59 protein-coding genes (1 of these 59 only partly in view) are annotated in these 57414 nt (G+C 40.2%); 31 read left to right on the top strand and 28 right to left on the bottom strand.

Annotation, left to right across the window (positions count from 1 at the left end; all coding sequences use genetic code 11):
• On the top strand, positions 1–162 hold the 3' end of the coding sequence (locus Q0O89_RS02445) for an FTR1 family protein (protein WP_293730190.1). The gene continues 1554 nt to the left of window position 1, outside the view; the window shows 162 of its 1716 coding nt (coding positions 1555–1716); the start codon falls outside the window, past its left edge; the stop codon is at positions 160–162.
• An 81-nt stretch (positions 163–243) separates the two neighbouring features.
• On the opposite strand, the gene Q0O89_RS02440 is transcribed toward Q0O89_RS02445, so the two are convergent.
• Positions 244–2049 carry a monovalent cation:proton antiporter-2 (CPA2) family protein gene (locus Q0O89_RS02440; RefSeq protein ID WP_293730189.1) on the bottom strand — a complete coding sequence of 602 codons (1806 nt, stop codon included), beginning with the start codon at positions 2047–2049 and terminating at the stop codon, positions 244–246.
• Between the two features lie 389 nt (positions 2050–2438).
• Between Q0O89_RS02440 and rimO the strand changes: the two genes are divergently transcribed.
• Entirely contained in the window at positions 2439–3770 is a 1332-nt protein-coding gene (rimO, locus tag Q0O89_RS02435; RefSeq protein ID WP_293730188.1) for a 30S ribosomal protein S12 methylthiotransferase RimO, read from the top strand.
• Between the two features lie 14 nt (positions 3771–3784).
• The gene (locus tag Q0O89_RS02430) at positions 3785–5704 is read left to right on the top strand and encodes an adhesin (RefSeq protein ID WP_293730187.1); all 1920 of its coding nucleotides are present in this window, start codon (positions 3785–3787) and stop codon (positions 5702–5704) included.
• Positions 5705–5834: 130 nt separating this feature from the next.
• Here the strand turns inward: Q0O89_RS02430 and Q0O89_RS02425 are convergent, their stop codons facing one another.
• The 5 genes from Q0O89_RS02425 to mobA all read right to left on the bottom strand — a co-directional run bounded on the left by Q0O89_RS02425 (position 5835) and on the right by mobA (position 9326).
• Entirely contained in the window at positions 5835–6584 is a 750-nt protein-coding gene (locus Q0O89_RS02425) for an amino acid ABC transporter ATP-binding protein (protein WP_293730186.1), read from the bottom strand.
• 8 nt (positions 6585–6592) lie between these two features.
• Positions 6593–7309 (bottom strand): amino acid ABC transporter permease, encoded by a 717-nt coding sequence (locus Q0O89_RS02420; RefSeq protein ID WP_293730185.1) that lies wholly within the window; start codon positions 7307–7309, stop codon positions 6593–6595.
• Entirely contained in the window at positions 7299–8084 is a 786-nt protein-coding gene (locus tag Q0O89_RS02415; protein ID WP_293730184.1) for an amino acid ABC transporter substrate-binding protein, read from the bottom strand. The genes Q0O89_RS02420 and Q0O89_RS02415 overlap by 11 nt, the downstream gene beginning before the upstream one ends.
• A 118-nt stretch (positions 8085–8202) precedes the next feature.
• The gene (locus Q0O89_RS02410; RefSeq protein WP_293730183.1) at positions 8203–8757 is read right to left on the bottom strand and encodes a DNA-3-methyladenine glycosylase I; all 555 of its coding nucleotides are present in this window, start codon (positions 8755–8757) and stop codon (positions 8203–8205) included.
• Positions 8758–8759: 2 nt separating this feature from the next.
• On the bottom strand, positions 8760–9326 hold the full coding sequence (gene mobA, locus Q0O89_RS02405) for a molybdenum cofactor guanylyltransferase MobA (protein ID WP_293730182.1): 567 nt from the start codon (positions 9324–9326) through the stop codon (positions 8760–8762).
• A gap of 84 nt (positions 9327–9410) precedes the next feature.
• Here mobA and Q0O89_RS02400 point away from each other — a divergent pair, with 84 nt between their 5' ends.
• From Q0O89_RS02400 to Q0O89_RS02380, 5 genes are all read left to right on the top strand, one after another.
• The gene (locus Q0O89_RS02400; protein WP_135710266.1) at positions 9411–9680 is read left to right on the top strand and encodes a YihD family protein; all 270 of its coding nucleotides are present in this window, start codon (positions 9411–9413) and stop codon (positions 9678–9680) included.
• Positions 9681–9689: 9 nt separating this feature from the next.
• The gene (locus Q0O89_RS02395) at positions 9690–10307 is read left to right on the top strand and encodes a DsbA family protein (protein ID WP_293730180.1); all 618 of its coding nucleotides are present in this window, start codon (positions 9690–9692) and stop codon (positions 10305–10307) included.
• A gap of 29 nt (positions 10308–10336) precedes the next feature.
• Positions 10337–10666, top strand: a complete 330-nt coding sequence (locus Q0O89_RS02390) for a DUF413 domain-containing protein (RefSeq protein WP_293730179.1) — start codon at positions 10337–10339, stop codon at positions 10664–10666.
• A 95-nt stretch (positions 10667–10761) separates the two neighbouring features.
• Positions 10762–11856, top strand: coding sequence for a tRNA (uridine(54)-C5)-methyltransferase TrmA (gene trmA, locus Q0O89_RS02385; RefSeq protein WP_293730178.1), 1095 nt, complete (start codon positions 10762–10764; stop codon positions 11854–11856).
• Between the two features lie 8 nt (positions 11857–11864).
• Entirely contained in the window at positions 11865–12611 is a 747-nt protein-coding gene (locus tag Q0O89_RS02380; RefSeq protein ID WP_293730177.1) for a class I SAM-dependent methyltransferase, read from the top strand.
• Between the two features lie 47 nt (positions 12612–12658).
• On the opposite strand, the gene Q0O89_RS02375 is transcribed toward Q0O89_RS02380, so the two are convergent.
• From Q0O89_RS02375 to Q0O89_RS02310, 14 genes are all read right to left on the bottom strand, one after another.
• Positions 12659–13435, bottom strand: coding sequence for a Cof-type HAD-IIB family hydrolase (locus Q0O89_RS02375; protein ID WP_293730176.1), 777 nt, complete (start codon positions 13433–13435; stop codon positions 12659–12661).
• 97 nt (positions 13436–13532) lie between these two features.
• Complete coding sequence (locus tag Q0O89_RS02370) at positions 13533–13961, bottom strand: F0F1 ATP synthase subunit epsilon (protein WP_293730175.1); 429 nt, start codon at positions 13959–13961, stop codon at positions 13533–13535.
• Between the two features lie 34 nt (positions 13962–13995).
• Positions 13996–15372, bottom strand: coding sequence for a F0F1 ATP synthase subunit beta (atpD, locus tag Q0O89_RS02365; protein ID WP_293730174.1), 1377 nt, complete (start codon positions 15370–15372; stop codon positions 13996–13998).
• A gap of 15 nt (positions 15373–15387) precedes the next feature.
• A complete protein-coding gene (atpG, locus tag Q0O89_RS02360) occupies positions 15388–16257 on the bottom strand; it encodes a F0F1 ATP synthase subunit gamma (RefSeq protein ID WP_293730173.1) in 870 nt (289 codons plus the stop codon).
• 18 nt (positions 16258–16275) lie between these two features.
• On the bottom strand, positions 16276–17817 hold the full coding sequence (gene atpA, locus Q0O89_RS02355) for a F0F1 ATP synthase subunit alpha (RefSeq protein ID WP_135710250.1): 1542 nt from the start codon (positions 17815–17817) through the stop codon (positions 16276–16278).
• A 15-nt stretch (positions 17818–17832) separates the two neighbouring features.
• Positions 17833–18363: a F0F1 ATP synthase subunit delta gene (atpH, locus tag Q0O89_RS02350; protein WP_293730171.1), complete on the bottom strand. Its 531-nt coding sequence runs from the start codon at positions 18361–18363 to the stop codon at positions 17833–17835.
• 13 nt (positions 18364–18376) lie between these two features.
• Positions 18377–18847 (bottom strand): F0F1 ATP synthase subunit B, encoded by a 471-nt coding sequence (atpF, locus tag Q0O89_RS02345; RefSeq protein ID WP_293730169.1) that lies wholly within the window; start codon positions 18845–18847, stop codon positions 18377–18379.
• A 58-nt stretch (positions 18848–18905) separates the two neighbouring features.
• Positions 18906–19160, bottom strand: coding sequence for a F0F1 ATP synthase subunit C (gene atpE, locus Q0O89_RS02340; protein ID WP_115636838.1), 255 nt, complete (start codon positions 19158–19160; stop codon positions 18906–18908).
• Positions 19161–19278: 118 nt separating this feature from the next.
• On the bottom strand, positions 19279–20067 hold the full coding sequence (gene atpB / locus Q0O89_RS02335) for a F0F1 ATP synthase subunit A (protein WP_273403039.1): 789 nt from the start codon (positions 20065–20067) through the stop codon (positions 19279–19281).
• Between the two features lie 12 nt (positions 20068–20079).
• Positions 20080–20463 (bottom strand): ATP synthase subunit I, encoded by a 384-nt coding sequence (locus tag Q0O89_RS02330; RefSeq protein ID WP_135710243.1) that lies wholly within the window; start codon positions 20461–20463, stop codon positions 20080–20082.
• Between the two features lie 240 nt (positions 20464–20703).
• Positions 20704–21336 (bottom strand): 16S rRNA (guanine(527)-N(7))-methyltransferase RsmG, encoded by a 633-nt coding sequence (gene rsmG / locus Q0O89_RS02325; protein WP_273403113.1) that lies wholly within the window; start codon positions 21334–21336, stop codon positions 20704–20706.
• Positions 21329–23218 carry a tRNA uridine-5-carboxymethylaminomethyl(34) synthesis enzyme MnmG gene (mnmG, locus tag Q0O89_RS02320; protein WP_293730167.1) on the bottom strand — a complete coding sequence of 630 codons (1890 nt, stop codon included), beginning with the start codon at positions 23216–23218 and terminating at the stop codon, positions 21329–21331. Before mnmG ends, rsmG begins: the two co-directional genes overlap by 8 nt.
• 472 nt (positions 23219–23690) lie before the next feature.
• Entirely contained in the window at positions 23691–24020 is a 330-nt protein-coding gene (locus Q0O89_RS02315) for an SMR family transporter (RefSeq protein ID WP_293730166.1), read from the bottom strand.
• Entirely contained in the window at positions 24017–25948 is a 1932-nt protein-coding gene (locus tag Q0O89_RS02310) for an ABC transporter ATP-binding protein (RefSeq protein WP_293730165.1), read from the bottom strand. Before Q0O89_RS02310 ends, Q0O89_RS02315 begins: the two co-directional genes overlap by 4 nt.
• A gap of 160 nt (positions 25949–26108) precedes the next feature.
• On the opposite strand from Q0O89_RS02310, the gene Q0O89_RS02305 reads away from it, so the two are divergent.
• The 10 genes from Q0O89_RS02305 to waaF all read left to right on the top strand — a co-directional run bounded on the left by Q0O89_RS02305 (position 26109) and on the right by waaF (position 36855).
• The gene (locus Q0O89_RS02305; RefSeq protein WP_135710235.1) at positions 26109–26372 is read left to right on the top strand and encodes a type II toxin-antitoxin system prevent-host-death family antitoxin; all 264 of its coding nucleotides are present in this window, start codon (positions 26109–26111) and stop codon (positions 26370–26372) included.
• Positions 26369–26773 (top strand): type II toxin-antitoxin system VapC family toxin, encoded by a 405-nt coding sequence (locus Q0O89_RS02300; protein WP_273318735.1) that lies wholly within the window; start codon positions 26369–26371, stop codon positions 26771–26773. Before Q0O89_RS02305 ends, Q0O89_RS02300 begins: the two co-directional genes overlap by 4 nt.
• A gap of 81 nt (positions 26774–26854) precedes the next feature.
• Positions 26855–27706, top strand: a complete 852-nt coding sequence (htpX, locus tag Q0O89_RS02295; protein WP_273318737.1) for a protease HtpX — start codon at positions 26855–26857, stop codon at positions 27704–27706.
• An 18-nt stretch (positions 27707–27724) separates the two neighbouring features.
• Positions 27725–28339 (top strand): MarC family protein, encoded by a 615-nt coding sequence (locus tag Q0O89_RS02290; RefSeq protein ID WP_135710229.1) that lies wholly within the window; start codon positions 27725–27727, stop codon positions 28337–28339.
• A gap of 211 nt (positions 28340–28550) precedes the next feature.
• Positions 28551–29996 (top strand): glycerol-3-phosphate transporter, encoded by a 1446-nt coding sequence (glpT, locus tag Q0O89_RS02285; protein WP_273391135.1) that lies wholly within the window; start codon positions 28551–28553, stop codon positions 29994–29996.
• An 81-nt stretch (positions 29997–30077) separates the two neighbouring features.
• Entirely contained in the window at positions 30078–31157 is a 1080-nt protein-coding gene (glpQ, locus tag Q0O89_RS02280) for a glycerophosphodiester phosphodiesterase (RefSeq protein WP_293730163.1), read from the top strand.
• Between the two features lie 237 nt (positions 31158–31394).
• Complete coding sequence (gene glpA, locus Q0O89_RS02275) at positions 31395–33074, top strand: anaerobic glycerol-3-phosphate dehydrogenase subunit A (RefSeq protein ID WP_293730162.1); 1680 nt, start codon at positions 31395–31397, stop codon at positions 33072–33074.
• Positions 33064–34353, top strand: coding sequence for a glycerol-3-phosphate dehydrogenase subunit GlpB (glpB, locus tag Q0O89_RS02270; RefSeq protein WP_293730161.1), 1290 nt, complete (start codon positions 33064–33066; stop codon positions 34351–34353). The genes glpA and glpB overlap by 11 nt, the downstream gene beginning before the upstream one ends.
• A 13-nt stretch (positions 34354–34366) precedes the next feature.
• Positions 34367–35644, top strand: a complete 1278-nt coding sequence (glpC, locus tag Q0O89_RS02265; protein ID WP_293730160.1) for an anaerobic glycerol-3-phosphate dehydrogenase subunit GlpC — start codon at positions 34367–34369, stop codon at positions 35642–35644.
• Between the two features lie 167 nt (positions 35645–35811).
• Positions 35812–36855, top strand: a complete 1044-nt coding sequence (waaF, locus tag Q0O89_RS02260) for a lipopolysaccharide heptosyltransferase II (RefSeq protein WP_293730159.1) — start codon at positions 35812–35814, stop codon at positions 36853–36855.
• A gap of 41 nt (positions 36856–36896) precedes the next feature.
• Here the strand turns inward: waaF and Q0O89_RS02255 are convergent, their stop codons facing one another.
• Genes Q0O89_RS02255 through Q0O89_RS02245 form a run of 3 tightly spaced genes read right to left on the bottom strand, consistent with a single transcriptional unit; the run spans position 36897 to position 39493 of the window.
• Positions 36897–38282, bottom strand: a complete 1386-nt coding sequence (locus tag Q0O89_RS02255) for a chloride channel protein (RefSeq protein ID WP_293730158.1) — start codon at positions 38280–38282, stop codon at positions 36897–36899.
• Positions 38279–38659, bottom strand: a complete 381-nt coding sequence (gene crcB, locus Q0O89_RS02250) for a fluoride efflux transporter CrcB (protein WP_293730157.1) — start codon at positions 38657–38659, stop codon at positions 38279–38281. Before crcB ends, Q0O89_RS02255 begins: the two co-directional genes overlap by 4 nt.
• A gap of 15 nt (positions 38660–38674) precedes the next feature.
• Positions 38675–39493: a Cof-type HAD-IIB family hydrolase gene (locus Q0O89_RS02245; protein ID WP_293730156.1), complete on the bottom strand. Its 819-nt coding sequence runs from the start codon at positions 39491–39493 to the stop codon at positions 38675–38677.
• Positions 39494–39639: 146 nt separating this feature from the next.
• Here Q0O89_RS02245 and ilvG point away from each other — a divergent pair, with 146 nt between their 5' ends.
• The 3 genes from ilvG to Q0O89_RS02230 all read left to right on the top strand — a co-directional run bounded on the left by ilvG (position 39640) and on the right by Q0O89_RS02230 (position 42202).
• Entirely contained in the window at positions 39640–41295 is a 1656-nt protein-coding gene (gene ilvG / locus Q0O89_RS02240; RefSeq protein WP_273395361.1) for an acetolactate synthase 2 catalytic subunit, read from the top strand.
• Between the two features lie 26 nt (positions 41296–41321).
• Complete coding sequence (gene ilvM, locus Q0O89_RS02235; protein ID WP_293730155.1) at positions 41322–41555, top strand: acetolactate synthase 2 small subunit; 234 nt, start codon at positions 41322–41324, stop codon at positions 41553–41555.
• 113 nt (positions 41556–41668) lie between these two features.
• Complete coding sequence (locus Q0O89_RS02230; protein WP_135710205.1) at positions 41669–42202, top strand: inorganic diphosphatase; 534 nt, start codon at positions 41669–41671, stop codon at positions 42200–42202.
• 128 nt (positions 42203–42330) lie between these two features.
• Here the strand turns inward: Q0O89_RS02230 and lptD are convergent, their stop codons facing one another.
• The 3 genes from lptD to Q0O89_RS02215 all read right to left on the bottom strand — a co-directional run bounded on the left by lptD (position 42331) and on the right by Q0O89_RS02215 (position 47239).
• On the bottom strand, positions 42331–44694 hold the full coding sequence (gene lptD / locus Q0O89_RS02225; RefSeq protein WP_293730154.1) for an LPS assembly protein LptD: 2364 nt from the start codon (positions 44692–44694) through the stop codon (positions 42331–42333).
• A gap of 191 nt (positions 44695–44885) precedes the next feature.
• Complete coding sequence (locus Q0O89_RS02220; protein WP_293730153.1) at positions 44886–46265, bottom strand: rhodanese-like domain-containing protein; 1380 nt, start codon at positions 46263–46265, stop codon at positions 44886–44888.
• 14 nt (positions 46266–46279) lie between these two features.
• Positions 46280–47239 carry a YeeE/YedE family protein gene (locus tag Q0O89_RS02215; RefSeq protein ID WP_293730152.1) on the bottom strand — a complete coding sequence of 320 codons (960 nt, stop codon included), beginning with the start codon at positions 47237–47239 and terminating at the stop codon, positions 46280–46282.
• A 177-nt stretch (positions 47240–47416) separates the two neighbouring features.
• On the opposite strand from Q0O89_RS02215, the gene Q0O89_RS02210 reads away from it, so the two are divergent.
• From Q0O89_RS02210 to Q0O89_RS02200, 3 genes are read left to right on the top strand one after another with little or no spacing between them, the layout of a single operon-like run.
• Complete coding sequence (locus Q0O89_RS02210) at positions 47417–47683, top strand: FeoA family protein (protein ID WP_293730151.1); 267 nt, start codon at positions 47417–47419, stop codon at positions 47681–47683.
• A 1-nt stretch (position 47684) separates the two neighbouring features.
• Positions 47685–49541, top strand: a complete 1857-nt coding sequence (locus Q0O89_RS02205; protein WP_293730150.1) for a ferrous iron transporter B — start codon at positions 47685–47687, stop codon at positions 49539–49541.
• Positions 49538–49678: a FeoB-associated Cys-rich membrane protein gene (locus tag Q0O89_RS02200; RefSeq protein ID WP_273395354.1), complete on the top strand. Its 141-nt coding sequence runs from the start codon at positions 49538–49540 to the stop codon at positions 49676–49678. The genes Q0O89_RS02205 and Q0O89_RS02200 overlap by 4 nt, the downstream gene beginning before the upstream one ends.
• Before the next feature lie 71 nt (positions 49679–49749).
• On the opposite strand, the gene Q0O89_RS10500 is transcribed toward Q0O89_RS02200, so the two are convergent.
• Positions 49750–49842: a methionine/alanine import family NSS transporter small subunit gene (locus Q0O89_RS10500; protein WP_366516011.1), complete on the bottom strand. Its 93-nt coding sequence runs from the start codon at positions 49840–49842 to the stop codon at positions 49750–49752.
• Between the two features lie 2 nt (positions 49843–49844).
• The gene (locus Q0O89_RS02195; RefSeq protein WP_293730149.1) at positions 49845–51350 is read right to left on the bottom strand and encodes a sodium-dependent transporter; all 1506 of its coding nucleotides are present in this window, start codon (positions 51348–51350) and stop codon (positions 49845–49847) included.
• A 137-nt stretch (positions 51351–51487) separates the two neighbouring features.
• Here Q0O89_RS02195 and Q0O89_RS02190 point away from each other — a divergent pair, with 137 nt between their 5' ends.
• The 7 genes from Q0O89_RS02190 to Q0O89_RS02160 all read left to right on the top strand — a co-directional run bounded on the left by Q0O89_RS02190 (position 51488) and on the right by Q0O89_RS02160 (position 57270).
• On the top strand, positions 51488–52036 hold the full coding sequence (locus Q0O89_RS02190; RefSeq protein ID WP_293730148.1) for an alpha/beta fold hydrolase: 549 nt from the start codon (positions 51488–51490) through the stop codon (positions 52034–52036).
• 208 nt (positions 52037–52244) lie between these two features.
• Entirely contained in the window at positions 52245–53210 is a 966-nt protein-coding gene (locus Q0O89_RS02185) for a mannose/fructose/sorbose PTS transporter subunit IIA (protein WP_293730147.1), read from the top strand.
• A 12-nt stretch (positions 53211–53222) separates the two neighbouring features.
• Entirely contained in the window at positions 53223–54020 is a 798-nt protein-coding gene (locus tag Q0O89_RS02180; RefSeq protein ID WP_135710183.1) for a PTS mannose/fructose/sorbose transporter subunit IIC, read from the top strand.
• Between the two features lie 14 nt (positions 54021–54034).
• Positions 54035–54862: a PTS mannose transporter subunit IID gene (gene manZ / locus Q0O89_RS02175; RefSeq protein WP_273405922.1), complete on the top strand. Its 828-nt coding sequence runs from the start codon at positions 54035–54037 to the stop codon at positions 54860–54862.
• A 109-nt stretch (positions 54863–54971) separates the two neighbouring features.
• On the top strand, positions 54972–55352 hold the full coding sequence (locus Q0O89_RS02170) for a hypothetical protein (protein ID WP_273393727.1): 381 nt from the start codon (positions 54972–54974) through the stop codon (positions 55350–55352).
• Positions 55349–55858 carry a molybdopterin-guanine dinucleotide biosynthesis protein B gene (gene mobB, locus Q0O89_RS02165; protein ID WP_293730146.1) on the top strand — a complete coding sequence of 170 codons (510 nt, stop codon included), beginning with the start codon at positions 55349–55351 and terminating at the stop codon, positions 55856–55858. The genes Q0O89_RS02170 and mobB overlap by 4 nt, the downstream gene beginning before the upstream one ends.
• Positions 55859–55863: 5 nt before the next feature.
• A complete protein-coding gene (locus tag Q0O89_RS02160) occupies positions 55864–57270 on the top strand; it encodes a DHA2 family efflux MFS transporter permease subunit (protein ID WP_293730145.1) in 1407 nt (468 codons plus the stop codon).
• The last annotated feature ends 144 nt before the right edge of the window (positions 57271–57414 follow it).

Below are 57414 nucleotides of genomic sequence, written 5' to 3'. Positions count from 1 at the left end.
AGTATTCAGGCCTTGCAACTGACACAAATGCTACCACGCCATATTATTGACGGGCTACCGAATATTACCGCTATTGGCTTTTATGCTTCAATGGAAGGACTAGCCGCACAGCTGGTTTATTTGGCGTTAATTCCGGTGGTGGTGAAAGTGATGGGAAAATAAATCGCCTCATTTTTCACAATAAATTAACCGCGCTTTGTCATGAAATAAAGCGCGGTTGTTTTTTTCGATATTTTTCAGGAACTAATGTTTTTTCTGCATAATCTGTTGCACTTCCGCCATTAATTCTTGATCCACTTCCAAGGCGATTTTGATTAATTCCGCGTTTTCAAATGGGGCAATTTTCGGGTCATACACTTCCGCCATTACCTTGATAGAATGACGGTCTTTGTCGAAATAGGTTTCGGTAATTTCATTGACCACATCGTCATCCATCCCCAAAGAAAGCAAGGCTTTTTTACCGGCACGCAAGGCGGAATCAAAGGTTTCACGCACTTGAATATCCGCACCGGCATCATACAAATCAAACACGGCAAGACGATCGTAAGCACGCGCAATAATTTTTATTTGCGGGTTCATTTTGCGTGCTAATTCAACAATATGCAGAGCTTGGTGTTTGTCATCAATAGCCACGATTAACAGCTCCGCATGTTCAACACCAGCGGCATGTAAAAGCTCAGGGCGTGTTGCATCGCCGTAATAACTTTTAATACCGCGTTTTTTCATATTGGCAATTAAATGCGCGTCTTTATCAATAATAGTTGGGTGATATCCTGTCATCACGAGCATTTGATTGATAATTTGCCCAAAACGCCCCAAACCAATTAGCACCGTTGGATGTTGTTCTTCAATATGATCAGCCGCTTGCTCTTGCGTATGGGTTAAATGTGGGATGAGATATTTTTTGTGCAAAATAATGAAAACTGGCGTTAAAACCATTGAGAGCACCACAATAGCGGTCATATTGGCTTGGACTTCTGCACTGATCACGCCTTTAGCGGCAGCGGCCGCAAAGAGAACAAAAGCAAATTCGCCACCTTGCGCCATAATAATCATACGATCAATGGCGTTGGCATGGCTGGTGCGCGTAACACGTGCCACAATATAAATACAGAGTGCTTTGACCAACATAAAGCTCAACACGCCTGCGATAATTAAGCCCCAGTTTTCCATAACCACCGTTAAGTTTAGGGACATGCCTACCCCTAAGAAAAACAACCCTAACAATAATCCACGGAAGGGCTCAACGTCTGCTTCAAGTTGATGACGGAAGCTTGATTCGGATAACAATACGCCGGCCACAAACGCCCCCATTGCCATGGATAAACCGCCGCCTTCCATTAGCAATGCGGAACCCAATACTACCAATAATGCGGCTGCCGTCATCACTTCTCGGTTTTTGGTTTTGGCGAGAATTTTAAATAATGGATTTAATAGCCAAAGCCCTGCTGCCACTAATACCGCAATAGATCCCCCTGCCAAAGCAATTTTTTGCCATAAAGGCTCACTGGATTCTACGTGGTTTGGCGATAAGAAAGTGACGATGGCCAGTAAAGGCACAATCAATAAGTCTTCAAATAATAAAATGGAAACAATACTTTGTCCCCTTGGGGTGGCAACATCACCGCGATCGCTGAGCTCTTGCATCACAATCGCTGTTGAAGTTAACACAAAGCCTGCGGCACTGACAAACGCCACGCGCCAATCAAACCCAAATGCCATGGCAAGTCCTGTTAAAGCGGAAGTACATAAGCCAATTTGAAAAGCACCTAAACAGAAAATATGGTTACGCAATCCCCAAATATGAGAGGGTTTCATTTCTAACCCAATGATGAATAAAAACATCACAACACCAAGTTCAGCGAGATGAATGATTCCCTCGGGATCTGTAAACACCCCTAAGCCAAAGGGGCCAATGACTAAACCGGCGGCTAAATAACCTAATACAGACCCCAATCCTAAACGTTTAAATAAAGGGACGGCAATCACTGCGGCAGTTAATAATGTCACCACATTGATGAGTTGATTAGCCCCTTCTGCTGCTGCCATAAATACTCCTTAATACGCAGTTAAATCTTTACAAAATCTTTAGGGTCTGTTTATTTTTCAATAAAAAGCTGCGTTGTCGCCTAAAAAAGTCATCGGCTAGGCGTAAAACGCAGTTAATAGCAGGACTATTTACAAGTTTTACAACAACGACGATGGCTTTTTTAGGCACAACCCGAAGGGGCGGGCTTCTTTTTTGCCCACTCTGTGTTAAAAAAACTTTGTTTAGAATGACTAAACGGCAGTTTTTTTGCCTTGATTGGGCAAAAAATAAGCTCCGCCGCAGCCTTTTATTGAAAGATAAACAGACCCTACACTAAAAATTCGCCTTTTTTGGGGTTCTTCGGTAAAATACGCGTCCGAATAACGTTATTTACTGGAAAGTTCTATTTATGTCTAAAACCCCAAACATTGGCTTTGTTAGTCTTGGTTGTCCCAAAAATTTAGTGGACTCAGAGCGTATTTTGACAGAGTTACGCACCGATGGCTACAACATTATTCCCACTTACGAAAACGCAGATTTAGTGATCGTAAATACCTGTGGTTTTATTGATTCCGCGGTACAAGAATCCCTTGAAGCGATTGGTGAAGCCTTGGAAGCCAATGGTAAGGTATTAGTAACAGGTTGCTTGGGCGCAAAAGAAGATCAAATTCGCGAAGTGCATCCAAAAGTGTTAGAAATTACAGGGCCACATTCTTATGAAGCGGTGATGGAGCACGTACATAAATATGTGCCAAAACCTGAATACAACCCTTATGTTAATCTTGTACCGAGTCAAGGGGTGAAATTAACGCCGAAGCATTACGCCTATTTAAAAATTTCAGAAGGCTGTGATCACAATTGTACTTTCTGCATTATTCCATCTTTACGTGGAAAATTAGACAGCCGACCTATTACACAAGTATTAGATGAAGCCAAACGTCTTGTAGATTCCGGGGTAAAAGAATTATTAGTGGTTTCTCAAGATACCTCGGCCTATTCCCTTGACCAAAGCAAAGAAACTCAAAATAAAACGGTTTTCTGGAATGGAATGCCGATTAAAAATAATTTAATCACCTTGTGCCAAATGTTAGGAACCCTTGGTGCTTGGGTACGTTTGCATTATGTTTATCCTTATCCACATGTAGATGATTTAATTCCATTAATGGCAGAAGGCAAAATTTTGCCTTATTTGGATATTCCATTGCAGCATGCTAGCCCGAAAATTTTGAAGGCCATGAAACGTCCCGGCTCCGTGGAACGTGTATTAGAACGTATCAAAAAATGGCGTGAAATTTGCCCTGAATTGACCTTACGTTCAACCTTTATTGTAGGTTTTCCGGGGGAAACGGAAGAAGATTTCCAAATGCTGTTGGATTTCTTACAAGAAGCACAACTTGATCGCGTAGGTTGCTTTAAATTTAGCCCGGTCGATGGCGCAAAAGCCACAGACATGGACGATCAAGTGCCGGAGGATATCAAAGAAGAACGTTTCCAACGTTTTATGGAATTACAACAACAGATTTCTGCTCAACGTTTACAACAAAAAGTGGGCAAAACACTGAAAGTTATCGTGGATGAAATTGATGAAGAGGGCATTATTGGTCGTTCAATGGCAGATGCCCCTGAAATTGATGGCGTAGTTTATGTAGATAATTTAAGTGAAAGCGCGGTGAAAATTGGTGATGTTTTAGATGTGACGATTACCAATGCCGATGAATATGATTTATGGGGAACTTGTTAATTAAGGAGTATGTGATGACCGAATCTCAAAAGAAACCTAATGTGGAACGCTTTGAACAAGCAGTTGCCGCAAAAAGCTATGAAGAAGCCTGTGTTGAGCTATTAAATATCTTAGGCAAATTAGACAGCAATTTTGGTGCCATTGATGGGATTGAATTTTCAATGCCGACACAACTAAAAGAGCCAACGTTAAAGTACGATATGGTGAAATATTTCTGTACACGTATGGCAACCGCTATTAGCACCTTATTCAGCGATAAAGAATTGGTGATTTCAGATAGTGGTGCGACACGTTTTTTCTCATTCCAACGTTGGATGACGATGATTTTTGCCTCATCACCTTATATCAATGCTGATCACGTGCTACAAGTCTATAATTTGAATGCGGCCAATAACGACCCGACAGATGTGCAATTGGACGGAACAAAAGAAAGTTTGGTGAAGTTCTGTATTCTTTATTTACCTGAATCGAACTTAAATGTGAATTTAGACGTGCTTTGGCAAGTTAGCCCTGAGACTTGTGCCTCACTCTGTTTCGCCTTGCAATCTGCTCGTTTTATTGGCACAAAAGAGGCTTTCTCAAAACGAGGTACCATTTTGCAATGGTTCCCTGAAAAATTAGCCCAAATTCAGAACTTAAATAATGTACCAAGTAGTATTAGTCACGATGTTTATATGCATTGTAGCTATGATATTGCGGCTAATAAGCATTGGGTAAAAAATGCTTTAAACCAAGTGATTCGCCGTCATATCTTAGAGGCGGGTTGGCAAGATAGAGATGTATCGAGTATCGATTATCATAATGGTAAACCGGTGATGGTCGTAGTATTGGAGCATTTCCATTCGGCACACTCAATTTATCGCACACACTCGACCTCAATGATCGCTGCGCGTGAACATTTCCATTTAATTGGTTTGGGTAATTCCAGCGTGGATCAACCGGGGCAAGAGGTATTTGATGAATTCCATTTGTTGGAAGGCGAGTCTATTTTAGACCGTATGAATTTTGTGCGTAATATTTGTGAACAAAATAAAGCGGCAATTTTATATATGCCGTCAATTGGCATGGATCTATTGCCAATTTTCTTAAGCAATACACGCCTTGCACCAATTCAAGCGGTCGCATTAGGTCATCCGGCCACAACCCATTCGCCATTTATCGAGTATGTTGTTGTAGAAGATGATTACGTGGGTTCAGAAGAATGTTTCAGCGAAACCTTATTACGCTTACCGAAAGATGCGTTACCTTATGTGCCATCCGCTTTAGCCCCTACATCGGTCAACTACAAGTTGCGTGAAAACCCTGAGGTCGTCAACATTGGTATTGCCTCAACGACCATGAAATTAAACCCTTATTTCTTAGAAGCGTTAAAAGTTATTCGCGATCGCGCTAAAGTCAAAGTCCATTTCCATTTTGCCTTAGGACAATCCAGCGGCATCACTCACCCTTATGTAGAACGTTTTATTAAATCTTACTTGGGCGATAATGCCACAGCACATCCACATACTCCATATCAGCAATATTTAGAAATATTGCACAATTGCGATATGATGGTCAACCCATTCCCATTCGGCAACACCAACGGCATTATTGATATGGTAACCTTAGGCCTAGTGGGGATTTGTAAAACAGGCCCGGAAGTCCATGAACACATTGACGAGGGCTTATTCAAACGTTTAGGCTTACCGGAATGGCTCATTGCCAATACTGTGGATGAATATGTAGAACGTGCCGTTCGTTTGGCTGAAAACCATGAAGAACGCTTAGCATTACGCCGTCATATTATTGAAAACAATGGGTTACAAACCTTGTTTACGGGAGATCCAAGACCAATGGGACGTATCTTCTTGCAAAAAGTAAAAGAATGGGAAGAGGAAAATTCAACTGAAACGCCTAAAACCCAAAAAGTGAACGGTAAAAAAAACAGAAAATAAAACTGTAACGCGAAAAACTGCGGTTAAAAAAAAGAAAAATTAATCTTTTAAATCTAACCTTTATCAACATGCTGAAGTGCGGTGAGTTTACCGCACTTTTTTTGTTTATTAATTCAGCTCATTCATTTGCTTAATGGGAACGTAAACGCTGTAAAAAGGCTTTGGTACGTTCGTGTTGTGGGTTATCGAATAATTGTTGTGGCGAGCCCTGTTCAACAATTACGCCACCATCCATGACAATCACTAAATCTGCCACATCTAGCGCAAATTTAATTTCGTGCGTCACAACCACCATTGTCCAACCTTCTTTTGCAAGAGATTTCATGGTATCTAAAACATCTTGCACTAATTCAGGATCCAGGGCAGAAGTGGGTTCGTCAAAGAGCATTAACTCAGGTTGTAATGCCAAAGCGCGCGCAATACCTACTCGCTGTTGTTGTCCGCCTGAAAGTTGGAACGGATAGAGATCCGCTTTATCCGCTAACCCTACTTTACTGAGTAACGCTAAAGCCTCTTGTCGTGCTTGTTCTTTGTTTTTTCCCTGTACTTGAACCGGCCCTTCCATTACATTTTCCAAGGCTGTTTTATGAGGAAATAGATTATAATTTTGGAACACCATTCCTGATTTCCGGCGTAAAGCAAGAATATCTTTTTTAGAAGGGTTCGAACCAAAATCAATTTTTAAGGGATTCGCGTTATCAAATTCAATGGTGCCTTGTTCAGGCATTTCAAGGGCATTTAAACAACGTAAAAACGTGGTTTTTCCTGAACCTGAAGGGCCTAAAATGACCACAACTTCGCCTTTGGTAATCTCTAAATCAATACCGCGTAAAATGGTGTTGTCACCAAAAGATTTCTGAATATTGTTTACTTTAATCATAGGATCTCCTAGTGTGCCACAAAACGAGACATTCTTTTTTCAATACGGGCTTGAATAAAGAATAATACCCAGCAGAAACACCAATAGACTAACCCTGCTTCAATATAAACAGGCAGAAAGTCATAAGACATATTAGCCATTTGTTGTGCGACACGGAACATTTCTGTCACGGTGACAACAGAGGCTAAAGAAGTATCTTTAAATAAACCAATAAACGTATTACTCAATGGTGGAACCGCAACCCGAAAGGCTTGAGGGGCGATAATACGGCGAAATGTTTGAAGATAATTCATTCCAATAGTGTAACCTGCTTCCCATTGACCTTTCGGTACAGCAGAAATAGCCGCTCGCACCGTTTCCGAACCGTAAGCACCTATATTGAGTGAAAAACCAATAATCGCAGCCGGAATAGGATCGATAAAAATACCAATGGCAGGTAAGCCGTAAAATACGACGGAAATCTGCACTAACATTGGCGTACCACGAATAATGGAAATATAGATATTCACCAACACCAACGCAATGCGATGAAAAAGACCATTTACAGGGGTAATACGGATAAGTGCTACACCGACTGCAATAATCATCCCAATAATAAATGACGAAATTGCCAATGGAATTGACACTAAAAAAGCGGCTTCAACCATTGGCAAAAAAGCACTAATGACCAACTCCACACGGGACTCGGTCATAAAAGGTAAAGAAAGAAGAAAATTATTTAACACTGATATCTTTTCCGAAGAATTGTTCACCTAATTTTTTCAATGTACCGTCTTTTTGTAATTCCACTACGGCAGCACTGATTTTGGCAAGAGCTTCATCATTGCCTTTATTAACGATAAAACCTGAACCTAATTTATCTTCAGCCGGTGATTCCCAAGCTGTTTTTAAACCTGCATTTGGGTTTTTCTTCAAGTAATCTAAAATCGCCAAACTATCATTTAAAGTTAAATCCGCACGTTTTTGTTGTACAACTAATAATGATTGCGCTAACCCGTCAACAGGCACGATCTTGGCTTGTTTTTCACGAGCAAGTTCACCATAGTTACTGGTTAATGATTGTGCCGCTTTACGTCCTTTAATGTCATCTAAGGTTTTAATACTGTCCTCATCAGAGCGCACCACCATCATTGCACCAGACCAACTATAAGATTCGGATTTGTCAAAGGTCGCACGACGTTCAGGTGTTGTTAATGCGACTTGGTTTGCCACAATATCAAAACGACCTGCTTTCAAACCTGCCATCATTGAATCCCAAACTGTTTCTTTGAATTCCACTTTAACGCCCAATTTTTCTGCCACAGCACGAGTTACTTCCACATCGTAACCGGTTAATTTACCGTTCGCATCATGATAAGTGAAAGGGGCGTATGTCCCTTCTGTTCCCACGGTAATCGTGCCTTTATTATTAATTCGATCGATTAAGCTGTCCGCTGCTAACGCTTGTGTTGAAGTAAAAGCAAAAACAGAGGTCGCTAGTAATAAAAATTTTTTAAACATAATACTTTCCTTTTGAATGAAGTTTTAAACAAAATGGATTTTAGCCATGTTATATCAAATTAAGAAATACAAAAAACATATATCTTATAACTGAAAATTTCAGCGGCTTATTTATAACTTATTTTGCCTTGCAAGAGCAACTATTTAAGTGATCATCCACCAACCCCATGGATTGCATAAAAGCATAACAAGTGGTTTCGCCCACAAAAACAAAACCTCGTTTTTTTAAGGCTTTGGAAAGAGCTTTTGAGGTGTCTGTTTTGGCCGGAATAACGCTCAGCGTTGGCACATCATTAATTTGGGTTTTATGGTTCACAAAAGACCACACAAAATCACTAAAATTTTCACCGCACTTTTGCATTTGAAGATAAGCCTTAGCATTTTTAACAATGGCTTCCAATTTGGCACGATGACGAATTAAGCCTTCATTTTGCATTAATTTATCTATGTCTGCCGCTGTCATTACGGCGATTTTCTCAGGGTTAAATTGATGAAAAGCCGCGCGATAAGCGTCTCTTTTCTTTAACACTGTAATCCACGAAAGCCCGGCCTGTTGTCCTTCAAGACAAATTTTTTCAAATAGCTTTTGACTATCAAATTGCGGCTTTCCCCACTCATTATCATGATAATCAATATAGATTTGGCTGTCGCCAACCCAAGGACATCGCATCATTGTCACTCCTGTAAATCAGCTAAGGTATTAAAATTACGAAAAGCCTCTTTTTGTTGCGAAAAGTCAACACTAACTGCACCTTGTTCGCGTAAAAATGTGAATATTCTCCGTTCACCGCGAGCAAGATATTGTTCAAGCGCGGTCAATAATTGACAAGAAATAAGACAAAATGTCGGGTGATCGCGTTCGCCATCATTGGCATAAGCACATAAAACAGCCTTTTTTTTCACCGCGCTTTTTAGTTTGTCTAACAAATTAAGAGGCAAATAAGGGCAATCACAGGGAACAAATAACACAAAATCAGTCTTCGCTTGACGCAATGCCGTCAACATTCCACTAAGGGGACCTTGGAAATCTGCCATTTCATCAGGAAAAACAGGCACGCCAAATTGTTCATATTCTGTAAGGTGACGATTGGCATTAATAGAAATAACGTTAATTTGAAGTTTTAACCGTGCTAAAACCTGTGCAATAAGCGGTTGATGATGAAAAAGTTGTAAACCTTTATCCACACCGCCCATTCGTCTTGCCAATCCACCTGCTAAAATTACCGCGCTAATAGTGAACATCGTTTGTCAATTGCCCCTAATTCAAGTATCATTCTGCGCTAGCTATTTGCTATGCAATTAAATCTAATTTTAAAGGAAGTTTTTATGAAATGTCATCGTCTAAATGAAGTATTGGAACTTTTGCAGCCTTATTGGTCTAAAAAAGACCCGGAAATGAATTTGGTTCAAATTTTGCAAAGCATTGCAGATGAAGCCGGTTTTGATAAGCCATTGGCTGAATTATCTGATGAAGTGATTATTTATCAATTAAAAATGCGCGATGCAGGAAAATATGATCCCATTCCGGGTATTCAAAAAGATTATGAAGAAGACTTCAAAACCGCGATTTTAAAAGCGCGCGGTATTATTAAATAAGGATTGATAATGAAAAAATTATTAACAACACTAATTATCGCAACGGCGACAATGGCAGGTTTTCAAGCACAAGCCGCTGAATTAAAAGAGGGCGAACAATATATTACCCTAAGCCAAGAACGTTCGGCGCAACCTGAAGTTATCGAATTTTTTTCTTTCTATTGTCCACATTGTTATAGCTTTGAAATGCAGTATAAAATTCCTGCAAAAGTCAAAGAAGGGTTACCAAAAGGAACCACGTTTAAACAATATCACGTTGATTTCTTAGGTCCTCAAGGGGAAAACCTAACACGTGCCTGGGCATTAGCCATGACTTTAGGCGTAGAAGATAAAGTCAAAACGGCTTTATTTGATGGCGCACAAGCGAATGCATTTAAATCAATGGATGATATTCGCCAAAAATTTATCGACAATGGCGTCACCGCAGAACAATTTGACGGTACCATTAATAGTTTCGCTGTGACTACGTTAGTGAAAACACAACAGAACTTAGTGAAACAATTCCAAGTTAATGGTGTGCCAGATTTTTATGTAAATAACAAATTCCGCGTAAATCCTGAAGGTTTATCTCGAGATGATTTCGTGGGCGATTATGTAAAAACAGTGATCGAATTATTGAAAAAATAACCTTATTAAATAGACCCTAGGAGCAAAAAATGGCTGAGAGTTTCAGTGTTGAACGTCGTTTTTTTGACGACAAAAATTATCCACGTGGCTTTTCTCGTCACGGTGATTACACCATCAAAGAATCACAAGCGTTAGAACAATATGGTCAAGCATTTAAAGCCTTGGATTTAGGTGAACGCGAACCAAAAACAGCAGAAGAAAAAGCTTTCGTTGCTGTTTGTAAAGGTGAACGCCAACCTGAAACATTCTTTGAAAAAACATGGAATAAATATCGTACATTAACCAGTAAAACAAAACGTGTTTATACTCTTTCCGGTGTGGTTGCTGATAGTATTGAAGATATGGCAACAGCGGATTAATCTTGTTAAATACTGAAAGAAGGCTTGAGAAATCAAGCCTTTTGTTTTTTTGTATGGTAAAATTTTGCTATTTAGAAAAATAAGTCAATATACCAATGCAATCATTACCCATTGAACAATACGATAACTTATTAGCCCAAAAGCGCGAAAAATTAACCGCGCTTTTATCGCCATTTAATGCGCCGGAATTGGACGTATTTTCTTCGCCTAAACAACATTTCCGCATGCGTGCTGAATTTCGCGTTTGGCATGATAACGGGGATTTGTACCACATTATGTTCGACCAAGAGACAAAACAACGTTATCGAGTGGACAATTTTCCTATTGCAAGCCAACTAATCAATCGAATGATGAGTGCGCTTTTACCTTTATTAAAAGAGCACGATATTTTAACGCGCAAATTATTCCAAATTGATTATCTCAGCACCTTAAGTAATAAAATTATTGTGAGCCTGTTATATCATAAAAAGCTGGACGAACAATGGGAAGCGGCAGCTCGTGCGCTTAAGGTGCGGTTAGAAAAAATGGATTTTGATGTACAACTTATTGGTCGCGCCACAAAACAAAAAATTTGTCTTGAGCAAGATTTTGTAGATGAAATTCTACCTGTTAACGGGAAAAACTACCTATATCGCCAAGTAGAAAATAGCTTTACACAGCCCAATGCGGCGGTAAATAGCAAAATGTTGGAATGGGCAATTGATTGTACGAAAAATTCTACCGGGGATTTACTTGAACTTTATTGTGGTAACGGGAATTTTTCCATTGCTCTGTCGCAGAATTTCCGCCAAGTATTAGCCACAGAAATAGCTAAACCTTCTGTTGCTGCTGCACAATTTAATATTGCGGAAAATGCTGTAAATAATTTACAAATTATTCGTATGTCTGCAGAAGAATTTACTCAAGCAATGAATGGTGTGCGTGAATTTAATCGTCTAAAAGGGATTGATTTAAAAGCTTACGAATGTAATACCATTTTCGTTGACCCTCCACGCGCGGGACTTGATCCTGAAACGGTGAAGCTAGTACAAAATTACGAACGTATTTTGTATATTTCCTGTAATCCATATACCCTGTGTGAGAACTTACAACAATTAACTCAAACCCACCGTATTGAACGCGCTGCATTGTTTGATCAGTTTCCTTACACCGATCACATGGAATCAGGTGTTTGGTTAGTACGCAAATAAGGCATAGTATGATTCAATTAATTTGCGAAACCGAAACGCCTGAAATTTTCGCCGCACTTTGTGCCTCAAAAGGCTTAACACATAATCCGGAAAGTGCCCTTGCATTGGTACAAACTCAAATAAATAATGAAGTGCGGTTAGAATTGCGCAAACTTGATGAGCCAAAATTAGGGGCGGTATTTGTAGATTTTGTAAGTGGTACGATGGCACATCGCCGTAAATTTGGCGGCGGACGCGGCGAAGCGGTAGCGAAAGCCATTGGCATTAAAGGTAGTGAATTACCAACGGTTATTGATGCGACAGCAGGACTAGGGCGCGATGCTTTTGTACTCGCTGCAATTGGTTGCCAAGTCCGTTTAGTAGAACGTCATCCTGTGGTTCGCCTCTTATTGGAAGATGGTTTACGCCGCGCCTATGCAGACAGCGAAATTGGTGACATGATGCAACAAAATATGCAGTTACTTGATGTGGCACATATTAATGCCTTAAACCCTGAAACAGATTTTGCTGATGTGGTTTACCTTGATCCCATGTATCCCCATAAACAAAAATCCGCTTTGGTTAAAAAAGAAATGCGTGTATTTCAGCATTTAGTGGGGGCGGATTTAGATGCAGATACATTGCTTGAGCCCGCCTTGCAATTAGCCAAAAAGCGCGTAGTAGTTAAACGCCCCGATTATGCGGAATTTCTTGGAAAAATCGCACCGCACTTTAGCCGAGAAACAAAGAATCATCGGTTTGATATTTATTTATAATAATTATGGGGTAAATGCTATATAAACAATGCAATGCCCCAAAACCGTTAAAACTCTCTTTCTAATACCAACGCAATACCGTCTTCATTATTGTTTGCTGTCACTTCTTTTGCCACTTGTTGTATTTCATCAGGGGCATTGCCCATGGCAACACTTAAACCTGCGTATTCCAACATATCAAGATCGTTGAAATTATCGCCAAAGGCGATGACGTCATCCGCACTTACGTGCAAATAATGTTCCATAAAACGAATGGCTTTCGCTTTTGTTGCGGCTTTATTCATAATTTCTAAATATTCAGGTTTAGAACGATGAATACTTAAATGTGGTAATGCGCACTTTAAAAGTTGCTCCACGTCTAAAATCGCATCAGCATTTCCCATAATAAGGATTTTATGCACATTTTGGATGTTTTCAGGTGTTTTTTGTGCCTGTAATCCTGTTATTTCCGTTTCTTGCTGTGCCCAATAGTCATGTTGGTTAACAAACCAATTTAAACCTGAATAATGGCTAATGGATAAATGCGCGTAAGGCGTAAGCAATGTGGTTAATTTATTTAAATCCGCCGTATCAATTAACACACTATAAAGTTCATTTAACTCTTTATCTAAAATCAACGCACCGCTATAGCAAATAATCGGGGCATTTGTTTGTAATTGATTTGTATAAGGTGTTATGGCATAAGGCGGACGGGCTGAGACAGGAATAAAGGGGATTCCTTTACGGATAACGGATTTAATGGCTTGCTCAGTTCTAGGGCTGATTTTATGTTGACTATTTAATAGCGTACCGTCCATATCGCTGAAAATGGCTTTGTATTTCATTTTATACTCCCTATAAGTACATTGCGTTCCGACATGATTTGGCTCAAATAATAAAAAAGTCGTTCCCATAATAGGAACGACTTAAAGTGCGGTTATTTTAGCGTTTGTTTTTCACTAATTTTTCCGTTAATTCGTAAGCACGAAGTTTTGCAAGTTCTCTTGAAAGTTTTGCTGTTAACAATTCATGATTTGTATCAGCGGATTTTGCTACGATATTTTCTTCAGCTTTTTTCTTCGCTGCTAAAATACGTTCTTCATCAAGTTCAGAACCGCGGATCGCCACGTCTGCAAGTACGGTAACAACATTCGGTTGAACTTCTAAGAATCCACCCGATACGTAAACCACTTCTTCGATACCATCATTATAAGTAAATTTTACAATACCCGGTTTAATGGCGGTAAGTAATGGTGTGTGACCGGCTAAAATACCCAATTCACCTTCGATACCTGTAGCTTGTACACTTTTTACTTCGCCTTCGAAGATTTTATTTTCTGCACTTACGATTGTTAAAGTAAATGTTGACATATGTTTCCTCCAATCTGGTAATCAGTTGAAGTGATTACATATTTTTCGCTTTTTCAATAACTTCTTCGATTGAACCTACCATATAGAACGCCTGTTCCGGGATATGGTCATATTCACCGTTAAGAATACCTTTGAAACCACGAATCGTATCTTTTAATGATACATATTTACCTGGTGAACCTGTAAAGACTTCCGCAACGAAGAACGGTTGTGATAAGAAACGTTCAATTTTACGCGCACGTGCTACCACAAGTTTATCGTCTTCTGAAAGTTCATCCATACCAAGAATGGCAATGATATCTTTCAATTCTTTATAACGTTGCAAAATACCTTGTACACCACGCGCTACATCATAATGCTCTTGACCAACCACTTGTGGGTCTAACTGACGTGACGTTGAATCTAATGGGTCAACCGCAGGATAAATACCTAATGACGCAATGTTACGACTTAATACAACTGTTGAGTCTAAGTGCGCAAAGGTTGTGGCCGGTGATGGGTCAGTTAAGTCATCGGCTGGTACGTAAACCGCTTGAACAGAGGTGATAGAACCAGTTTTGGTTGAGGTAATACGTTCTTGTAACACCCCCATTTCTTCTGCCAATGTAGGTTGGTAACCTACCGCTGATGGCATACGACCTAACAATGCCGATACTTCTGTCCCTGCAAGGGTATAACGATAGATGTTATCCACGAAGAATAATACATCGCGACCTTCATCACGGAATTTCTCCGCCATAGTTAAACCGGTTAATGCAACACGTAAACGGTTACCCGGTGGCTCATTCATTTGACCATAAACCAAAGATACTTTATCTAAAACATTAGATTCCGTCATTTCATGGTAGAAGTCGTTACCTTCACGAGTACGCTCACCCACCCCTGCGAATACAGAGAAACCTGAGTGTTCGATAGCGATGTTACGGATTAATTCCATCATATTAACGGTTTTACCTACACCCGCACCACCAAATAAACCCACTTTACCCCCTTTCGCAAATGGGCAAATTAAGTCGATAACTTTGATACCTGTTTCTAATAATTCGGTACTATTGGATTGTTCCTCATAACTTGGTGCCGCACGATGGATTGCCCAAGTTTCTTCCGCACCAATATCACCTTTTTGGTCAATAGGCTCACCCAATACGTTCATAATACGACCAAGGGTTTTAGTGCCCACTGGTACTGAAATAGGACGACCTGTATTTGTAACGTTTAAACCACGTTTTAAACCATCAGACGAACCTAATGCAATACAACGCACTACACCGCCACCGAGTTGTTGTTGAACTTCAAGTGTTAAACTTGCACCTTCAACTTTTAATGCATCGTAAACTTTTGGTACTGCATCCTGTGGGAATTCAACATCGATTACCGCACCGATAATCTGTACAATTTTTCCTGCTGACATTACCGCTTTTCTCCATTAAATTGCTGCAGCGCCTGCAACAATTTCATTTAATTCATTTGTGATACTTGCTTGACGGGCTTTGTTATACACCAACTGCAAGTCGCCAATTAAGTTACCTGCATTATCTGTTGCTGCTTTCATTGCGACCATTCGAGCTGCCTGCTCTGAAGCTAAGTTATCAACCACTGATTGATAAACTTGAGATTCTAAATAACGAATCAATAAACTATCCAATAACACTTTTGGATCCGGTTCGTAAATATAATCCCAAGATTGTTGTCTTTCGCCTAACTGATCTGAATCAAGTTCTGGCAATGGAACTAACTGCTCAAAACATGGTTTTTGCGACATTGTGTTAACAAATTTGTTATAAGCAATGTATAACGCATCAAATTCACCATTTTTATAGGCAGTAAACATACCGTTTGCAATGCCTAACAACTCTTCTACGGAGGGATTATCCCCCATCCCGGAATGTTGCGCGCGAATAGTTAATCCCACTGAACGGAAAAAGGCGATACCTTTTGAGCCAATAACGCCCACTTCAACGGTGACACCTTTTTCTTTCCATTGTTTGATTTCAGTTAACACGGTTTTAAACAGGTTAATGTTCAAACCGCCACACATACCGCGGTCAGTTGAAACAATTAACACACCCACTTTTTTAATTTCACGTTCTACTAAAAATGGGTGTTTATAACCTATGCTGGCTTTAGACACGTGGCTAATAACGTTTCTAATGGTTTCAGAGTAAGGACGAGATGCTGCCATACGATCCTGCGTTTTACGCATTTTCGAGGTGGCAACCATTTCCATTGCCTTAGTAATTTTTTGCGTACTTTGTACGCTGGCAATTTTGGTTTTTATCTCTTTTCCACTAGCCATTGTCTTTCTCCGAACTTATTACCACGTATTATTTGCTTTAAAGTTATCTAAGATAGCTTGCAACTGAGCTTTAATCTCATCGTTGTAGTTACCTGATTTGCTTAACTCTTGCATAAATTCGGTGTGAGTACGGTTGGCGTAATCTAAAAGTGCGGTCTCAAAATCAGCAATTTTGTTAAGTTCCACATCATCTAAATAACCAAATTCAACCGCAAATAAAAGCACTGCTTGTTCTGCGACATTTAATGGCGCATATTGTTTTTGTTTCAACAGTTCAGTAACTTTTTCACCGTGTGATAATTGTTTACGTGTTGCATCATCTAAGTCTGACGCAAATTGCGAGAATGCCGCTAACTCTCGATATTGAGCTAAAGCCGTACGAATACCACCCGCTAATTTTTTCACCACTTTAGTTTGTGCCGCACCACCTACACGAGATACGGAAATCCCCGGGTTTACCGCAGGGCGCACACCCGCATTGAATAAGTTAGATTCTAAGAAAATCTGACCATCGGTAATCGAAATTACGTTTGTCGGAACGAATGCCGAAACGTCACCCGCTTGGGTTTCGATAATCGGTAATGCGGTTAAAGAACCTGTTTTGCCTTTTACTGCACCATTAGTGAAACGTTCTACATATTCTTCGTTAACACGTGCTGCACGTTCAAGTAAGCGTGAGTGCAAATAGAATACGTCACCCGGGAAAGCTTCACGACCCGGCGGACGGCGAAGTAATAATGAAATTTGGCGATAAGCAACCGCTTGTTTTGAAAGGTCATCATAAATGATTAACGCATCTTCACCACGGTCACGGAAATATTCGCCCATTGCACAACCGGCATAAGGTGCCAAATATTGTAATGCCGCTGATTCAGAGGCTGAAGCCACAACCACGATAGTGTTTGCTAACGCGCCATTTTCTTCTAATTTACGTACTACGTTAGCAATGGTTGATGCTTTTTGACCAATCGCAACGTAAATACATTTAATGCCTGAGTCTTTTTGGTTAATGATTGCGTCAATCGCTAATGCGGTTTTACCTGTTTGACGGTCACCGATAATCAACTCACGTTGACCACGACCGATTGGCACCATGGCATCCACACCTTTATAACCGGTTTGAACAGGTTGGTCTACAGATTTACGATCGATTACACCTGGGGCAATCACTTCAACCGGCGAGAAACCGTCATGTTGAATTTCACCTTTACCATCGATTGGCTCACCTAAGGTATTCACCACGCGACCTAATAAACCACGACCAACCGGAACTTCAAGGATACGACCTGTACATTGTACTTCCATACCTTCCGCTAAATCAGCGTAAGGCCCCATAACTACCGCACCCACAGAATCACGTTCAAGGTTTAATGCCATCGCGAAACGGTTGCCCGGTAAAGCAATCATTTCACCTTGCATTACTTCGCTTAAACCGTGGATACGAATAATACCATCGCTCACAGAAACAATTGTCCCTGTATTACGCGCTTCGCTAACCACATCAAATTGTGCAATGCGTTTTTTAATTAATTCACTAATTTCTGTTGAATTTAGTTGCATCTTAAATTCCTCTTATCATTGCAATTCGTTTGCCAAACGAGCAAGTTGTCCACGGCTTGAACCGTCAATAACAAAATCGTCTGTACGAATGATAACCCCTGCGATGAGAGAATTATCCACGCTGCAATTTAATTTAACTTTACGAGCAAGTCTTTTTTCCATTGCGGCTGCAATTTTTTGTTCTTGTGTTGCATTTAATGGTTGTGCTGAAACCACTTCCACTTCTGCTGTCGCGTTATGTTCTTCCATATAATGTTGGAATAACTCAAAAACAGCAGGAAGAACCGTTAAACGCTTATTTTCAGCCATTAACCGAATCAGATTTTGCCCATATTGATCAAGTTGTTCGCCACAAATTGAAATTACCGTATCAGCGGCCTTTTGAGCAGAAAAGGTATTTTTCAAGAAATCTTGGATTTGTTCGTTTTCTGCCACTTGAGCAGCAAACGCCAACATTTCTTCCCATTTTTCCACCGCACTTTGTTCTACGGCAAAATCAAATGCTGCTTTGGCATAAGGGCGAGCTATCGTAGTTAATTCTGACATAAGCCCAACCTTCTTATAGTTCTGCAACTAATTTATCAATAATATCGTTGTTCGCTGCTTCATCCACAGTACGACCAACAATTTTTTCAGCACCTGCAATCGCAAGTGATGCCACTTCCACGCGTAATTCTTCTTGAACACGTTTACGTTCAGATTCCACTTCCGCATAGCCTTGTTCAATGATTTTGGCTTTTAATGCTTCCGCTTCTACTTTCACTTCTTCAAGAATATCGTTACGGCGTTTATTGGCTAACTCAATAATTTTTTGTGCTTCTTCTTTAGCAGCAATAATTTCTTGTTCTACTGCTGCTTTAGAGTCTGCTTGCTCTTGTTTCGCTTTTTCAGCCGAAGCTAACGCGTTGGCAATATTTGCTTGGCGATCTTCAATGGCTTTAATAAGCGGTGGCCAAACAAATTTCATGCAGAACCATACGAAAATGGCAAATGCAATCAGTTGACCAATTAGTGTTGCATTAATATTCACAACGCCCTCCTAAAAGTCGGTTAGGTTATTCGATGAATAACGGTTAAAAAAGCCCGACTTATTTCAATAAATCAATGAACGGGTTCGCGAAAATGAAAAGTAATGAAATACCTACAGCGATCATTGCGATAGCATCTAAAAGACCTGCCACGATGAACATTTTAGTTTGTAAGCTTGATGCAAGTTCAGGCTGACGAGCTGAAGACTCTAAGAATTTACCACCTAAAATAGCAAAGCCAATTGCTGTACCTAAAGCTGCGAAAGCTAAAAGGATTGCTGCACCAATGATTGTTGCTGTAATTACAGATTCCATAATAATCTCCATTAAGTTAAGGAATGTTGTAGCCCGAAGGCTGGTTTAGTTTAAAAATAGTCGTGTGCATAACCGCACTTTTATTGTGTTGAATGTATAAAACATCCGACAAAATTCATTAATGATCCGCTTTATTATAAGCAATACTCAAATACACAATGGTTAACATCATAAAGATAAAGGCTTGTAATGTGATAACCAAAATATGGAAGATTGCCCATGCTAAATGTAACGGAATACCCAATGCTTGTAATAAGAAATTATCCGCCATGTACATTACAGCAATTAAGATAAAGATTAATTCACCCGCGTACATATTACCGAATAAACGGAATGCCAATGAAATAGGTTTAGCTAATAATGTGACGGTTTCAAGCACAAAGTTCACTGGAATAAATGCCCAATGATTGAAAGGATGAAGCGTATATTCTTTCACCAAACCGCTAAAACCTTTTGATTTTACGGTATAGAACAAAATTAAGAAGAATACACAGATTGACATACCAAGGGTTGCGCTAATATCTGCACTCGGTACGGCACGAAGATAATGAATACCAAAAAGATTCGCAAATTGTGGTAGGAAATCCACCGGAATTAAGTCAATGGCATTCATTAAGAATACCCAGCAGAATACGGTTAAGGCAAGCGGTGCAATAAAATCACGAGAACCATGGAAGTTATCTTTCACTAAGCCATTCACCCATTCTACGATCATTTCGATAAAGCACTGCAATTTACCCGGTACGCCAGAAGTCGCCTTTTTTGCCACTTTACGAAAGACAAAGAGAAAAATGAGCGCAGAAAGGATAGAAAAGAACAGCGTATCTAAATGCACTGACCAAAAACCATTGCCTGACGATAAGAACGTCAAATGGTGACTGATATATTCTGCAGTTGTTCCAGCCATAATAATAGTCCTTTAAATTTTGACCTTTGAAAGTACAAAGGGGATGAGATTATTGAACACTAACATCATGATATAGCCTATAAAAAAAGCTAACACATTTAAATTCATCATCAGTTTGAAACTTGCAACCACAAGCACAATGGTTAATAACCATTTTAGACCTTCACCACGATAAAGTGCGGTCATTTTTGACTGATTTTTAGGGGTAAATCTAAAAAAAATCCAATATACAAATAAGCAAAAAGGTAAGAAACTTGATAATAGGCCCGATAAAAAGGACATTGTTACATCAAATCTAAATACTGACACTATCAACGTAGCAAAAATGATTATACCCAATTCTATTAACAACGCTTTGCGATAGTGTTGTTTTGCTTGATTTATCACAAAAGACACAGACTTTTCCCATCAACAAAAACATTTTGATTATACGCCTTGAACTGTCGATTGCAACCGTTCACCTACTCAAAATAGGTAAAAGTAAATGTTTTTTGATTTAAGCTAAATTTTACCGCCAGAATTGTAATTAGTTTACAAAAATTTAACAAGATGCAACGGCTTGTTTTTTCATTATTTTTAGCTTAATCAATTCAGTAAAAAATAACCGCACTTTAACGAATTAAAGCACGGTTTCTCTTATTTAATTAAGACTAAATGACGTTCGCCTTCTAATTCAGGCACACTTAATTTTATTACTTGCTGAACCTGAAAGTCGGCGTGCAATTCTTGTACTTCGTCTGCATGATATTGCCCTTTCAAGGCATAAAATAGCCCCGATTCACTCGGTAGATGATGACACCAATCTGTCATATCTTTTAGACTTGCAAAAGCACGGCTTAATACACCATCAAATTGATGATCGGGTTTAAATTCTTCCACCCGACTTAATACAGGCTCTACATTGGTTAGCCCTAACTCACGTACTGCATTTTTAATAAAATTAATACGTTTACCCAAGCTATCCAGCAGGAAAAATTGTTTATTAGGATTCATAATTGCCAACGGCAACCCTGGTAAACCCGGCCCCGTTCCCACATCAATAAAACGCGTACCTTGTAAATACGGACTTACAACAAGACTGTCCATAATATGTTTGACCAACATTTCCCTAGGATCACGCACAGAAGTTAAATTATAGGCTTTGTTCCATTTGTTTAGTAACAACACCAATTTCACTAATTGTGATTTTTGCTGATCGGTCAACGAAAGTGCGGTCTGTTTTAGCAATATTTCGAGCTTTTGACTTAAATCCGCTTCTAAATTATTCACCACGTTTAAGCATCCCTTGTTTTTTCAAATTCACCAACAAAATTGAAATCGCCGCCGGGGTAATGCCTGAAATACGGCTGGCTTGTCCGATAGACACCGGTCGGTGTTGCATTAGCTTCGCACGCACTTCGTTAGACAGGCTTTCCACTTTGTCGTAATCAAATTCAGGTGGAATTTGCGTATTTTCGTGACGTTTTTGTTTTTCGATTTCATCTTGTTGATGTTCGATATAACCTTGATATTTAATGGAAATTTCCACTTGCTCCGCAGCTTCTTTATCTTCAATTGCTGGGGCAAAAGGCTCAATTTGGGTTAAAGCATCATAAGTGACTTCAGGACGGCGAATTAAATCTTCACCACTTGCTTCACGGGCTAATGGTGTTTTTAACAATGCATTCAGCTCGGCAAGGTTCGCCATTTGTAAATGTGCCCAAGTTTGTTTTAAACGCGCTCTTTCTTTTTCAATGTTATCCATTTTTTCATTAAAACGCGCCCAACGTGTATCATCAATTAAACCCAATTGATGGGCAATCGGTGTTAAACGAATATCCGCATTGTCTTCACGCAACAACAAACGGTATTCTGCTCGGGATGTAAAGACACGGTAAGGTTCTTTGGTGCCTAATGTACAAAGATCGTCCACCAATACCCCCACATAAGCCTGATCACGGCGCGGGAACCATTGCTCTTTTTCTTGTACAAATAAACCTGCATTAATCCCCGCTAACAAACCTTGTGCCGCCGCTTCTTCATAACCGGTTGTACCGTTAATTTGACCCGCGAAGAACAAACCGCGAATCGCTTTGGTTTCTAAAGTAGGTTTCAAATCGCGCGGATCGAAATAATCATATTCAATGGCGTAACCCGGTTTAATAATTCGGGTTTTTTCTAACCCTTTCATGGAATTCACAATGCCCATTTGTACATCAAAAGGCAAGCTGGTTGAAATTCCATTCGGGTAAACTTCATTTGAAGTTAATCCTTCCGGTTCAAGATAAATTTGATGAGAATTACGTTCAGCAAAACGCATGACTTTATCTTCGATCGATGGGCAATAACGTGGGCCGATCCCTTCAATGATACCGGTATACATAGGACTACGATCCAAATTATTGCGGATCACTTCGTGAGTTTGTTCATTGGTATGTGTAATAAAACAAGGAATTTGGCGCGGATGTTGATCTACCGATCCCATAAAAGAAAATACCGGTAATTGTGCATCGCCGTGTTGTTTTGCCAATACATCAAAATTGATCGTACGCGCATCTAAACGTGGTGGCGTACCTGTTTTTAAACGATCTACGCGCAAACCAAGATCGCGCAGACGAGCAGAAAGCATCACGGAAGCGGGATCCCCTGCGCGTCCACCTTCATAATTTTGTAAGCCAATATGAATTTTTCCCGCTAAAAATGTTCCTGCGGTTAAAATCACGGATTTCGCACGGAATTTTAAGCCCATTTTAGTCGCCACACCTGTCACTTGATCCTGTTCGATCAATACATCGGTGACTTCTTGTTGGAAAATATCTAAATTAGGTTGATTTTCAAGAGCTATACGCACCGCTTGACGATAAAGAACACGGTCTGCTTGCGCTCGAGTAGCACGAACTGCAGGGCCTTTAGAGCTGTTTAAAGTACGAAATTGGATCCCTGCTTTGTCTGTGGCGGTTGCCATTAAGCCGCCCATGGCATCAATTTCTTTGACTAAATGGCCTTTGCCGATCCCACCAATTGCTGGATTACAAGACATTTGTCCAAGGGTATCTACATTGTGTGTTAAAAGTAAGGTTTTTAAACCCATACGCGCCGGCGCAAGAGCTGCTTCGGTTCCAGCGTGACCACCACCGATGACGATCACATCGTAATTTTCTGTGTAAAACATAATTGCCTTATAAAGTTAAAAGGAAGTCAGGATCGCTTTCACCGATCACCGCTTAAAGATAGCCGTACATTCTACCGAAAATTAATCAGCCCTGAAAGAAAGAATTACGAAAATGGCTAAAATAGATCGGATTCGATCTTAAATTGGATCGGCGCCTAATAAAAAGAGATCTTATTTATATATAAAGATCTGATTATTATTGTTATTAGGATCCACTGTTCCTTGTGAAAAAAAGCCTTTTCTCGTTTTAAATAAATAAGTTAGATCAAAAAGGATCTTGTATATAAAACCGATCTTTACAGGGATAAAACTTGTTGATAAAACCTTGAGTTATCCACAGACTTTAGATTTTATTATTTTATACCAGTGAAAAACACAGTTTATAAAGGCTTTTTTAGATAAGTTATTCACAGGTTTGATAATAAAAAATGAGATAATATAAAAAAAGCGATAATGTCATCACTTTTTTTCTTTAATTTGAAGGCGTTGAATAGAGATTAATGATGAATACGCCAGCTAAGATCAATCCAATTCCAATAAATCCTGCGAGATCTAACTTTTGTCCAAAAACAAAATAGCCAATTATGGCGGTCAGTATAATACCTGCACCAGACCATACCGCATAAACAATACCAATAGGCAAGGTTTTAGAAATAATTGAAAGTAAATAAAGAGCGCAAACAAAGGCGATGATCGCAATCAACGTAGGTAAAGGTTTGGTAAAACCTTCGCTGGCTTTAATGCAATTTGTGCCTGTGACTTCAATTATAATTGCGAAAGCCAATAAGACCCATGGGTTCATTCTTGTACTCCTAAAATTTGTTCCAATTGATCCTGTGTATCAAGCCAATCCATTTCAACTTGTTCCAAAGCTTGTTTCGTTTTTACTTGATCTGCTAAAAGTGCGGTTAATTTTTCTTTATTTTCTACTTCATAAATATGGTTATCGGAAAGCTTATTTTCAATTTCTGTTAATTGCGCAGACAGGGTTTCCATTTGTTTTTCAAATTGTGTAATCTGCTTACGTAATGGTGCAGTTTGTTGGCGTAATTCTGCTTCACGGCGTTTTTGTTCTTTCCTATTTTGGCTTGAATTTTCATTTTCTGTTTTCAAACCATCCTCATTTTTTACCGCACTTTTTTCTTGCCCATTGATGTCATTCAACCATTTGGCGTAATCCTCTAAATCTCCACGGAATTCTTCTACTTGCTTATCGTGCACAAGATAAAATTCTTCTACGGTATTGCGCAATAAATGGCGATCATGGGAAACCACCACCAAGGATCCTTGATAATCCACTAAAGCTTCCGTTAAAGCTTGGCGCATATCCAAATCTAAATGGTTAGTGGGTTCATCGAGTAACAGTAAATTTGGGCGTTGCCAAACGATCAAGGCCAATACCAAACGGGCTTTTTCGCCCCCTGAAAATTGCTTCACCGGATCTTTCACTTTATCGCCGTGAAAATCAAAACTGCCTAAATAATTGCGTAATTCTTGTTCCGTTTGCTGGGGGGCCAGTTTTTGTAAATGCCAAAGGGCACTTTCTTCAGCGCGTAAGGTTTCTAATTGATGTTGTGCAAAATAACCCAATTGAACCCCTTTCGCCAATTGAACGGTTCCCGAAAGTGCGGTCAATTCTTGGGCTAAAAGTTTGATTAATGTGGATTTACCCGCGCCATTTTTACCTAACAACCCAATGCGCGAACCGGGCACTAAATTGAGTTTGATTTTAGATAAAATTTCCACCGCACTTTCGCCTGTTCCATAACCCGCGCTGGCTTTGTCGATCATCACCAAGGGATTTGGCAAAGATAAGGGCTCACGGAAAGAAAAGGTAAACGGATTATCCACGTGAGCAGGGGCGATGAGCTCCATTCGTTCTAAGGCTTTCATACGACTTTGCGCTTGTTTCGCTTTGGTGGCTTTGGCTTTAAAACGGTCGATATATTTTTGCAAATGGGCTATTTTTTCTTGTTGTTGACGGAAAAGTGCGGTCTGTTGTGACAATTTTTCCGCCCGTTGCAGCTCAAAACTTGAATAATCGCCGGTGTATTCATTCAATTTTTGATTTTCAATATGAATAATTTTATTCACGATAGGATCAAGAAAATCGAGGTCGTGGGAAATTAATACCAATGTCCCTTGATATTGCACCAACCAGCGTTCCAACCAAATTACCGCGTCTAAATCCAAATGGTTAGTGGGTTCGTCCAACAATAATAAATCCGAAGGGCAAAGCAATGCTTGCGCTAAATTTAACCGCATTCGCCAACCGCCCGAAAAGGATTTCACCGGGCGCGAAAGTTCTTCTTGCGAAAAACCTAAGCCATTTAATAATGCTGCGGCGCGAGATTGAATGGTCCAAGCATCAATGACATCCAGTTGTCCGTGAATTCGCGCAATAGCATTACCGTCATTTTGTTGATTTGCTTGTGCTAATTCTTGTTGCAAACGGGTATAAGTGCGGTCGCCTTCAATGACATAATCTAGGGCAGACATATCTAGCGCAGGGGTTTCTTGATTTACCCAAGACACTGCCCAATTTAAGGGATAGCTGACTTCGCCCCCTTCAGGTTGCATTTCTTTTTTGAGTAAGGAAAACAGAGAGGATTTACCACAACCATTTTTTCCCACCAAACCCACTTTTTGTTTTGGGTTAATGGTGGCATTGGCATTATCAAGTAGCAAATTTTGCCCACGTTTTAGGGATAAATTAGAAAATAAAATCATAATAATCAGAGTTTATACAGAAAATGAGCGTTATTTTCCTTGTTTGTGGGGGATTTTGCAAGTGTATTAGATCAAAGGAAAATCAATGTAAATATTCCTTGAGTAAAGAGTAAAATAAGAATAGACTAACTATATGGACTAAGTTTAAAAAGAAGGCTTTATGTTGATACAATCTGCTGAGAATGTAAATATTCACGAAGCAAAAACTCATTTTTCACGCCTTGTTGACGAAGTGAAGCGTTTTGGTAAGCCGATTGTTATTGCTAAATCAGGCAAACCACAAGTGAAAATTGTGCCGTTGGATAATGTGCCAAATGGAAGTCGTTTTGGTTTTATGAAAAATCAATCGGTAAATATTCCTGAAAATTTTGACCGCTTATATGAAGATGAAATCGCGGCGATGTTTGAAGGAAAAAGTGAATGAAGTTGTTATTAGATAGCCATATTTTGCTTTGGCTTGCTTGGGATAAAAAAGAGTTTTTGTCACCGCAAGCAGTGGAGTTGTTGGATGATACTAACAATGAACTTTATTTTAGTTTAGCGAGTTTATGGGAAATTGCGATTAAATCTGGCTTGGGTAAACCTGATTTTGATATTGATGTAGCGGCATTGGAGCGCGGGTTAGTTGATGTAGGCTGTCGAGCCGTAGCCATTGATGTACCACATATTTTAAAACAATCTCAATTGCCCTTTATTCATAAAGATCCTTTTGATCGTTTATTGATAGCGCAAGCAGAAGTGGAAAATTTGTTTTTTATTACTGCGGATACGATGATTTTGAAATATCAAAAACCATATATTCTTGATGCAAGAAAAATGGCTTAGTTTTTGAACTTTCTATTGAAAGATAAACAAATTCTATTTAAGAAAATTTATCCCATATTTTAACTTTGGAGAACGATTTGTATGATGAGAATAATGCTTTTCCTTGCGACAAACTTTGCCGTAATGATTGTATTAGGGATTATTTTAAGCGTAACAGGTATTGCTGGTAATAGTACTGGCGGTATTTTAATTATGTCTATGCTTTTCGGTTTTGCCGGTTCATTGATTTCATTATTTATGTCAAAAACGCTCGCGTTGAAATCTGTAGGTGCTGAAATTATTACCACTCCGCGTAATGATGCTGAACGTTGGTTAGTTGAAACTGTTACACGCCAATCCAAACAAGCCGGTATTCCTATGCCTGATGTGGCAATTTATTATTCTGCTGATGTAAATGCTTTTGCCACAGGTGCGACAAAAAATAATTCCTTAGTGGCTGTTAGTAGTGGTTTATTGAATGTCATGACAAAAGATGAAGCAGAAGCGGTGTTAGCTCATGAAGTCTCTCATATTGCAAATGGTGATATGGTGACAATGACTTTATTACAGGGGGTATTAAATACCTTTGTGATCTTTTTATCTCGCATTATTGCTAGCGTAGTAGCCAATGGGCGAAATAGTGATAACGAAGAAAGTCAACATTCGGGAACTTATTTCTTAGTCTCTATGGTGCTTGAAATTGTATTTGGCGTATTAGCGACCATTATTGCAATGTGGTTCTCTCGTTATCGTGAATTCCGTGCCGATGCAGGTTCTGCCCAATTAGTGGGTAAAGAAAAAATGATTGCAGCTTTGGAACGTTTACAACGCGTTCATTCGCCAGAAGAATTACCGGGTTCATTAAATGCCATGATGATTAATGGTAAAGCTAAAGAGTTTTTTATGAGTCATCCACCATTAGAAAAACGTATCGCTGTATTGAGAAACTTATAAAGTTTAGGTGGTTTGGTCATGTTTGATTCATTAATGGTGCAATTTGTCGTACTTTGGGCTGTGATCGATCCCATTGGTTCGATTCCTGTTTATTTAACAAAGACAATTCGTCTGTCGGAAGAAGATCGGCGGAAAGTTGCCTTAAAATCGGTCATTATTGCCGGTGGTATTTTGCTGTTTTTCTTGGTGGTAGCGCAGGGATTATTTGAAGCCATGCAAATTCCCTTGAGTGCCTTCCAAATTGCGGGCGGTTTGGTCTTGTTTATTTTTGCCTTAACCATGATTTTTGGCGAAAGTAAACCTGAGCATGAGATTAAAATGAGTACCAATCTAAATGAACTGGCGGTTTATCCGCTTGCCGTCCCGTCCATTGCTTCACCCGGTGCGATGATGGCTATTGTGTTGTTAACGGATAATCATCGTTTTAGTTTTACTGATCAGGTTATTACCACTTTGATTATGTTATCGGTATTGTTGATCACCTATTTGTTATTTTTAGTCGCAAACCGAATTCAGCGGCTTATCGGGATGACGGGAGCGGCGGTCATTAGTCGGGTTATGGGATTAATTTTGGCTGCTGTGGCGGTGAATAATGTGCTGGTAGGCTTCCACGATTATTTTATTCAACAGTAAATAGCATTTAGATAAAAGATTAAAGCGCGGTCAAAAAGATAATAAATTTTGACCGCACTTTATTTTTATTTGTGACGCACTTCACAATTCTTGATAAATGAAGTTTGTGAAAGTTTTATTTTGAACTATATTACCCCGCAGCAAACACAGCGGTTTGGGTTTTTCGCATAAAAAAGACCCGAGTGTTAAATTTATGAACTAGGAGTTTATTATGTTTGGTCCATTTAAACCGGCTCCACATATCGCGGAGCTACCTGCAGACAAAGTTGATGCAAGGTATAAATTTTTACGTTGGCAAGTTTTTGCAGGGATTTTCTTTGGTTATGCCGCTTATTACTTTGTGCGTGCAAACTTCGATTTGGCGCAAAAAGGGTTAATTGAAGCGGGTATGTATAATAAAGCTGAGCTTGGTATTATCGGTACCGGTGCAGGTTTGGCTTATGGTTTATCTAAATTCGTGATGGCAGGGATGTCTGACCGTTCTAACCCGAAAGTTTTCTTACCATTCGGTTTGTTACTTTCAGGTCTTTGTATGACCATGATGGGGTTAATGCCTTGGGCAACGTCCGGTATTGCGGTTATGTTCGTGATGATTTTCTTAAACGGTTGGTTCCAAGGTATGGGATGGCCACCGTGCGGACGTACCATGGTTCACTGGTGGTCTAAATCTGAACGCGGTACTATCGTGTCTATTTGGAACTGTGCGCACAATGTGGGTGGTATGGTTCCAGGTGCGATGGTGTTATTAGCTTCTGCCATTTATTTCAGTGAAACAGGTGTTCACGCTACAGCGAAAGATGTATGGCAACAAGCCTTATACTATCCGGGTATCGCTGCTATGGTGGCTGCAATTCCTGTGTATTTCGTGATGAAAGATACACCGCAATCTTGTGGTTTACCGCCGGTTGAAAAATGGCGTAACGATTATCCAGATGACTATAACGAAAAAACCTACGAACACGATTTATCTACAAAAGAAATTTTTGTGACTTATGTGTTAAAAAACAAATTGTTATGGTACATCGCGATTGCTAACGTATTCGTTTACTTAATCCGTTATGGCGTATTGAAATGGTCACCGGTTTATCTTGGCGAAGTGAAACACTTCAACATCAAAGGTACTGCTTGGGCATATACCATTTATGAATTAGCGGCAATTCCGGGTACATTATTATGTGGTTGGGTATCAGATAAAGTATTCAAAGGTAAACGTGGTTTAACCGGTTTCATCTTCATGATTTTAACTACGATTGCTGTAGTAGCGTTATGGAAAAACCCGGCAACACCTGAAGCGGAATTGGCACAATATGCCGGTCATGCTTGGTATGAAAACCCATATCAATTAACCGACTTTATCTTAATGACCACAATCGGTTTCTTAATCTATGGTCCTGTTATGTTAATCGGTTTACATGCTCTTGAGTTAGCACCGAAAAAAGCGGCAGGTACATCAGCAGGTTTTACCGGTTTATTTGGTTATCTTGGTGGTACGGTTTCTGCATCAGCAGTTGTTGGTTGGGCAGCAGAATACTACGGCTGGGATGGCGGTTTCTATGTGATGATTGCCGGTGGTGTATTAGCCGTATTGCTCATGCTTATCGTTATGCTTGAAGAAGGCAAACATAAAGCGAAATTAGGCGATCATTACGGTAAATAGTATTGATATCCGTAAAGGTGGGTTTTATGCCCACCTTTTATTTCAATAAGTCAATGACATTTCATGTTAAAAGGATATGGTATGAAATTAAAAACGGTATTTTCACTCGTTGCATTAGCAACAATAACCGCTTGTTCTAATCAGGCACAAGTACAGCAAATGAGTAATAAAGATAAATTGGTGATCGCTCATCGTGGTGCGAGTGGTTATTTGCCAGAACATACTTTAGAAAGTAAAGCCCTTGCGTTTGGTCAAAAAGCCGATTATTTAGAACAAGATTTAGCTATGACGAAAGATAACAAATTAATTGTTATCCATGATCATTTTTTAGATGGTTTAACCGATGTGGCGAAGAAATTTCCAAATCGTGCACGTAAAGATGGACGTTTCTATGTGACTGATTTTACTTTAAAAGAAATTAAAACCCTTGAAATGACAGAAAACTTTAAGGTGGAAAAGGGTAAACAAGTTCAGGTTTATCCAAACCGTTTCCCAATGTGGAAATCACATTTTACGATCCATACTTTTGAAGAAGAACTTGAGTTTATTCAGGGATTAGAAAAATCAACAGGTAAAAAAATTGGTATTTATCCTGAAATCAAAGCCCCTTGGTTACATCATCAAGAAGGCAAAGATATTGCATTAGAAACCTTAAAAGTATTGAAAAAATACGGTTATGATAGTAAAGATGATTTAGTTTATTTACAAACCTTTGATTTCAATGAATTAAAACGCATTAAAACAGAATTATTGCCTAAATTGGGTATGGATTTGAAATTAGTTCAACTTGTAGCATATACTGATTGGCATGAAACGGAAGAAAAAAATGCGCAGGGTAAATGGGTCAACTATGATTATGACTGGATGCACAAAACAGGTGCAATGGCTGAAATTGCTAAATATGCTGATGGCGTAGGCCCAGGTTGGTATATGTTGGTGGATGATAAAAATTCTAAGTTAGGTGATATTAAATACACGCCAATGGCACAGGATATTGCTCAAAACAAATTAGAATTACATCCATACACCGTGCGTAAAGATGCCTTACCTACATTCTTTACCGATGTAAATCAAATGTATGATGCGTTATTTAACAAAGCGGGGGCAACGGGGATTTTCACAGACTTCCCTGATACCGCTGTAGAGTTTTTGAAAAAATAGCAACCTAATTTAATGATTAGGGTCTATTTATTGAAAAATAAACAGACCCTAAAGTGCGGTGGAAAAATTCATTATTTTTAACCGCACTTTTTTCATTTATTGTTTATCAAACAAACATTTATTTCAAAATTTCGTGACCTTGTTCACAAAAATTTATTAAATTTAACAGTGATTTTTATTCTAAGTGTAAAATATGCCTAATGATTTTGTCGTAACTTTATTTCTCGTGGGGGCATTATGGTAATGTCATCTCTTTATAAAAATGCGGGTGATTTTTCGCCAATGAGCACAGATATCATCATTATTGGTGGCGGTGCTACAGGGGCGGGGATTGCTCGTGACTGCGCATTGCGTGGTTTAAAATGTATTTTATTAGAACGCCGTGATATTGCGACTGGGGCGACTGGGCGTAATCACGGGTTATTGCATAGTGGCGGACGTTATGCTGTGAATGACCGTGAGTCGGCTGAAGAATGTATCAAAGAAAATCTTATCTTAAAAAATATTGCACGCCATTGTATTGACGATACAAAAGGTTTGTTTATTACCTTGCCTGAAGACGATTTAGATTATCAGAAGAAATTTATTCAAGCCTGTACGGATTCGGGTATCGAAGCCGTTGCCATTGATCCTGATTTAGCTCGTTATATGGAACCTTCCGTTAACCCTGATTTAGTAGGGGCGGTGGTTGTGCCTGATGGTTCTATTGATCCATTCCGTTTAACGGCTGCGAATATGATTGATGCGACTGAACATGGCGCACAAGTTTTCACTTATTGCGAAGTCGTAGGACTAATTCGCGAAGGCGATAAAGTGATTGGCGTTAAGGTGTTCGATCACAAAAATAGTGTTCAACGTGAATTTTTTGCTCCGATTGTGGTGAATGCGGGCGGTATTTGGGGACAAGGTATTGCGGAATATGCGGATCTAAAAATTCGGATGTTCCCTGCCAAAGGCGCGTTATTGGTGATGGGACACCGTATTAATAAAATGGTGATTAACCGTTGTCGTAAACCTGCAGATGCAGATATTTTAGTGCCAGGCGATACCATTTGTGTGATTGGGACGACTTCCGATCGAATTCCTTATGATCAAATCGATAATATGGAAATTACCCCTGAAGAAGTGGATATTTTATTCCGTGAAGGGGAAAAATTGGCACCAAGTTTGCGTCATACGCGCGTATTGCGTGCTTATGCGGGTGTGCGTCCATTAGTGGCAACGGATGATGACCCATCAGGTCGTAATGTAAGCCGTGGTATTGTGTTACTGGATCATGCTGAACGCGACGGATTAGATGGCTTTATTACTATTACCGGTGGTAAATTAATGACTTACCGTTTAATGGCTGAATGGGCAACAGATTTAGTGTGTAAAAAACTGAATATCAGCAAAAAATGTGAAACCGCTGACCGCACTTTACCGGGTTCAGATGAAAGCCGCGATGAAGTGAATAAAAAAATCGTTAATATTCCGAAAACCATCAGTAGTTCAGCGGTTTATCGCCACGGAACACGCGCCAAACCGATGCTTGAAAATGAACGTCTAGACCGTTCATTAGTGTGCGAGTGTGAAGCGGTGACTGCCGGCGAAGTGCGTTATGCCGTGGATAATTTGGATATTAATAATCTGGTGGATTTACGCCGTCGTACCCGTGTGGGAATGGGAACTTGCCAAGCAGAACTTTGTGCTTGTCGTGCCGCAGGGTTGATGGCACGTTTTGAGGTGGCCACACCACGCCAATCAACGATGCAACTGAATTCTTTTATGGAAGAACGTTGGCGTGGTATTCAACCTATTGCCTGGGGCGAAGCTATGCGCGAAGCGGAATTTACTAGCTGGATTTATCAAAGCTTACTTGGCTTAAATGATGTTCAACCGCAAGCTGTAGAAGGAGTGAACAACAATGAATTTTGATGTGGTGATTATTGGCGGTGGTCTTGCAGGGTTAACTTGCGGCATCGCTTTACAAGAACAAGGGAAACGTTGCGCAATCGTGAATAATGGACAAGCAGCTATTGATTTTGCAACAGGTTCTATGGATTTACTTGCCCGTTTGCCAACCGGCGAAAATGTCATAAATTTTCACCGCGCTTTTGATGATTTAAAAGCGCAAATGCCTACGCATCCTTACAGTTTAATCGGTAAAGCACGCGTGATTGAAAAAGCCAAAGCCTTTGAATTATTGGCGCAAAAACTAAAATTGGGCTTACTCGGTTCTGTTGAGCAAAATCATCATCGTGTAACGCCATTGGGCGGCTTGCGAGCTACTTGGCTTTCGCCAAATAGTGTACCCACGGTGATTGCGGAAAAACCGTTAAGTTATAACAGTATTGCTATTTTAGGCATTGAAGGTTATCACGATTTTCAACCGCAATTGTTGGCGGATAACTTACTGCAGCAACCGCAATTTGCACATATGTACATTCATACGGGCTTTTTACGTTTGCCGGAGTTAGACTTTTTACGCCAACAATCTCGCGAGTTTCGTAGCGTGCATATTGCCCAATCCCTTGAACAAAAAGTGGATTTTAAAGCCTTGATTCAAGAAATTAAACAAGCGGCAGGTAATGTGGATGCGGTATTCTTGCCGGCTTGTTTTGGCTCAGACAGTCAAGAGTTTTTTAACCGTTTGCAAGACAGTACCAGTTTGCAACTCTTTGAATTACCAACCCTTCCACCATCATTATTAGGTGGTCGTCAACATAAAATCTTGCGTCATCGTTTTGAAACCTTAGGCGGAACCATGATGAATGGCGACCGCGCTTTACGTGCGGAATTTGATGGCAATCGGGTTAAACAAATTTTTACTCAAATTCATGAAAATGAACCGATTGGTGCGGAACATTTTGTATTGGCTTCGGGGAGCTTTTTCAGTAATGGTTTAGTCGCTGAATTTGATGAAATTTATGAACCGATTTTCCGCGTGGATATGGTGAAATCGGAAACTTTCAATCCGACAGATCGTTTCTCTTGGACACACAAACGTTTTGCTTCACCACAGCCGTATCAATCCGCAGGTGTGGTGATTAACGAACATTGTCAAACCCAAAAGGGCGGTCAGGTTTTAGAAAATTTATATGCGGTGGGTATGGTTGTTGGTGGTTATAACGGCATTGAAATGGGCTGTGGCTCAGGGGTGGCTGTGGTTTCAGCCTTAACTGTTGCCGATGAAATTTTGGCGCGTTCAGCGTAATAAGGAGGCGATAATGAATATTCAAGAACTTATTGCTAAAGCGCAAAAAGAATTACAAACCGCCGTTCATCAGCATGAACATGCCGATGAAAGTTTTGAGCAATGTTTAAAATGTACTGCTTGTACTGCAGTTTGCCCTGTGACAAAAGTTAACCCATTTTATCCGGGTCCAAAACAATCCGGACCTGATGGTGAGCGTTTACGTTTGAAATCCGCTGATTTTTTTGATGACGCATTAAAATACTGCTTAAATTGCAAACGTTGTGAAGTGGCTTGTCCGTCGGATGTAAAAATTGGGGATATTATTGTTCGCGCGCGAAATAAACATATTGATCGCCAACATAAACCGGCATTACACAAATTGCGCGATGCGATTTTAAGTAATACGGATATTATGGGATCGCTCAACACCCCTTTAGCACCAATTGTTAATAAAATTACAGGGTTAAAAGCCACTAAATTCTTATTGGAAAAAACCATTGGCGTTAGCCAACATCGTCAATTACCAAAATATGCTTTTGGCACATTCCGTAACTGGTATTTGAAAAAAATGGCCGCGCAACAAGCTAAATTTGAACGCAAAATTGCCTATTATCACGGTTGTTATGTGAACTATAACAACCCACAATTAGGCAAAGAATTGATTGATGTGTTTAATGCGCTCGATATTGGTGTGGTGTTGCTGGAAAAAGAAAAATGCTGTGGTTTACCGTTAATGGTCAATAGTTTTCCTGAACGTGCGAAAAAAATTGCCCAATTCAACACCGATTATATTGAAAAAATGGTGGATGAAAACGGCTTAGATGTGATTGGTGAAGCTTCAAGTTGTACCTTGAATTTACGGGATGAATATCATCATATTTTAGGTATCGACAACGTTAAGGTGCGTCCACATATTCACATGGTAACCCCCTATTTGTTCAAGCTTTTTGAGCAAGGTAAAAAATTGCCATTGAAACCGTTGAAATTGCGTGTGGCATATCATACCGCTTGCCATGTAGAAAAAGCAGGTTGGGCCCCTTATACTTTGGAAGTGCTCAAACAAATTCCAGAACTTGAAGTGGTGATGTTGCCAAGTCAATGTTGTGGTATTGCAGGGACTTACGGGTTTAAAGCGGAAAACTACGAAAGCTCTCAAGCCATTGGTAAAACATTATTTGAAAACATTAATGAGGGTGGTTTTGACTACGTCATTTCTGAGTGTCAAACCTGTAAATGGCAAATTGATATGTCGAGTAATGTCACCTGTATTCATCCAATTACCTTGCTGGCAATGGCATTAGAACGGTAAAAAAACGGCGTAAAGGCGGATGTTTATTCCGCCTTTTTTATTGAACCTCTTGCGCAACTACTACATCATAATCGCTGCATACGTTCTAGTTATTTGTCACTTGCAACAAAACTCAAGTGCGGTCAAAATACACAAAGATTTTTTTAACCGCACATTGAGTTAATTTTATGAATATTTTAATCATCGGCCCTTCTTGGGTTGGCGATATGATGATGTCGCACAGCCTATATCAAGCTCTCAAAAAACAATACCCCCATTGTGAAATAGATGTTCTGGCACCAAATTGGTGTAAACCCTTATTGGCGCGTATGCCCGAAGTGCGTCACGCCATTGAAATGCCCCTTGGTCACGGCGTGTTTAATTTAGCGGAACGTTATAAAATCGGAAAATCTTTGCGTCATCAATATGATATGGCAATCGTTTTGCCTAATTCCTTAAAATCCGCTTTTATACCTTTTTTTGCCAAAATTGCAGTTCGCCGGGGTTGGAAAGGGGAAAGTCGCTATTTCTTTTTAAATGATTTGCGTAGCAATAAAACTGACTATCCCATGATGGTGCAACGCTATGTGGCGCTTGCCTATGAAAAAGGCTCTATTCCCAAAGCCGAAGCCTTGCCTATTGCTAAACCTTATTTAACGGTTAATGACAAAGATGTCGCGCAAACCTTAAAAATCTTTGAAAAACAGACCGCGCTTGCGGAAAATCGCCCTGCTATCGGTTTTTGCCCTGGCGCAGAATTTGGCCCGGCAAAACGTTGGCCTCATTATCATTACGCCAAATTAGCACAAATGTTGATTGAAAAAGGCTACAGCGTTCGTTTATTTGGTTCTGCAAAAGATACGGAAGTAGGAGAACAAATTCGCAACGCTTTGCCTGAAACACTTCGTCATTATTGCGTGAATTTAGCCGGACAAACACAATTAAACCAAGCGGTTGATTTAATTTACGATTGTGTCGCCATGGTTACCAACGACAGCGGTTTAATGCACATCGCTGCCGCCGTCAATCGTCCTTTAGTGGCCGTTTACGGCCCAACCAGCCCACAATACACCCCTCCATTATCAGATAAAGCAATTATCATTCGTTTAATAGAAGGTGGCTTAATTAAAATCCGCAAAGGCACAGACAGTGCTGAAGGTTACCACCAAAGTTTAATTGATATCACGCCAGAGATGGTGTGGGAAAAATTAGATAGTTTGTTAAATTCATAAACCAAGAGTGGTCAAAAATATTTCTTTTGACCACTCTTTTTTTAGCTATTGTATTCCAATTTAGTTTCTTCACTCACCCGTTGGCGAAATCTAGCCGCGGCAAAGTGATAAAACGGTTTTGGCATAATTTGGCGTGAGACAAAAGAGGCGATTAGGGCGCCGATGAGCGACCAAATTAATGCGGGTTGGGTGCCGGTCATTTCCATGACGACTACGCTGGCGGTTAATGGCGATTGGGTAGCACCGGCAAGAAAAGCGGTCATACATAATAATACAAGCAAGCGTTGATCGACTAATCCCCCTGTTAAGCTGTGAATGTGCGCGCCAATGCCTGCGCCAACGGTTAAGGATGGGGTGAAGATACCGCCTGCAATGCCTGTCCAGTAGGTGCCTACGGTGGCAAAGAGTTTGGCGATGCCTACCGCTTCGGGGGAAATAGGTTGTCCGTCTAGGGCGTTGGCAACAACATGGTAACCTGTGCCGTAGGTTTGTCCGTTGGTATAAGCACCAAGTGCGGCGAGAATTAAGCCTAAAATACCGGCGATATAAATGGGATGACGGCGAACCCAGCCGCGAATGAATGATGGGCAAACACCTGCGGCACCTTTGGCTAAGAGTTTGGCGAAAAGTCCGCCAAAAATACCGCAAATTACGCCGCAAATTAAAATCCACATTAACATATTCGGGATATGATAAGCCCCTTGATATTGTGGAAAATAAGGGCTGTTTCCTTGAATGGCAACTAAGATAAAACCCGCGGCTAAAACACCTAACAACACGCGTCTTTCCCAACGTAATAACACGCCACGACCGATTTCTTCAATGGCAAATATTACGCCGGCTAATGGTGCATTGAAAGCGGCAGCTAATCCCCCTCCGGCACCGGTTGCCATTAATTCATTTGCACTCAAGCCGGTAAAAGCTATGCCATAGCGGCGACACAAATTTCCCCACGCGAGCATAACTGCTGCCCCCACTTGCACGGATGGCCCTTCGCGTCCAACAGATGCGCCGATACACATAGCAAAAAACGTTAGGGGAATTTTCCATAATGTTTGTACAAATTGTAGTAAGCGATTTTTTTGTGCGCCATAAGGCAAACTTAAGGAGGCGATAACTTGTGGAATACCGCTACCCGATACATAGGGCGTGTATTTTGGTGTAAACCAAGCCAATAACATTAAACCTAAAGGTAATACAATCCAAGGTGCGAGGGGATATTGGGTTGACCAGTGGGCATTCCATTCCAAGCCCCAATCCGCTAATTTTGCGAAACTAAGGGAAGATAACGCTACTAATGCTGCACCAATTAATAAGCAACCAAATTCAATAGATTTGCGAGAAATTCGGTTACTTTGGCGTAGTTTTTTGTGAATAAAAAAGCGCGCTTTGGCGCGGAATGTTATATTTTTATGCTGTGTGGTCATTTAAGTGCTATACCTGTTAGATACATACCAATAAACGTACAAATTAAGCTGCCTAGTAAATGTAGCCCGATAATCCATAGACTTTCTATTATTTTTCCTGCCATGATATTTTCCATGACTTCCGCTGAAAAAGAAGAAAAGGTGGTTAAACTACCGAGAAAACCTGTAATCAGAAAAAGTTTAGTTGATGGGGAAATGGCGGGATATTGCAAAAAAAATGCGGTGAAAATCCCAATAATAAAGCAGCCGATATAGTTGGCAGCAAGCGTGCCGAAAGCCAGTGTGTGGAACAATGGGTTGAGCCAAAGTCCTAAAAACCAACGTAGCGATGCCCCTAGGGCTGCACCGCTACTGATGATCAAAAGAGATTGCCACATTCATCAATACTCATATTAATAAATGCCAAATACCGCACGTACATAACTTGCTACGGATTCGTGGGTATTTAAACCGATTTGTTCAAGATCAGGCAAAATGCTTTTTAAGCGAGGATCGGCATTACCCATTACCAAACCTTTACCCACTTCGCTTAACATTTCAATGTCATTTAAGCCGTCTCCAAAGGCGATACAATCGCTTAAATCATAATCTTTATGCGTCACCAGTTCTGCAAGCGCACTGGCTTTTGATACGTTTTTATTCATGACTTCAAGGCATTGTGGTGTTGAGTAAATAATTGATGTGCGGTCGCCGTATTTTTCTTTTAGACGTTGTTCCAAAGGTAATAAATCTTCCAAGGTTTTGCCGATAAAAAAGATTTTTTGGGTGTGGCGTCCGTGGTGTTGACTGAAATCTACGACTTGATAGCTAAAACCGGAATCTTTGTGATATTTAGCCATACTGGGTACATCTGTGCTAATAAACCAATCATTATCCTGATAACTATTTAAAAAAATAGTTTGTTCATCAAATTTTTCTTGCATAATTTCAAAGGCAAGATCTTCGGGTAAGTAATTGCTATAAAGGAGGTTTCCTTTAAGATCGTGAACTTCGGCACCATTAGAGGTGACCATGGCGGCATTTTCAATATTCATCATATTAAGTTGTGCTAGGACATCTGCGTAACCACGTCCCGTTGCTAAGATAATATCCACGCCTTTATGTGCTAATTTTTCTAAGGTTTCTCGTGTAAATTCACCGATAACATGATTGCCGTTTAAAAGTGTGCCATCCATGTCGGAAACAAAGGCACGGAAAGGTAACATCGTCATAATATTTTCCTATGATTTAAAATTGTTTGAATTATATCAAAACTCATTGAGATTTAACCGCACTTAGATCAATAAATAGTAGGAATAAGGCGAAATATCGCTATAATGAAAACTTTCAGTTTCGCAAACGATTAACAGGATTTGAAATGAACGGAGCAAGATTAGTGACAGAATGCTTGAAGGCGCATGGCGTAACGACAGTATTCGGCTATCCGGGTGGCGCCATTATGCCGGTGTATGATGCTTTATATGACAGTGGTATTGAACATTTTCTCTGTCGCAATGAGCAAGGTGCGGCAATGGAAGCTATTGGTTATGCGCGTGCTAAAGCGGATGGTACAGTGGGTGTTTGTATTGCCACCTCTGGACCTGGTGCAACCAATTTAGTCACAGGGTTAGGTGATGCTTTAATGGATAGTGTGCCTATCGTTGCTATCACAGGGCAAGTGGGCAGTTCATTAATTGGCACTGACGCATTCCAAGAAGCCGATGTGTTAGGTTTATCGCTAGCTTGTACTAAGCATAGTTTTATTGTGCAACATATAGATGAGTTACCTGAAATTTTTGCTCAAGCCTTCCAAATTGCTCGTAGTGGTCGCCCAGGACCTGTGTTGATTGATATTCCAAAAGATGTGCAATTTGCTGAAACGAATTTAATGCCTATCGTTAAAACAGAGGAAAAACCGACCGCACTTAAACCTGAATTATTGGAAAGTGCGGTGAGATTATTAAAAGAATCGAAACGCCCGGTGGTGTATGTAGGTGGTGGGGTAGGCATGGCAAATGCTGTACCTGCGTTGCGAACTTTCCTTGAAACAGCAAAAGTGCCAAGTATGGCAACCTTAAAAGGCTTAGGTGCAATTTTGCCTGAAACCCCTTATTACATGGGAATGATTGGTATGCACGGTACTAAAGCGGCTAACTATGCGACACAAGAAGCGGATTTATTGATTGTGTTAGGTGCGCGTTTTGATGATCGCGTAACAGGTCATTTAGCGAGTTTTGCTGCTGGAGCAAAAGTGATTCATGCGGATATTGATGCGGCTGAATTAGGAAAGTTGCGTCAGCCTGATATTGCTCTTAAAGGAGATTTGAATCAAGTTTTACAAGCATTGACTGTTTCGTTAGATATTGATCCTTGGCGCGAAGATGTGCAACGTTTAATGGATGATTTTGCTTTGGTTTATGAAGAAAATGAAGGCGATGGCGATATTAATCCTGCTTGGTTATTGCGCACCTTATCTAATAAAAAAGCAGAGAATGCGATTGTGGTGACGGATGTGGGACAACATCAAATGTGGTCGGCACAACATATTCAACATAATGCACCTGAAAATTTTATTAATTCTGCCGGTTTCGGCACGATGGGTTTTGGTTTACCTGCTGCCATTGGGGCAAAAAAAGCACGTCCACAAGATGAGGTGATTTTGGTCACAGGTGATGGCTCAATTATGATGAATATTCAAGAATTGGGTGCAGTGAAATCAGGCAAAGTGCCCGTGAAAATTTTGTTGTTGGATAACCAGCGTTTAGGTATGGTGCGTCAATGGCAATCGCTGTTTTTCAAAGGTCGCTATAGTGCAACAATTTTAGATGATAACCCGGATTTTGTGACACTTGCTAAAGCCTTTGATATTCAAGGGGAGCGTATTGAAAAAGCCAGCGAAGTGAATGCGGCGTTGGATCGTTTGTTGGCGGCAGAAAATGCTTATTTCTTACATGTTTGTATTCATGAAGATGAAAATGTCTGGCCGCTTGTACCGGCAGGCGCACCGAATACTGAAATGTTAGAAAGTCTGTAAAGTGCGGTTATTTTTGGAGAGATTTTATGACTAAGACAGAATTAACCATTGTGGCCAATTTCCGCCCTGAAGTATTGGAACGTATTTTGCGCGTGGTGCGTCATCGTGGTTATCAAGTGACAGAAATGAAAATGTTGCTTGAAAATAAAAAAGTTTGGGTGGATTTGACGGTGGAGAGCCAACGTGATGTGTGTTTATTGGTTCCCCAACTGAAAAAACTTTTTGATGTGATTGATGTGACTTGCGAGAGTTGTGACTAAATAACCTTGAGGCTGTTTATTGATTATTGAAAGATAAACAGCCCCTATACAAAAGGGCAAAAACTGATATACTTTTGCCCGATTTTACAACCTATGAATAAAAGGAAAAGACAATGGCTGATTTTAACCAAATCTTAACTCCAGGCGATGTTGATGCAGGTATTATCAACGTAGTAAACGAAATTTCTGAAGGCAGCTGCCACAAAATTGAATGGAACCGTAAAGTGGCGGCATTCCAATTAGACCGTGTAGAGCCAAAAATCTTTGCTAAACCAACGAACTATGGTTTTATTCCACAAACCTTAGACGAAGATGGCGATGAATTAGATGTGCTTTTAATTACGCGTGAACCGCTTGCAACAGGTGTATTTTTAGAAGCACGTGTTATCGGTGTGATGAAATTTGTGGATGATGGTGAAGTGGATGACAAAATTGTTTGTGTACCGGCAGATGACCGTGATACAGGCAATGCTTACAAAACATTAGCGGATTTACCTGAGCAATTAATCAAACAAATCGAATTCCATTTCAACAACTATAAAGCGTTGAAAAAACCGGGTTCAACGAAAGTGACTCACTGGGGCGATATTGAAGAAGCGAAAGAAGTGATTCGTGAATCAATCAAACGCTGGAACGAGCAAAAATAATTTGTGATAAACAGACCCTAGGCAATTTAGCAATAAATTGCCTTTTTTATTACCCGAGTTTCAGTGTATTTCAGAATAAAATAGGGGAGATATAGCATCTCCCCGAAAATAAGTCCCTACCAAAATAATTAGTCATTAAATGGTTTGACGTATGGCAGCATCCCTTTATCCAACATATCCACTAAACCGCTATGGTGATCATTACGACCTAACCCAGTGAGTTTAATCGTGAAATTAATGCTGTTGTCATAAAGCGTGTCTTTTTCGTTTTTATAACGTCTTTTTGTGCTTTCGTTTACCAAATAACGGCGTGCGCCAATGCCGGCAGACCAACAACAGGTGTTGTATTGTACGCCTACATATTGTTCAACAGCTTTATTTAACGCAAGGTCTTGATAATAACGTCCAACAATCGCCCATTTATCGCCTAACTCCCAAGCGACTGTTCCACCAAGTTGTTGAATATCTTGATTATAACGGTTTACGCTAGAGGTGAGATTTTGGTCAATATAATCTTTGCTGGCATAACGATAATTTAATTGAACAAGGTTATTGCCTGAAAGATTATATTCCAAGCTGGTATTCGCTAAAGACGTGTGATCTAAACGTGTGTCGTATTGGTAACTTGCACGCCAATTCCATTGGTCATTGATTTTCCAGTTGCTTTCTAATGACCAAGAAGATGAGCGTCCTGTGGTGCTATTTTCTGTTGAATCATCAATACGAGAATTATTGAGATAAACAATTTGCCCAAGGGATAAATTAAAACGCTCTTCGGCATTAGCATCATAAAAACGTGTTGTACCGCCTAAGGTAAATTGATTTGCCGAGGCAATTCGGTCTAAACCGCTATAACGGCGATCACGGAAAAGCGAGAAGTAATCCTGTTGTAATAAAACAGAGTCGTAGCCTAAACCAAGATAGTCAGTATGTTGTTGTGAACCGATATTGCTTTGATCGCGATATGGGCGATATAAATATTGAATATGTGGTTCAATGGTTTGTGTATAGCCATCGATGAAGTGTTCATTACTTGCCAAAACAGATTGAAAATCAACTTTAACTTGTGGAATGACTCGATTGACAGAATGTTCAATATCTCTATCGACCCCTGTCCCTGCTTTTTGTTGATAATGTGTCGCATAAAGTTTGGTTTCAATATTTAGGCTACCGTAACGGTTTGCTAAAGGCACAGTCAAACTTGGCTCTAAATGATAGCGCCATGCAGTTGGCATGCTTTTACTTGTATTGTCAAAGTGTACCGCTTGAGCAAAGAGTTTAAAATCACCCCAACCATTGGCTAAACCATTTTTGTAGTAATTGAAATCAATTTGCGGCAAGGCTTTATAAGGTCCAATATTGACCTCATCAAAAATCTGATATTGTTTTGCTGAAATCGCTAAATTCCAGTTTGGTTGGTAATAACTTAAACGGGTAGATTGCGTGGCGTAACCGTCTGTGCTACTTCCATAAACAGAATCAAAATCACTAAAATAACGTTTATCACTTACACGTGTGTAATCAATGTTAAAACGCCAATCACCAAATAGACTCGCATTGTGCAACCAACGGAACAAATGACGAGAACGATTTTCTTCAGTAAAATTATCGTAACGATCTTTACCTATGTATTCGTTAGCAAGTAAACCTGTACCAAATGGGGTTAAATAACGAAATTCAGAATTAAGCTGCCAACCACGGCTAGACATATATTTAGGCGTGAAGGTGGCATCATAATTCGGTGCAATATTCCAATAAATCGGTTGCTCGTACCAAGTGCCATCTCGGCTTGAAATACCGGCATTAGGCATTAATAATCCTGAACGGCGGCGATCACCAATGGGCATTTGCATATAAGGCATATAAAATACAGGGACACCTGCGATTTTAAAACGCGTATGCCACATTTCTGCATATTCTTCTTGAATATATTGTTTCATTTCATTGGCAACTATAGACCAAGAGTCATCATTTTGCAGACAAGAGGTAAAAGTCGCATTTTTCAGCAAACGGTAATTTTCGCGCATTTCAGATGTTTCAGCTGTACCGCGACCTTGACGCCCCACAAATTGATAATCAGCGTTAGCCACATCGGTATCTTTGCTATTTAAGTGAACTTTTGCATCGTTCCCTTTCAGGTAGATTTGTTCATCTTGATAATCAAAGGCACCCTTTGCAAAAGCAAAACGTTGTGCGTTATCGCCATCACCTTCTTGAGTTACTTCGATTTCCGGTGCGTTTAAATGGCGATTTCCTTGTTTTAAATCCACATTACCGCTATAGGTCGCACGAGATGGATTGATGATATCTGCACTGTCTGCTTCAATATAAACGGGTTGTTCATTGGGATCGCCTGTAATAGGTTCACCTGTAAATTGTGGTACGCCATTTAAGCATTGTAAATGCAAGTCGCGATTATCCGCTACGCTTACCCCACTATAAAGCGCGGTCAAAATAGCGAGCGAAATTAAGCTATAAACATTCTTTTTCATTGAGTAACCATTAAGTTATGAAAATCAAGCCGATTATACTTGAAAAAGCTAGCGAAAGGGAAAATAAAATACGGTCAAAATTGACCGCACTTTTGTGTTTAGAATGACTAAACGGCAGTTTTTTTTGCCTTGATTGGGCAAAAAATAAGCTCCGCCGCAGCCTTTTATTGAAAGATAAACAGACCCTAAAGTTAACTCTTACAAGATGCGCCTTTTTTCATCACTTTCCCAAAATCATTTTTGGCATCCGGTTTGCTCATATTATGGGGTGCGCCTTTTTGAACAGGGAATTTAGAATCCATTTGCCATGCATTCCAACCCCCATCATAAATGTAGGTATTGTTCCAGCCGGCCAATTGCGTCATAAACCAAGGCACGCCTGCACGCCAACCTGTGCCGCAATAAAAAGCTAATTTATCGCCTTTTTTAATCCCTTGGGTTTCCCATAAGGCAAAGATTTCATTCGGGTTGCGCAAGGTGTTGTCGGGGTCGTAATAATCAGCCATATTGGACGAATCGGTTCCCGCGAAGCCCCAAATTGCCCCTTGTGGCTCGCCTTTTCCGGGGATGTAGTCATAACCACTGATTTTGCCTTGATATTCATCCCAAGACCGATTACTAATGAGTTTCGTGCCGGTTTGTTGTGCTTGAATGGCATCTTGTGGCATCGAAATATTGATTTCCGGGTGTGCAGGAATGGTTACACCAAAAGCCGTTTCAGGCTGTGGAATATTCACTTGGGTTTCCGTTGGTAAGTTGGCGTCCATCCAAGTACTGAGATTGCCATTGAGTACACGAACATCTTCTACGCCTGCCCATTTAAGTGCCCAGAATAAACGATATGCGGCCAGTTGATTATCCGAATATAAAATAATGGTTTTGTCTTTCGTGATACCATTTTTGAGCAAATTGGCTTCAATGATTTTCGGATCGGATAAATTCCAAATAGGGTCATTTTCAATCCAATCCGTATTAAAGTGATATGCACCGACAATATGTTGTGTATAAGCTTTAGCCTGTTCTAACGGTCCCCAAGATACCTCGAAAATCATAAATTTATCATTGTTGTAACTTTCAGGTTTTTCACCTTTCATTACCGCATCGACCCATTGTGGTGATACGCTATATTGGAAATGGGGGAACTGTTCAAGTGGATAATCCGTTGCATTGACGTAGTTTAAATAATCATTAAATACGCGAACCTTGTAACCTTTTGCGGCGAATTCCGCTGAAACTCGCTCTAAATTGTCGGGATTACTATCATAAAACACCAAAGTTTTTTCCTTTGTAATACCTTTCCCTGCGGCAAAACTTTCAAATTTATCTTCAGCAATGCCATCTAGCCATTCGGTAGTAAATTGAATGGCACCTTTAATATGTCCGCCACGTGTGGCATTTTTATCTTTGAAACCGTTGTAGAGACTATCTTGGCGCGTATCGATAAGTACATAATCGGGGTTGTTTATGTTTTTGAGTAAGGTTTCGGTATCGATTTTTTTCACGCTACGATCGTCGCAGGCTGTTAATGCTAATGCGATAGTGCTTGTTAAAAGTGCGGTTAAGAATTTCATTGTTTTTTCCTTTTTTAAGAACGTTTGAAAACGAAGGTGGCTGTCCAGCTTCCGATGAAAATCATGAAAGTGGCAAGCCAGCCTTGCCAAGAAAAGTAGGCCGTGGCGACAAGTGTATTGGTTACTGTACAGCCACCAGCAAGTGCTGCGCCGATTCCCATCAGCACGCCGCCTATAATGCGACGTAAAAAATCTTGGGGTTCAGGAACGCGCAAGGTGAAATTGCCGGTGAGTTTTGCTGATAGGAGTGACCCCAAAATAATGCCTAGAACAAACAAACTTCCCCAGTTCAAATAGCGTTGTTGTCCGGTCACTAAATATTGCACTACGTTTGCAGACGGCACAGCGATGCCAAAGCCGTAATTTCGCCCTGCTTGTGCGCTGAAATACCAAGCTACAATGCCGAGCAAACCGATGAATGTACCTGTCATTAATGGCGTTAAATAAGCTGTATGAGGGATTTTTTGTGCCATGTATTTCTTGATTAAAACTAAAGTAATCAGCAATAAAAGGGCAATCAACACCCAGGGAGAAATGCCTAATGTCAGATAAATATTGTCGATTTCTATTGGGTTGGTAGTAAGTCTATTAGTGATATTTTTCAATGAACCTGTTTGTGTCGATGCCATGGTGATGGCAAAAGTGATTAAGGCAATAAAACTGCCTAATGCCCCTTCGCCCGAGCGAAACCATGCGCCACTTCCACAACAGTTTGCGAACACCATGCCAAAACCAAAAATAAATCCGCCGAGTAAGGTGGCAAGAAGAGGAAGTTGCGATGTGGGAATGGTGATTACACCCCATTCAGCGAGCGCAAAGAACCCCATCGATTGAATACTGATTGCGATAAAAAGTGCGGTGAGAAAACGGATGCTTTTTTGTTGATAAATTTGGCGGAATCCTGAAACGAAACAGAATTGCCCACGTTGAAGTAAGATGCCGAAAAGCATCCCTATGATAAGACCTGAATACATCGATTAAACCTTAATACGATAATAAGTTTAGCTATTAAAACATAAAAAGTCGTTAAAACAAAACTATTCGTTATAAATGTGATTTAGATCAATGAATTGAAATATCTCTCTATTTACGATTAATTCTCATTTGTTATCATAATGCGAGTTATTTTTATTTAAAATAAGAGGTGCAAAATGTCAGTGATTTCACTTTCTTCTCTGGAAAAAAATGTATCGGCTCAAATTCATGAAATTGTGAGCAGTGATATTTTTGGTGAGATTGATCATATTGTGAGCCGCCGTTTAGCAGATTTAGGATTTTATAAAGGCATGTCGCTCAAAGTGATTGCAAAAGGACCGTTAGGTCAAGGGCCTTATGCGGTACGTTTAGGTAATAAATCGCAATTTGCCTTACGTGCTACTGAGGCGGATAAGATTTTATGTCGCATTGTAGGTGAATAAAATGAGTTGCTATTTTTCGCTTTTAGGTGCGCCGAACTGTGGTAAAACCGCACTTTTCAATCGTCTAACAGGTTCTAATGCAAAAGTGGCTAATTATGTTGGTGTCACGGTTGATAAATTAGAAGGAACATTTATTGATGATGCGAATATTCGTATTGTTGATTTACCTGGAACCTACAGTTTACGTACAACTACATTAGATGAGGCCGTCGCGCGCGATGTGGTGTTAGGCAAAATGGGGCAGCGTCCGGATGGCATTATTGCCGTTGCCGATGCAACAAATTTACGTATGACATTACGTATGGTGCTTGAAATTAAGCGTCTTGGCTTGCCGATTGTGGTGGCACTCAATTTAAGTGATGTGGCGCGTTCGCGTGGTTTGTTAATTGATACACAAAAATTGAGTGAATTGCTTGATGTACCTGTTTTTGAAACCGTTGCGATTAAAAAAGACGGCGCAAAAGCGTTATGTGAAGCGATTAAAACCTTATCTCTTCAAGCCTCCTCTCCGTTAGATTCTGAGGCGGCTGAAAAAATGCTTGAGCAAATAGATAGTCAGCAACTTTATCAAGAAGTGGAGCATATTCTTTCTCAAGCAGTAACAAGAGAACTCGAGCTTCCTTCATGGCATCAACGATTAGATAATGTGGTGATGCATCCTGTTTTTGGTGTGAGCCTGTTATTAGTTATTCTTCTTTTAGTGTTTCAAGCGGTGTATTCATGGGCAGAGCCTGTTATGTCGCTAATAGAAGATAGTTTTACATGGCTAGGTGAGTGGGTGACAACGCAATTACCAGAAGGCTTGTTAGCTGATTTATTAGTTAATGGCGTGATTGCTGGTGTGGGTGGGGTACTTGTTTTTCTTCCACAAATTACCATTTTGTTTGCGTTTATTTTGTTATTGGAAGATTCAGGTTATTTGCCTCGAGCTGCATTTTTATTAGATAACTTGCTGGCTAAAAGTGGTTTGTCAGGCCGTGCCTTTATTCCGTTGCTTTCAAGTTTTGCTTGTGCCGTTCCTGCAGTGATGTCTGCCAGAACCATTCAAGATCCGCGTGAACGGTTGGTGACGATTGCCATTGCACCAATGTTGACTTGCTCTGCACGATTGCCTGTTTATGCGTTGATTATTGGGGCGATTATTCCTGATCAAACAGTCTGGGGGATTTTTAATTTACAAGGTTTAGTGCTTTTTGCTTTGTACTTTATTGGTATTTTATCTGCAGGATTGGTTGCTTATGTCACCAAGCGTTTTGCTTTACGAAAAGGCAAAATCCAGCAATTCCCGTTGTTAATGGAATTGCCAACTTATCGCATGCCAAACTTTAGACATATTTGTTTGACTTTATGGGAACGTGTGAGTACATTCTTAAAACGAGCAGGTACAGTCATTTTTGCGTTAAGTGTGATTTTGTGGTTCTTAGTCAGCTTCCCGTCCGCCCCAGAAAGTGCGACAGCACCAGCGATTGATTATACTTTTGCCGGGATGTTAGGGCATATTATTGAGCCGATTTTTGCGCCATTAGGTTTTACATGGCAAATGTGTATCGCGATGATTCCGGGTATTGCGGCGCGTGAAGTTGTTGTTGCAGCATTGGGAACAGTATATGCCATGAGCGGTTCTGAAGATCAAATTATGGAATCTCTCACACCTGTAGTTACAAATGACTGGGGGCTACCAACAGCTCTTGCCTTTATCACTTGGTATATTTATGCGCCAATGTGCATGGCAACTCTTGCGGTGATTAAACGTGAAACAAAATCGACCAAACAAACTTTCTTAATTACTGCTTATTTGTTTGCGTTGGCTTATTTCTTTGCGCTCGTGGTTTATCATATTGCATCGGGGGTTTTATGATTCAAAATATTATTGTAGGAATAATTGGTATGGCTTGCGTGGGTTATATTGTTTGGAAGTTTGTACTTAATCGCAAGCGTGGTGTTTGTAATGGTTGTGATAAATGCTGTGGTAAAAAAGGTGGTGGTTGTCATTAACTGAGCAAACACATAAAAGGTCGTAAAATTTAACCGCACTTAAGAAATCTCTTAAAGTGCGGTTAATTTTTTTATTCTTTTGGCAAATGGAAAATGGATAGAATCAATCCACCCCAGATGATGACTAATGCCGATATCATCATAATTATTGCGCTTGTTGACATTGTTATTCTCCTTTATGTTCCGCTAAAGTTTCGCTTTTCCATTTTAAGCGAGAGAGCAAGAATGCAACAACAACGAGGCTGCCTGCCATTCCCCAGCCAAAAATGTTAATAAACCAACTTGGATATCCTTCATAGCCATCTGTAAAGACTTTTGCCCCTTCACTAAAGAGCATAAAGGCTAAAATCCCTGTTGTGACAACAATACATAAACGCCAGAAGAAGCCCACTTTAAATGAGGACGTTTCATTGATATGCTCGCCCAATAAACCGAGTTTTTCATTGGCAACAATCACCATGAGTGAAACAAAGGCTACGGCAACAATACCGAAATAGTTGACGAATTTATCGAGAACATCGAGCATTGGTAAGCCTGTTGTGGTTCCAAATAATACAACGGACACAAACATCATTGGTAAACCCACGATAAAGGTCACTTTTGAACGGCGAATACGAAGTTTATCTTGGACTGCCGAAATAATTACTTCAATCACAGAGATAAAAGAGGTTAATGCTGCAAAGGTTAATGAACCAAAGAATAATACACCAATGATTTCACCAAATGGGGTGATTTCATTGATAATAGTTGGGAAAGCAAAGAATGCTAAACCAATACCGCCTTTAGCGACCTCGCTGACTTCTACACCTTGTGCAGTAGCCATGAAACCTAGCGCTGAGAATACACCGATACCAGCCAAAACTTCAAAACTTGAGTTGGCAAAACCTACCACTAAGCCTGTACCTGTTAAATCGGAATCTTTTTTCAAGTAGGAAGCATAGGTTACCATGATGCCGAAACAGATTGATAGTGAGAAGAAAATTTGCCCGTAAGCAGCAATCCATACACTTGGGTCGGAAAGTTTGTCCCAGTCTGGTGTAAAGAGTGCATTTAAGCCTTTTGCCGCGCCATCTAAGGTTAGAGAATAGATAACTAAAGATAAGAACATGATAATGAGCAATGGCATAAGAATACTTGAGGATTTTGAAATTCCTTTTTGAACACCAAGGGCTAATACTGCCAATGCAATGATCCAGACTGCAATTAATGGTCCCACGACCATACCAACAAACTCTAAGCTAATACCTTGTGCAATATCGCCCATTTTGAGGAAGTTGCCAATAAAGAAATCGACAGGTTTGTCCCCCCAGGCTTTACTGAAAGAAAAATAGGTATAAGTGGCAGCCCAACCTAATACCACGGCATAATACAAGCCAATGATAACGTTCACCATCACCTGCCACCAACCGAAAGTCTCAAAATGACGGTTGAAACGACGGTAAGACAATGGTGCACCTCCACGGTGACGGTGACCAATGGCGTAGTCTAAGAATAACAAGGGAATACCCGCGGTTAATAACGCGATGATATAAGGAATGATAAAGGCACCACCGCCGTTTTCGTAAGTGGTATAAGGGAAACGCCAAATGTTTCCGAGACCGACTGCAGAACCAATAGCAGCCATAATAAAGGCTTTACGCCCGGAGAATGTTTCGCGTTTTGAATTGCTCATTCAGACGCTCCTGTTTTTTTGATTGTTAAGTGAAAGTAAACTATGAAATATAAAGGAATTTTGTGCTCAGTCAAGAAAAACACCGATAAATACGGCAAAATCTGTTATATTTTTCGCAAAATTTAAGGAGAATTGAGATGCAACAACGAGTTTTTATTACCCATGGTTATACCGCCAATTCACAAAAACATTGGTTTCCCTGGTTAAAAGCGCGGTTAGAGAATCAAGGGTTTTATGTTGAAGTCTTTGATATGCCGAATTCCGCTCACCCCCATCCACAAGAATGGCTTGCTTATCATCAATCAGAAATCCCTGAAATTCGAGAAACAGATATTTTTGTTGGGCATAGTTTGGGATGTATTGCGACATTACGTTTTTTAGCAAGCCAAAATCAGAAAATCAACAAGCTTATTCTCGTGGCCGGTTTTGATCAGCATTTACCCAATTTGCCTGAATTAGAGGAATTTACTCAAGAAACGTTAAATTACTCTCAACTTATTGCCAATATTCCTCAACGTACAGCGATTGCTTCAGCTGATGATCATGTGGTGAATCCTCAATTTACCGCTCAACTAGCGGAACAGTTGGAGGCGAAGTATTTGTTGTTAAATGGCTATAAGCATTTTACGGAGAGTGCAGGGGTGACGGAATTGCCTGTGGTGTTGGAGGAAATCCTTCCGTGTTAAAGTGCGGTTAAACCATGGCAAGATTTTTAAAAAATGAATCAACTAAAAATTTAGTGTGATCTTGATCAAACTTTAGAAAAAAATTGTTTGACTATTTTTAGGCAAAAAATACACTAGGACAGCATTTTTCGAGCAAACGTTTGCTTTTTTATTTGATGCTTTGCTGAAACGTGAAACCCAAATTTTTTACTTAAAATGGAGATCTGAAATGACTCATATTATCGTTGCGACACACGGTAAATTTTCAGAAGAAATCGTAAACTCAGCTGCAATGGTTTTCGGTGAAGATGAAAATACCCATGTTGTTACATTCTTACCTGGTGAAGGTGGTGATGATTTAGTTGCCAAATATAACGCAATTATTGAAAAACTCCCTGAAAATGAACCAGTTCTGTTCCTTGTGGATTTATTTGGTGGTAGCCCATATAACGCGGCAGCGCGTGTTGCGGCAAACCGAGACAATACGGATATTGTAACAGGCATTAGTCTTCCAATGTTGCTAGAGGTGTTGGATGCAAAAGACAGTGCAGATCTTGAAGAATTAGCTGAAACGGCCAAAGAAGTGGGTGTGATGGCGGTGAAATCATTCCGTAATCCAGAGCCTAAAGCGGCACCTGCGCCAAAAGCAGAGCCGGTACCTGTTACAGCACCGGCTCCGCGCAATCCTAACCTAAAAGGTAATATGAATATTACGTTGTTGCGTATCGATGACCGTTTGATTCATGGTCAAGTCGCAACCTCTTGGGCAAAAGCGGTGAAATGTGAAGCAATTTTTGCGATTAGCGATGAAGTTGCCAACGATAAATTACGTAGTGAATTATTGCTACAAATTGTACCACCTGGTTTAAAAGGTTATGTCATCCCTGTAGAAAAAGCGATTAAGGTTTACCACAATCCACAATATACGGGCAAAAACATTTTATGGTTAGTGACTAAACCTGCAGATGTTTTACGTTTAATCGAGGGCGGTGTGAAAATCGACAAAGTGAACGTGGGCGGTATGACGTATAAAGATGGCAATAAAATGTTATCTGATGCGGTGACTGTGGGCAAAGCTGATGTGGAAGCTTTCCATAAATTATTAGATTTAGGGGTTGATTTAACTATGCAAAAAGTGGCAAGCAACCCGAAAGTCGAAATTACAAAAGCAAAATTAGATGCTCTCCAATTCTAAGGAAACTAACTTATGACAACATTAGAAATTATCTTAGTCACATTGGTGGCTGCAATTTGCGGTATGGGTTCTGTGCTTGATGAACGTCAAACACATCGTCCGTTGGTCGCTTGTACCTTAATCGGTTTAGTGCTTGGCGATTTGCAATCCGGCATTATCGTAGGCGGTATGCTTGAAATGTTAGCGCTTGGCTGGATGAACGTAGGTGCGGCAATGGCACCGGATGCGGCATTAGCCTCTGTTATCGCGGCTATCCTTGTTATCAAAGGCGGTCAAGACAAAACGACAGCTATCGCGGTAGCCATTCCGGTAGCAGCAGCAGGTCAAGTATTGACGATCTTTGTACGTACTTTAACCATTTTCTTACAACACAAAGCGGACGATTATGCGACACAAGCCAACTTCCGTGGTATCGAACTTTGTCACTTCACAGGCTTGGCGTTACAAGCGTTACGTGTGGCAATCCCGACATTTGCAGTGGCTTTAGTGGCAGGTACAGATACAGTTACTAACGCCTTAAATGCAATTCCTGAAGTGGTAACACGTGGTTTACAAATCGCAGGTGGATTTATCGTGGTCGTAGGTTATGCGATGGTGATCAATATGATGCGCGCAGGTGCGTTAATGCCATTCTTCTTCTTGGGTTTCGTTATCGCGTCATTCTCTGACTACAACTTAGTGGGTTTAGGTTTCTTAGGCGCATGCTTAGCATTAATCTATATCCAATTAAACCCACAATTTAACCAAAACGCGCAAGTGGCAACGCAAGCAAAACGTGAACTTGCAGATGATGAACTTGAAGGTCTATAAGAAGGAATTTGAAAATGTCTGAGAAAAAACAATTAACTGCAGCGGATATTCGCTCAACTTACTGGCGTTCAACCTTTTTATTAGGTTCTTTCAACTTTGAACGTATGCAATCTATGGGTTTTGCGGTATCAATGATTCCTGCAATCAAACGTCTTTACTCAAGCAAAGAAGATCAAGCGGCAGCCTTAAAACGTCACCTTGAGTTCTTCAACACACAACCTTGGGTGGGTTCTGCCATTATGGGCGTTACTGCCGCGATGGAAGAAGAGCGCGCCAATGGTGCGGACATTGATGATGCGGCAATCAGCGGTGTGAAAGTGGGTCTTATGGGGCCTTTAGCCGGTGTGGGTGACCCGATTTTCTGGGGAACATTACGCCCGGTTTTAGCCGCACTTGGTGCCGGTCTTGCGATTAGCGGTAGCTTACTTGGCCCATTATTGTTCTTTATCGGTATCAATATTTTCCGTGCCTTAACCCGTTGGTATGGTTTCAAATACGGTTACCAAAAAGGGACGGAAATCGTGGGTGATATGGGTGGCGGCCGTTTACAAAAAGTGACTCAAGGGGCGTCAATTCTTGGTCTCTTTGTCATGGGCTCCTTGGTGTCCAAATGGACAAGCATCAATATCCCACTTGAACTTTCACGCTATGTTAACCAAGAAGGTCAAGAAGTAGTAACAACTGTTCAAAGCGTGTTAGATTCTTTATTACCGGGCCTAATGGCGTTATTGTTAACATTCGTTTGTATGGCATTATTACGCCGTAAAGTAAACGCCATGTACATTATCTTTGCATTATTCGGTGTGGGGATTTTAGGTTATTGGTTAGGTATTTTGGCGTAATTTCGTTGAAATAATGATATGATTTAGGGCAGCTTTCGGGCTGCCTTTGTTTTTGTGTGTGAAAAGAGAAAAGTGCGGTCAGAAAAAACAATATTTTGAGGATGTGAATATGAATTTAAAAGAATTAATCAAAGCACCACCGGCAGAAACCTACGTTAAAAATTCATCGCCATTAGTCACCGCACTTTTAGTTATTGCCGGATTGCTTTGGTATGTTTCGCAATATGCGTCAATTGTGGCATTGATTTTGGCGTTGTTTGTGTTGATGGGGCAAAAAATGTTATTGGCACAGGCGAATAAAGATTTTAATGAAATGTATGCGGCAAAAGCGCAATTTGAACACACAAAAAATGGCGATTATTTGAAATATATTCAGCTACGTAGCGAACAAATGCTACGAGAGAATAAAGTGCTTTCAGATAAGGCGAAACGTGAAATTGCACAATTACAAAAATTTGTGGCGAATAACTTAAAAGAAGACAAAGAATGATTCCATTATTGGGTATTACCGGTTACAGCGGTAGCGGCAAAACCACTTTGCTTGAAAAAATCGTGCCGGAATTAACCGCACTTGGATTGCGTGTGGCGGTGATTAAACATAGCCATCATAATGCAACGGTGGATAAAGAAGGCAAAGATAGCTGGCGCATGAAAGAAGCGGGGGCAAGTCAGGTGATTATGGCTTGTGATACTCGTTGGGCATTAATGACGGAAACGCCTGTGGCACCTGTTTCTTTAACCTATTTGGCAACGCAATTTGACCCCGCTTTAACGGATTTGATTTTGGTGGAAGGATTTAAGCAAGAACCGATTCCCAAAATTTTGCTTCATCGTCAGTCGATGACAAAACCTTTTCCTGAATTGGATCAAGATGTGCTTGCTGTTGCAACGGATTATGAAGTGCAAACAGATAAAGTGTGGTTAAATCTTAATGAAATTTCGGAAATAACTTCTTTTATTATGGATTATTATCAGCAGCAAGTGAAAATAGGATGAGCGTGATGATCAATGCTGAAGGCAAAGTCGAGAATTATCGCCCCTTGGCGTGGATTGCGGCAATGGCGTTATTTATGCAGTCTTTGGATGCGACTATTTTAAATACGGCGTTGCCGGCTATTTCGGCGAGTTTGGGTGAGTCGCCCTTAGAAATGCAAATGGCGGTAATTAGTTATAGTTTGACGGTAGCGGCCATTATTCCGTTGAGTGGTTGGATCGCCGATCGTTTTGGTACACGCCAAACCTTTCAAGCTGCGGTATTGGTTTTTGGATTGGGATCCTTGGCTTGTTCGATGTCTTCGAGTTTGAATGTATTAATTGCGTCTCGGATTTTACAAGGGGTTGGTGGGGCGTTGATGATGCCCGTGGCACGGCTGGCAATTATTCGGAATGTGCAAAAATCTCATTTAATTTCGGCTTGGAATTTAATGGCCATGGCGGGCTTGATTGGGCCTGTACTTGGGCCGATTCTGGGCGGTTGGTTTGTGATGCATATGACGTGGCATTGGATTTTCTTCATTAATATTCCGATTGCTGTAGTCGGTATTGGTGTGGCGAATCAATATATGAAGAATGATTACGGTACATCATCGCGCTTAGATTGGGTGGGATTTCTTTTATTTGCTTCGGGATTGGTGGCATTAACTTTCGGCTTAGATGTGATTGCGGAAGATATTCATCAAAAAGCGAAAGCGCTGATACTGATCTCAAGTGGTGTTGGATTGCTTTTGATTTATGTGATTTATGCTTCACGTATTGAGAATGCGTTAATTCCGCTTTCGCTGTGGAAAATTCGTACCTTTAGATTGGGGCTTTTAGGGAATTTATTTGTGCGAATATCGGGATCGGGCGTACCGTTTTTGTTACCTTTGATGTTGCAAATTACGTTTCATTATGATGCGCAAACCGCAGGATTGATGATTGCCCCCATTGCGTTAAGTTCTATATTGGTAAAAACTTCCACGACTAAGTTATTGATGAAATTTGGCTATAAAAGAGCATTGATTGTTGATGCGATTTTAATGACTTGTGCCATTGCGACAATGTCTTGTTTGAATGAAAGTACGCCTTTATGGATTTATGTCCCCGTTGTGATGTGGTATGGCGGCTGTATGTCTTTGATGTTTACCGCAGTTAATACCTTAACCATTAGTGACTTAAATGATAAGCAAGCCAGTGCGGGATCAACGGTGTTAAGTATGATGCAACAAGTGGGGATTGGATTTGGGATTGCGGTTTCTTCTGTAATTTTGGCGTTGTGGCGCGCACACTTGGGAAATGAACAGCTTGAATTGGCAAAGGCGTTTAGCAATACCTTTTTAATTTCTGCTAGTTTTGGCCTTGTTTTAGCCTTGCTAATGGCTTGTTTGCATAAAAATGATGGTGATAATTTGCGCAAAAAAGCAAAATAATACAGATTTTGACCGCACTTTGTATGCAAAATCATCGCTTGTAAATTAATTTCAACTTTTTTGAAAAAAAGTGCTTGCAAAGGATTTTGAAATCCCTATAATACGCCCCACACAACGACGCGCTGTTGTGAAAACTTGAAAAAT

This window comes from uncultured Actinobacillus sp. (assembly GCF_945915845.1).
Lineage (GTDB): Bacteria > Pseudomonadota > Gammaproteobacteria > Enterobacterales > Pasteurellaceae > Exercitatus.
The sequence above is the reverse complement of the archived record's forward strand: the minus strand, read 5'-3'. Positions and strand labels throughout refer to the sequence as shown.

What these genes read in the sequence shown, in the direction of transcription:
- Q0O89_RS02180 (WP_135710183.1), top strand. Translation starts at nt 53,223, where the DNA reads ATGACAACATTAGAAATTATCTTAGTCACATTGGTGGCTGCAATTTGC.
- glpA (WP_293730162.1), top strand. Translation starts at nt 31,395, where the DNA reads ATGGTAATGTCATCTCTTTATAAAAATGCGGGTGATTTTTCGCCAATG.
- mnmG (WP_293730167.1), bottom strand. Translation starts at nt 23,218, where the DNA reads ATGTTTTACACAGAAAATTACGATGTGATCGTCATCGGTGGTGGTCAC.
- Q0O89_RS02205 (WP_293730150.1), top strand. Translation starts at nt 47,685, where the DNA reads ATGAGTTGCTATTTTTCGCTTTTAGGTGCGCCGAACTGTGGTAAAACC.
- Q0O89_RS02305 (WP_135710235.1), top strand. Translation starts at nt 26,109, where the DNA reads ATGTTGATACAATCTGCTGAGAATGTAAATATTCACGAAGCAAAAACT.
- htpX (WP_273318737.1), top strand. Translation starts at nt 26,855, where the DNA reads ATGATGAGAATAATGCTTTTCCTTGCGACAAACTTTGCCGTAATGATT.
- glpC (WP_293730160.1), top strand. Translation starts at nt 34,367, where the DNA reads ATGAATATTCAAGAACTTATTGCTAAAGCGCAAAAAGAATTACAAACC.
- Q0O89_RS02230 (WP_135710205.1), top strand. Translation starts at nt 41,669, where the DNA reads ATGGCTGATTTTAACCAAATCTTAACTCCAGGCGATGTTGATGCAGGT.
- lptD (WP_293730154.1), bottom strand. Translation starts at nt 44,694, where the DNA reads ATGAAAAAGAATGTTTATAGCTTAATTTCGCTCGCTATTTTGACCGCG.
- Q0O89_RS02210 (WP_293730151.1), top strand. Translation starts at nt 47,417, where the DNA reads ATGTCAGTGATTTCACTTTCTTCTCTGGAAAAAAATGTATCGGCTCAA.
- Q0O89_RS02255 (WP_293730158.1), bottom strand. Translation starts at nt 38,282, where the DNA reads ATGACCACACAGCATAAAAATATAACATTCCGCGCCAAAGCGCGCTTT.
- Q0O89_RS02195 (WP_293730149.1), bottom strand. Translation starts at nt 51,350, where the DNA reads ATGAGCAATTCAAAACGCGAAACATTCTCCGGGCGTAAAGCCTTTATT.
- Q0O89_RS02375 (WP_293730176.1), bottom strand. Translation starts at nt 13,435, where the DNA reads ATGAAATACAAAGCCATTTTCAGCGATATGGACGGTACGCTATTAAAT.
- Q0O89_RS02190 (WP_293730148.1), top strand. Translation starts at nt 51,488, where the DNA reads ATGCAACAACGAGTTTTTATTACCCATGGTTATACCGCCAATTCACAA.
- Q0O89_RS02310 (WP_293730165.1), bottom strand. Translation starts at nt 25,948, where the DNA reads ATGATTTTATTTTCTAATTTATCCCTAAAACGTGGGCAAAATTTGCTA.
- Q0O89_RS10500 (WP_366516011.1), bottom strand. Translation starts at nt 49,842, where the DNA reads ATGTCAACAAGCGCAATAATTATGATGATATCGGCATTAGTCATCATC.
- glpT (WP_273391135.1), top strand. Translation starts at nt 28,551, where the DNA reads ATGTTTGGTCCATTTAAACCGGCTCCACATATCGCGGAGCTACCTGCA.
- Q0O89_RS02185 (WP_293730147.1), top strand. Translation starts at nt 52,245, where the DNA reads ATGACTCATATTATCGTTGCGACACACGGTAAATTTTCAGAAGAAATC.
- glpQ (WP_293730163.1), top strand. Translation starts at nt 30,078, where the DNA reads ATGAAATTAAAAACGGTATTTTCACTCGTTGCATTAGCAACAATAACC.
- Q0O89_RS02390 (WP_293730179.1), top strand. Translation starts at nt 10,337, where the DNA reads ATGGCTGAGAGTTTCAGTGTTGAACGTCGTTTTTTTGACGACAAAAAT.
- crcB (WP_293730157.1), bottom strand. Translation starts at nt 38,659, where the DNA reads ATGTGGCAATCTCTTTTGATCATCAGTAGCGGTGCAGCCCTAGGGGCA.
- glpB (WP_293730161.1), top strand. Translation starts at nt 33,064, where the DNA reads ATGAATTTTGATGTGGTGATTATTGGCGGTGGTCTTGCAGGGTTAACT.
- Q0O89_RS02215 (WP_293730152.1), bottom strand. Translation starts at nt 47,239, where the DNA reads ATGTATTCAGGTCTTATCATAGGGATGCTTTTCGGCATCTTACTTCAA.
- Q0O89_RS02410 (WP_293730183.1), bottom strand. Translation starts at nt 8,757, where the DNA reads ATGATGCGATGTCCTTGGGTTGGCGACAGCCAAATCTATATTGATTAT.
- ilvM (WP_293730155.1), top strand. Translation starts at nt 41,322, where the DNA reads ATGACTAAGACAGAATTAACCATTGTGGCCAATTTCCGCCCTGAAGTA.
- Q0O89_RS02395 (WP_293730180.1), top strand. Translation starts at nt 9,690, where the DNA reads ATGAAAAAATTATTAACAACACTAATTATCGCAACGGCGACAATGGCA.
- Q0O89_RS02300 (WP_273318735.1), top strand. Translation starts at nt 26,369, where the DNA reads ATGAAGTTGTTATTAGATAGCCATATTTTGCTTTGGCTTGCTTGGGAT.
- atpH (WP_293730171.1), bottom strand. Translation starts at nt 18,363, where the DNA reads ATGTCAGAATTAACTACGATAGCTCGCCCTTATGCCAAAGCAGCATTT.
- Q0O89_RS02200 (WP_273395354.1), top strand. Translation starts at nt 49,538, where the DNA reads ATGATTCAAAATATTATTGTAGGAATAATTGGTATGGCTTGCGTGGGT.
- Q0O89_RS02170 (WP_273393727.1), top strand. Translation starts at nt 54,972, where the DNA reads ATGAATTTAAAAGAATTAATCAAAGCACCACCGGCAGAAACCTACGTT.
- atpB (WP_273403039.1), bottom strand. Translation starts at nt 20,067, where the DNA reads ATGGCTGGAACAACTGCAGAATATATCAGTCACCATTTGACGTTCTTA.
- Q0O89_RS02380 (WP_293730177.1), top strand. Translation starts at nt 11,865, where the DNA reads ATGATTCAATTAATTTGCGAAACCGAAACGCCTGAAATTTTCGCCGCA.
- waaF (WP_293730159.1), top strand. Translation starts at nt 35,812, where the DNA reads ATGAATATTTTAATCATCGGCCCTTCTTGGGTTGGCGATATGATGATG.
- Q0O89_RS02415 (WP_293730184.1), bottom strand. Translation starts at nt 8,084, where the DNA reads ATGTTTAAAAAATTTTTATTACTAGCGACCTCTGTTTTTGCTTTTACT.
- trmA (WP_293730178.1), top strand. Translation starts at nt 10,762, where the DNA reads ATGCAATCATTACCCATTGAACAATACGATAACTTATTAGCCCAAAAG.
- Q0O89_RS02400 (WP_135710266.1), top strand. Translation starts at nt 9,411, where the DNA reads ATGAAATGTCATCGTCTAAATGAAGTATTGGAACTTTTGCAGCCTTAT.
- Q0O89_RS02440 (WP_293730189.1), bottom strand. Translation starts at nt 2,049, where the DNA reads ATGGCAGCAGCAGAAGGGGCTAATCAACTCATCAATGTGGTGACATTA.
- Q0O89_RS02290 (WP_135710229.1), top strand. Translation starts at nt 27,725, where the DNA reads ATGTTTGATTCATTAATGGTGCAATTTGTCGTACTTTGGGCTGTGATC.
- rimO (WP_293730188.1), top strand. Translation starts at nt 2,439, where the DNA reads ATGTCTAAAACCCCAAACATTGGCTTTGTTAGTCTTGGTTGTCCCAAA.
- atpA (WP_135710250.1), bottom strand. Translation starts at nt 17,817, where the DNA reads ATGCAACTAAATTCAACAGAAATTAGTGAATTAATTAAAAAACGCATT.
- Q0O89_RS02220 (WP_293730153.1), bottom strand. Translation starts at nt 46,265, where the DNA reads ATGAAATTCTTAACCGCACTTTTAACAAGCACTATCGCATTAGCATTA.
- manZ (WP_273405922.1), top strand. Translation starts at nt 54,035, where the DNA reads ATGTCTGAGAAAAAACAATTAACTGCAGCGGATATTCGCTCAACTTAC.
- Q0O89_RS02160 (WP_293730145.1), top strand. Translation starts at nt 55,864, where the DNA reads ATGATCAATGCTGAAGGCAAAGTCGAGAATTATCGCCCCTTGGCGTGG.
- mobB (WP_293730146.1), top strand. Translation starts at nt 55,349, where the DNA reads ATGATTCCATTATTGGGTATTACCGGTTACAGCGGTAGCGGCAAAACC.
- Q0O89_RS02370 (WP_293730175.1), bottom strand. Translation starts at nt 13,961, where the DNA reads ATGTCAACATTTACTTTAACAATCGTAAGTGCAGAAAATAAAATCTTC.
- Q0O89_RS02315 (WP_293730166.1), bottom strand. Translation starts at nt 24,020, where the DNA reads ATGAACCCATGGGTCTTATTGGCTTTCGCAATTATAATTGAAGTCACA.
- Q0O89_RS02245 (WP_293730156.1), bottom strand. Translation starts at nt 39,493, where the DNA reads ATGACGATGTTACCTTTCCGTGCCTTTGTTTCCGACATGGATGGCACA.
- atpG (WP_293730173.1), bottom strand. Translation starts at nt 16,257, where the DNA reads ATGGCTAGTGGAAAAGAGATAAAAACCAAAATTGCCAGCGTACAAAGT.
- atpD (WP_293730174.1), bottom strand. Translation starts at nt 15,372, where the DNA reads ATGTCAGCAGGAAAAATTGTACAGATTATCGGTGCGGTAATCGATGTT.
- mobA (WP_293730182.1), bottom strand. Translation starts at nt 9,326, where the DNA reads ATGTTCACTATTAGCGCGGTAATTTTAGCAGGTGGATTGGCAAGACGA.
- Q0O89_RS02430 (WP_293730187.1), top strand. Translation starts at nt 3,785, where the DNA reads ATGACCGAATCTCAAAAGAAACCTAATGTGGAACGCTTTGAACAAGCA.
- ilvG (WP_273395361.1), top strand. Translation starts at nt 39,640, where the DNA reads ATGAACGGAGCAAGATTAGTGACAGAATGCTTGAAGGCGCATGGCGTA.
- Q0O89_RS02425 (WP_293730186.1), bottom strand. Translation starts at nt 6,584, where the DNA reads ATGATTAAAGTAAACAATATTCAGAAATCTTTTGGTGACAACACCATT.
- atpE (WP_115636838.1), bottom strand. Translation starts at nt 19,160, where the DNA reads ATGGAATCTGTAATTACAGCAACAATCATTGGTGCAGCAATCCTTTTA.